This is a genomic window from Natronobeatus ordinarius, assembly GCF_024362485.1.
In the GTDB taxonomy this organism is placed as follows: Archaea; Halobacteriota; Halobacteria; order Halobacteriales; family Natrialbaceae; genus Natronobeatus; species Natronobeatus ordinarius.
Map to the genome: position 1 here is coordinate 57672 of NZ_CP101457.1, position 56040 is coordinate 113711.

Annotated in this window: 56 protein-coding genes and 5 pseudogenes (2 of these 61 running past the window's edge); 18 read left to right on the plus strand and 43 right to left on the minus strand. The window is 57.4% G+C overall.

What is annotated here, in order from left to right:
* The 8 genes and pseudogenes from NMQ09_RS20680 to NMQ09_RS21210 form a co-directional block, all read right to left on the minus strand.
* Positions 1–716 carry the 5' portion of a MarR family transcriptional regulator gene (locus tag NMQ09_RS20680; protein WP_255194718.1) on the minus strand. Its footprint begins 235 nt before the window's first position, so the window shows 716 of its 951 coding nt (coding positions 1–716); its start codon is at positions 714–716; the stop codon falls past the left edge of the window.
* Positions 717–760: 44 nt separating this feature from the next.
* Positions 761–1342: pseudogene (locus NMQ09_RS20685) on the minus strand (hypothetical protein).
* Positions 1343–1409: 67 nt separating this feature from the next.
* Entirely contained in the window at positions 1410–1697 is a 288-nt protein-coding gene (locus NMQ09_RS20690; protein ID WP_255194719.1) for an amphi-Trp domain-containing protein, read from the minus strand.
* Between the two features lie 66 nt (positions 1698–1763).
* The gene (locus NMQ09_RS20695; protein WP_255194720.1) at positions 1764–2159 is read right to left on the minus strand and encodes a DUF7567 family protein; all 396 of its coding nucleotides are present in this window, start codon (positions 2157–2159) and stop codon (positions 1764–1766) included.
* Positions 2160–2236: 77 nt separating this feature from the next.
* Positions 2237–2602 (minus strand): DUF7568 family protein, encoded by a 366-nt coding sequence (locus tag NMQ09_RS20700; RefSeq protein WP_255194721.1) that lies wholly within the window; start codon positions 2600–2602, stop codon positions 2237–2239.
* A 6-nt stretch (positions 2603–2608) separates the two neighbouring features.
* A complete protein-coding gene (locus tag NMQ09_RS20705) occupies positions 2609–3100 on the minus strand; it encodes a DUF7995 family protein (protein WP_255194730.1) in 492 nt (163 codons plus the stop codon).
* A gap of 108 nt (positions 3101–3208) precedes the next feature.
* Positions 3209–3631, minus strand: coding sequence for a DUF8025 family protein (locus NMQ09_RS20710; RefSeq protein WP_255194722.1), 423 nt, complete (start codon positions 3629–3631; stop codon positions 3209–3211).
* Positions 3632–3707: 76 nt separating this feature from the next.
* Positions 3708–3812: pseudogene (locus NMQ09_RS21210) on the minus strand (DUF6735 family protein); the annotation flags it as partial.
* Positions 3813–3953: 141 nt separating this feature from the next.
* Between NMQ09_RS21210 and NMQ09_RS20715 the strand changes: the two are divergent.
* A complete protein-coding gene (locus tag NMQ09_RS20715) occupies positions 3954–5213 on the plus strand; it encodes an RNA-guided endonuclease InsQ/TnpB family protein (protein ID WP_006065514.1) in 1260 nt (419 codons plus the stop codon).
* 16 nt (positions 5214–5229) lie between these two features.
* On the opposite strand, the pseudogene NMQ09_RS20720 reads toward NMQ09_RS20715, so the two are convergent.
* The 3 genes and pseudogenes from NMQ09_RS20720 to NMQ09_RS20730 all read right to left on the minus strand — a co-directional run bounded on the left by NMQ09_RS20720 (position 5230) and on the right by NMQ09_RS20730 (position 6618).
* A pseudogene (locus tag NMQ09_RS20720) lies at positions 5230–5857 on the minus strand (DUF6735 family protein).
* A gap of 69 nt (positions 5858–5926) precedes the next feature.
* Positions 5927–6307 (minus strand): annotated as a pseudogene (locus NMQ09_RS20725) (hypothetical protein).
* Between the two features lie 104 nt (positions 6308–6411).
* Positions 6412–6618 carry a DUF8012 family protein gene (locus tag NMQ09_RS20730; protein ID WP_255194723.1) on the minus strand — a complete coding sequence of 69 codons (207 nt, stop codon included), beginning with the start codon at positions 6616–6618 and terminating at the stop codon, positions 6412–6414.
* A gap of 398 nt (positions 6619–7016) precedes the next feature.
* On the opposite strand from NMQ09_RS20730, the gene NMQ09_RS20735 reads away from it, so the two are divergent.
* The 5 genes from NMQ09_RS20735 to NMQ09_RS20755 all read left to right on the plus strand — a co-directional run bounded on the left by NMQ09_RS20735 (position 7017) and on the right by NMQ09_RS20755 (position 11393).
* A complete protein-coding gene (locus NMQ09_RS20735; protein ID WP_255194724.1) occupies positions 7017–7376 on the plus strand; it encodes a DUF7964 domain-containing protein in 360 nt (119 codons plus the stop codon).
* Positions 7373–7867, plus strand: a complete 495-nt coding sequence (locus NMQ09_RS20740; protein WP_255194725.1) for a zinc ribbon domain-containing protein — start codon at positions 7373–7375, stop codon at positions 7865–7867. The genes NMQ09_RS20735 and NMQ09_RS20740 overlap by 4 nt, the downstream gene beginning before the upstream one ends.
* A gap of 286 nt (positions 7868–8153) precedes the next feature.
* Complete coding sequence (locus NMQ09_RS20745; RefSeq protein WP_255194726.1) at positions 8154–8510, plus strand: calcium-binding protein; 357 nt, start codon at positions 8154–8156, stop codon at positions 8508–8510.
* Between the two features lie 124 nt (positions 8511–8634).
* Positions 8635–10035: a DEAD/DEAH box helicase family protein gene (locus NMQ09_RS20750; protein WP_255194727.1), complete on the plus strand. Its 1401-nt coding sequence runs from the start codon at positions 8635–8637 to the stop codon at positions 10033–10035.
* On the plus strand, positions 10035–11393 hold the full coding sequence (locus NMQ09_RS20755) for a DUF790 family protein (RefSeq protein WP_255194631.1): 1359 nt from the start codon (positions 10035–10037) through the stop codon (positions 11391–11393). Before NMQ09_RS20750 ends, NMQ09_RS20755 begins: the two co-directional genes overlap by 1 nt.
* A gap of 212 nt (positions 11394–11605) precedes the next feature.
* Here NMQ09_RS20755 and NMQ09_RS20760 read toward each other — a convergent pair whose 3' ends face one another.
* From NMQ09_RS20760 to NMQ09_RS20780, 5 genes are all read right to left on the minus strand, one after another.
* On the minus strand, positions 11606–12598 hold the full coding sequence (locus NMQ09_RS20760) for a DUF7983 family protein (RefSeq protein WP_255194632.1): 993 nt from the start codon (positions 12596–12598) through the stop codon (positions 11606–11608).
* 143 nt (positions 12599–12741) lie between these two features.
* Positions 12742–13632 carry a biosurfactant protein 1 gene (locus NMQ09_RS20765; RefSeq protein ID WP_255194633.1) on the minus strand — a complete coding sequence of 297 codons (891 nt, stop codon included), beginning with the start codon at positions 13630–13632 and terminating at the stop codon, positions 12742–12744.
* A 60-nt stretch (positions 13633–13692) separates the two neighbouring features.
* On the minus strand, positions 13693–14142 hold the full coding sequence (locus NMQ09_RS20770) for a toxin-antitoxin system TumE family protein (protein WP_255194634.1): 450 nt from the start codon (positions 14140–14142) through the stop codon (positions 13693–13695).
* Positions 14143–14670 carry a winged helix-turn-helix domain-containing protein gene (locus NMQ09_RS20775; RefSeq protein ID WP_255194635.1) on the minus strand — a complete coding sequence of 176 codons (528 nt, stop codon included), beginning with the start codon at positions 14668–14670 and terminating at the stop codon, positions 14143–14145. It abuts the gene before it with no gap.
* 257 nt (positions 14671–14927) lie between these two features.
* Positions 14928–15848 carry a transcription initiation factor IIB gene (locus tag NMQ09_RS20780; protein WP_255194636.1) on the minus strand — a complete coding sequence of 307 codons (921 nt, stop codon included), beginning with the start codon at positions 15846–15848 and terminating at the stop codon, positions 14928–14930.
* Positions 15849–16015: 167 nt separating this feature from the next.
* Here NMQ09_RS20780 and NMQ09_RS20785 point away from each other — a divergent pair, with 167 nt between their 5' ends.
* Complete coding sequence (locus tag NMQ09_RS20785; RefSeq protein WP_255194637.1) at positions 16016–16810, plus strand: hypothetical protein; 795 nt, start codon at positions 16016–16018, stop codon at positions 16808–16810.
* A 7-nt stretch (positions 16811–16817) separates the two neighbouring features.
* Here NMQ09_RS20785 and NMQ09_RS20790 read toward each other — a convergent pair whose 3' ends face one another.
* Positions 16818–17873 (minus strand): DUF2971 domain-containing protein, encoded by a 1056-nt coding sequence (locus NMQ09_RS20790; RefSeq protein WP_255194638.1) that lies wholly within the window; start codon positions 17871–17873, stop codon positions 16818–16820.
* Positions 17874–18404: 531 nt separating this feature from the next.
* On the opposite strand from NMQ09_RS20790, the gene NMQ09_RS20795 reads away from it, so the two are divergent.
* Positions 18405–22172, plus strand: a complete 3768-nt coding sequence (locus NMQ09_RS20795) for a P-loop NTPase (protein WP_255194639.1) — start codon at positions 18405–18407, stop codon at positions 22170–22172.
* A 381-nt stretch (positions 22173–22553) separates the two neighbouring features.
* Here NMQ09_RS20795 and NMQ09_RS20800 read toward each other — a convergent pair whose 3' ends face one another.
* The 4 genes from NMQ09_RS20800 to NMQ09_RS20815 form a co-directional block, all read right to left on the minus strand.
* A complete protein-coding gene (locus NMQ09_RS20800; RefSeq protein WP_255194640.1) occupies positions 22554–23528 on the minus strand; it encodes an HNH endonuclease in 975 nt (324 codons plus the stop codon).
* Between the two features lie 215 nt (positions 23529–23743).
* Positions 23744–24640 carry an SOSS complex subunit B family protein gene (locus NMQ09_RS20805; RefSeq protein ID WP_255194641.1) on the minus strand — a complete coding sequence of 299 codons (897 nt, stop codon included), beginning with the start codon at positions 24638–24640 and terminating at the stop codon, positions 23744–23746.
* A 719-nt stretch (positions 24641–25359) separates the two neighbouring features.
* The gene (locus NMQ09_RS20810) at positions 25360–25860 is read right to left on the minus strand and encodes a PIN domain-containing protein (protein ID WP_255194642.1); all 501 of its coding nucleotides are present in this window, start codon (positions 25858–25860) and stop codon (positions 25360–25362) included.
* Positions 25857–26459, minus strand: a complete 603-nt coding sequence (locus tag NMQ09_RS20815) for a DUF7437 domain-containing protein (protein ID WP_255194643.1) — start codon at positions 26457–26459, stop codon at positions 25857–25859. The genes NMQ09_RS20810 and NMQ09_RS20815 overlap by 4 nt, the downstream gene beginning before the upstream one ends.
* Before the next feature lie 556 nt (positions 26460–27015).
* Here NMQ09_RS20815 and prf1 point away from each other — a divergent pair.
* Complete coding sequence (prf1, locus tag NMQ09_RS20820; RefSeq protein ID WP_255194644.1) at positions 27016–28092, plus strand: peptide chain release factor aRF-1; 1077 nt, start codon at positions 27016–27018, stop codon at positions 28090–28092.
* A 265-nt stretch (positions 28093–28357) separates the two neighbouring features.
* Here prf1 and NMQ09_RS20825 read toward each other — a convergent pair whose 3' ends face one another.
* The 9 genes from NMQ09_RS20825 to NMQ09_RS20860 form a co-directional block, all read right to left on the minus strand.
* Complete coding sequence (locus NMQ09_RS20825) at positions 28358–28555, minus strand: hypothetical protein (protein WP_255194645.1); 198 nt, start codon at positions 28553–28555, stop codon at positions 28358–28360.
* Positions 28556–28871: 316 nt separating this feature from the next.
* A complete protein-coding gene (locus NMQ09_RS20830; protein ID WP_255194646.1) occupies positions 28872–29432 on the minus strand; it encodes a hypothetical protein in 561 nt (186 codons plus the stop codon).
* A 239-nt stretch (positions 29433–29671) separates the two neighbouring features.
* Entirely contained in the window at positions 29672–30007 is a 336-nt protein-coding gene (locus NMQ09_RS20835; RefSeq protein WP_255194647.1) for a DUF7558 family protein, read from the minus strand.
* On the minus strand, positions 30007–30297 hold the full coding sequence (locus tag NMQ09_RS20840; RefSeq protein ID WP_255194648.1) for a DUF8069 family protein: 291 nt from the start codon (positions 30295–30297) through the stop codon (positions 30007–30009). Before NMQ09_RS20840 ends, NMQ09_RS20835 begins: the two co-directional genes overlap by 1 nt.
* Before the next feature lie 275 nt (positions 30298–30572).
* Positions 30573–30833 carry a DUF8139 family protein gene (locus tag NMQ09_RS21250; RefSeq protein ID WP_486637764.1) on the minus strand — a complete coding sequence of 87 codons (261 nt, stop codon included), beginning with the start codon at positions 30831–30833 and terminating at the stop codon, positions 30573–30575.
* Between the two features lie 123 nt (positions 30834–30956).
* Positions 30957–31127 carry a hypothetical protein gene (locus NMQ09_RS20845; RefSeq protein ID WP_255194649.1) on the minus strand — a complete coding sequence of 57 codons (171 nt, stop codon included), beginning with the start codon at positions 31125–31127 and terminating at the stop codon, positions 30957–30959.
* A gap of 33 nt (positions 31128–31160) precedes the next feature.
* Positions 31161–31559 carry a type II toxin-antitoxin system death-on-curing family toxin gene (locus tag NMQ09_RS20850; protein ID WP_255194650.1) on the minus strand — a complete coding sequence of 133 codons (399 nt, stop codon included), beginning with the start codon at positions 31557–31559 and terminating at the stop codon, positions 31161–31163.
* A 48-nt stretch (positions 31560–31607) separates the two neighbouring features.
* Entirely contained in the window at positions 31608–31817 is a 210-nt protein-coding gene (locus NMQ09_RS21215) for a hypothetical protein (RefSeq protein WP_425607276.1), read from the minus strand.
* A 138-nt stretch (positions 31818–31955) separates the two neighbouring features.
* Positions 31956–32399, minus strand: coding sequence for a DUF8030 family protein (locus NMQ09_RS20860; protein WP_255194731.1), 444 nt, complete (start codon positions 32397–32399; stop codon positions 31956–31958).
* Positions 32400–33179: 780 nt separating this feature from the next.
* Between NMQ09_RS20860 and NMQ09_RS20865 the strand changes: the two genes are divergently transcribed.
* From NMQ09_RS20865 to NMQ09_RS20895, 7 genes are all read left to right on the plus strand, one after another.
* Positions 33180–33677 (plus strand): Lrp/AsnC family transcriptional regulator, encoded by a 498-nt coding sequence (locus tag NMQ09_RS20865; protein WP_255194651.1) that lies wholly within the window; start codon positions 33180–33182, stop codon positions 33675–33677.
* A gap of 183 nt (positions 33678–33860) precedes the next feature.
* Complete coding sequence (locus NMQ09_RS20870) at positions 33861–34217, plus strand: DUF7344 domain-containing protein (RefSeq protein ID WP_255194652.1); 357 nt, start codon at positions 33861–33863, stop codon at positions 34215–34217.
* A 247-nt stretch (positions 34218–34464) separates the two neighbouring features.
* Positions 34465–35283, plus strand: a complete 819-nt coding sequence (locus NMQ09_RS20875; RefSeq protein WP_255194653.1) for a TrmB family transcriptional regulator — start codon at positions 34465–34467, stop codon at positions 35281–35283.
* Positions 35284–35411: 128 nt separating this feature from the next.
* Entirely contained in the window at positions 35412–36062 is a 651-nt protein-coding gene (locus NMQ09_RS20880; RefSeq protein ID WP_255194654.1) for a helix-turn-helix domain-containing protein, read from the plus strand.
* Between the two features lie 77 nt (positions 36063–36139).
* On the plus strand, positions 36140–36481 hold the full coding sequence (locus tag NMQ09_RS20885; RefSeq protein ID WP_255194655.1) for a HalOD1 output domain-containing protein: 342 nt from the start codon (positions 36140–36142) through the stop codon (positions 36479–36481).
* 154 nt (positions 36482–36635) lie between these two features.
* The gene (locus NMQ09_RS20890) at positions 36636–36935 is read left to right on the plus strand and encodes a DUF7344 domain-containing protein (RefSeq protein ID WP_255194656.1); all 300 of its coding nucleotides are present in this window, start codon (positions 36636–36638) and stop codon (positions 36933–36935) included.
* Positions 36936–37189: 254 nt separating this feature from the next.
* Positions 37190–38041 (plus strand): M14 family metallopeptidase, encoded by an 852-nt coding sequence (locus tag NMQ09_RS20895; RefSeq protein ID WP_255194657.1) that lies wholly within the window; start codon positions 37190–37192, stop codon positions 38039–38041.
* Positions 38042–38097: 56 nt separating this feature from the next.
* Here NMQ09_RS20895 and NMQ09_RS20900 read toward each other — a convergent pair.
* From NMQ09_RS20900 to sp36, 3 genes and pseudogenes are all read right to left on the minus strand, one after another.
* Positions 38098–38540 (minus strand): annotated as a pseudogene (locus NMQ09_RS20900) (SPW repeat domain-containing protein).
* A gap of 302 nt (positions 38541–38842) precedes the next feature.
* Entirely contained in the window at positions 38843–39865 is a 1023-nt protein-coding gene (locus tag NMQ09_RS20905) for a DUF7972 family membrane protein (RefSeq protein WP_255194658.1), read from the minus strand.
* A complete protein-coding gene (sp36, locus tag NMQ09_RS20910; RefSeq protein WP_255194659.1) occupies positions 39858–40064 on the minus strand; it encodes a Sp36 family protein in 207 nt (68 codons plus the stop codon). The genes NMQ09_RS20905 and sp36 overlap by 8 nt, the downstream gene beginning before the upstream one ends.
* A gap of 215 nt (positions 40065–40279) precedes the next feature.
* Here sp36 and NMQ09_RS20915 point away from each other — a divergent pair, with 215 nt between their 5' ends.
* Complete coding sequence (locus NMQ09_RS20915; protein WP_255194660.1) at positions 40280–40999, plus strand: DUF2270 domain-containing protein; 720 nt, start codon at positions 40280–40282, stop codon at positions 40997–40999.
* 155 nt (positions 41000–41154) lie between these two features.
* Positions 41155–41535 (plus strand): DUF7344 domain-containing protein, encoded by a 381-nt coding sequence (locus tag NMQ09_RS20920; RefSeq protein WP_255194661.1) that lies wholly within the window; start codon positions 41155–41157, stop codon positions 41533–41535.
* A gap of 104 nt (positions 41536–41639) precedes the next feature.
* Here the strand turns inward: NMQ09_RS20920 and NMQ09_RS20925 are convergent, their stop codons facing one another.
* From NMQ09_RS20925 to tnpC, 10 genes are all read right to left on the minus strand, one after another.
* Complete coding sequence (locus tag NMQ09_RS20925; RefSeq protein WP_255194662.1) at positions 41640–43151, minus strand: primase-associated protein; 1512 nt, start codon at positions 43149–43151, stop codon at positions 41640–41642.
* Entirely contained in the window at positions 43148–44032 is an 885-nt protein-coding gene (locus tag NMQ09_RS20930; protein WP_255194663.1) for a bifunctional DNA primase/polymerase, read from the minus strand. The genes NMQ09_RS20925 and NMQ09_RS20930 overlap by 4 nt, the downstream gene beginning before the upstream one ends.
* Positions 44029–47664 carry an ATP-binding protein gene (locus NMQ09_RS20935; RefSeq protein WP_255194664.1) on the minus strand — a complete coding sequence of 1212 codons (3636 nt, stop codon included), beginning with the start codon at positions 47662–47664 and terminating at the stop codon, positions 44029–44031. The genes NMQ09_RS20930 and NMQ09_RS20935 overlap by 4 nt, the downstream gene beginning before the upstream one ends.
* Positions 47657–49795 (minus strand): VirB4 family type IV secretion system protein, encoded by a 2139-nt coding sequence (locus NMQ09_RS20940; protein WP_255194665.1) that lies wholly within the window; start codon positions 49793–49795, stop codon positions 47657–47659. Before NMQ09_RS20940 ends, NMQ09_RS20935 begins: the two co-directional genes overlap by 8 nt.
* Positions 49792–50892, minus strand: coding sequence for a TraC-like domain-containing protein (locus tag NMQ09_RS20945; RefSeq protein ID WP_255194666.1), 1101 nt, complete (start codon positions 50890–50892; stop codon positions 49792–49794). Before NMQ09_RS20945 ends, NMQ09_RS20940 begins: the two co-directional genes overlap by 4 nt.
* A complete protein-coding gene (locus tag NMQ09_RS20950; protein ID WP_255194667.1) occupies positions 50893–52035 on the minus strand; it encodes a TrbL/VirB6 family protein in 1143 nt (380 codons plus the stop codon).
* The gene (locus NMQ09_RS20955) at positions 52035–52871 is read right to left on the minus strand and encodes a hypothetical protein (RefSeq protein ID WP_255194668.1); all 837 of its coding nucleotides are present in this window, start codon (positions 52869–52871) and stop codon (positions 52035–52037) included. Before NMQ09_RS20955 ends, NMQ09_RS20950 begins: the two co-directional genes overlap by 1 nt.
* Complete coding sequence (locus NMQ09_RS20960) at positions 52868–54544, minus strand: DUF8186 domain-containing protein (protein WP_255194669.1); 1677 nt, start codon at positions 54542–54544, stop codon at positions 52868–52870. Before NMQ09_RS20960 ends, NMQ09_RS20955 begins: the two co-directional genes overlap by 4 nt.
* Before the next feature lie 62 nt (positions 54545–54606).
* Positions 54607–55017, minus strand: coding sequence for a DUF7985 family protein (locus NMQ09_RS20965; RefSeq protein ID WP_255194670.1), 411 nt, complete (start codon positions 55015–55017; stop codon positions 54607–54609).
* A gap of 300 nt (positions 55018–55317) precedes the next feature.
* Positions 55318–56040 carry the 3' end of an IS66 family transposase gene (gene tnpC, locus NMQ09_RS20970; RefSeq protein ID WP_255191006.1) on the minus strand. 735 nt of this gene lie beyond the right edge of the window, so 723 of the gene's 1458 nt are visible here — the last part of the coding sequence; the start codon falls outside the window, past its right edge; the stop codon is at positions 55318–55320.

The window sequence follows — 56040 nt, forward strand, 5'->3', positions numbered from 1 at the left end:
GTATGGCACACGGCTTCAGCAGGCGTTAGCTCCTCGTCTGGAGCATACCAGAACGGAGGCTCGCCGGCGAGGAAAAACTGTAGACCATACGCTGCAAACCGGCCCAGTCCGGTCATCTCCCAGTCTGGAGCTGCTTGGAGCGCGTCCGTATCCTCAGCGGTCTGTACGCGGACGAGGGATTGCTTCGGATCGCACCACGCGATCGTGGCGCTGGGGGCGATTTCCCGGACTCGTGCTCGATGTTCGTGCTCTATGGCGGCCCGAGCGAACGCCAACAGCGGCGAGACCTCGTCCCGGAGGGCGTACTTCGGATCGGATCTGGAGAGTAACGCTCGGTGCTTGAGCGGTGATAACGCGCTATGGGCACCTTGTCGGGTGACTCCGAGCCGGTCTGCGATATCAGCGATGTGTCGTGGCCTATCGAGGTACCAACACACGCGGAGGGTGGCTGGCGAGAGCAGTTCCGTCCAGTCTACGTGGCTGAACTCCGACTGGAGCGTTCGATACGCTTCGGCGACGGGATGTTCCGCGATGCGGACTCGACGCTGATTACTGGGGCCACGGTTTTCTGCGAGCAATCCCGCTGCGAGCAATTCGTCGAGTACGTCGTACAGATGTTCTCGTGAATACCCGGTATCAGCCGCGAGTTCCTCCGGTGTCGCTTCACGGCCGGTACTCAGCGCGTCAAGCACGGCGAGTCCGGCCTTCGTAATCATCTGGGTCTTTCTAAACCTTAACTATATAAATACGATTTGGGATTTTACTTGACGACTGCTTCGTCCCGAACCGGTTCTGTGAGTGCGTCCTCGAGCGACCCGTGGAATTGCCAGCTGGCCCGCTCGAAGGCCTCGTCGGTCGGACCGTCCCAGCGGGGAATGTGGAGTGACCGCTCACTCTGACTGCCACTCGGTCGGCTCGTCGAACGGGTTCTCCGTCGGGAGTTCCACGACGTAGAGGTATTCCTCGTCGCCGTGGATGCCGTCAGCTGGATCTTCGACGCGTGTCCAAGCAGGAACAGCGGCTGGTCGAGGTGCTCCATATTGGACGGCTCAAGGAGACACGCTGGCTGAGCCGCGTCGATCGTTCGCTCTGGGTCGCCATCCAGATACAGACTGACTGTTGAGTGCTTGTCGAGAAACACGAACGCAGCCGCCGTGTAGCCCGGCCCGCGATCGGCGAGGGTCGCATCGAGCAGTTCCTTCAGCCGGACGAGATCCTGCAGGACGCTTGCTGGGTACTCATCCGAATGGCGATACACCTGTGCAACACGGTCGGCGTCGCCTTCGGTTTCACTGGTCTGTTCGACTCGTTGCATAAACCGCAGTTGACTCCGTGTCGACATCGGTACTCGCCGGCACGAGTGTGCCGGCGCCCATCACCGGCGCATCACAAACACTGATGCCAGCTACTCACTCGATTTCCAGATTCCCCGTTCCCCCTTCAGCACTCTCACTGTTCTCATCCCACTCGAGTTCGAACTCGATGCTCAGCTCGCCAGGGCCATCGGCCGGCCCTTCCCGTTCGGCTTTGACTTCGAATGTCGGACGTTCCGGGGGATCCATTGTGACGGACTCTGCCCCCGTCTTCAGGGTGATCGAACCCCCCTGTTCGAGCTTTTCGGCGACGTTCCGGAGGTACGACGCGATTTCGTCTCGGCTCTGGGCACTCTCGGATTTGAACAGGACTTCTTCAGGCATATACTCTCACTTACACCCCCTGCTCGGATAAGTGGTCCTCTCAATCTCACAACGGAAATTTTCTCGTTACGCTAAGTGGGAGACCTCCTCTGGCTCCTCAACGTCATCGAACTCGCCGCGCTTGACAGGCTCCCAGTCCTCACCCGGCTCCGGACTCCACCAATCGACCTCGTAGGCGCCCGGTGCGCCGAGGATCTTCACGCGCGCCGACCCATCCGGAAGATCGCGACGGAGCTTCTCGTCGACGTGGAGATTCCAGGTCATGGCGGTATTGAAGCAGGCGAGAACGGCCTCTTCGTAGCCGTGTGTCTCTCGGCATTCCTGGAGTTCGACTTGCGTGTTACAGTTCTTGCAGAACACCCCCTCGAACGGGATGTGGCTGAACACCTCGTGCCCGCAGACCGGACACCAAAGGAACTCGAATAGTGCTTGGCTGTGGCGGTCGATGACTTCCAGACTCATCTGTGGATCTGACCCGATTGAGACGGGCCACCCATTCCAGCCCAAAATAAACGTCACCGAAGATACGTTCCCATCAATCAGCGCTCGGCGCCGTACACGATTCGCGAGGGCGCTTCGTACCCGCAGTCGGGACAGTCGAACCAGCACTGTACTTTCGCGCCGTCAGCTGCTTTCTCACCGACGAGGATGTCGTCGTTCGGACACTCGGGACAACTCAGTTCGGGCGCTGGCCGTTCGCGGAGCTCTTCACGGAACGATTTCGCGTCTTTTGTCTCGTACCCTCGCGACCAGATGGGGTACCCGTCGACGAGGATCGCTCCTCGCCATTTGTAGACGTACGAGTCTGGAGTTCTGTGTAGAACCGCTATCGCTCCGGTCTCAGCGTTCCGGTACTTGAGTGTGGGCGTCCGGCTCTCCCTTCGCCAGTTAGTGATTCGGGGCATAGTCGATCAGAAGTGGACGTCCGCGGGCACAATCCAGAGATCCTCACTTTCCACGAGGAGTCGATCCAACTGCTCGCGATGCCGGATGCCGTTCGCGTATTCGTTGTAGAGGAAGATCGTCGGTCCGTCGTACGCACCGACCTGGTGGAACGCGTGCCGAGCAAGGTTCTCATCGCGCATGATCTCCTCGCTGGAGAGCTCGTCAAGTGCCTCTCTCACTTGGTCGAGATTCCGCTCGAACTCCGCTTTCGTTGCTTCCCAACCACGATCGAGCAGTTCTTGTCCTTTCTCGGAATCGACGGCCGCCGCAATCGGGAGATCGCCCCATCGCGCTTTGCCCGCAAGGGTTGTGTCCTCGTCGTCGAAGGTGACAAAGTAGTCAAACACAGCGCAGGCGTGTGGATCGGCGCCGACCAGTCGTTCGAACACCGCCTTTCCGGTGGATAGCGCTTCGTCTTCTGTCGATGCCTCTACCAGCGCGTAAATTACCATATGCATCTCGAACACCTCGAAGTGCCGACGCACTGGGACCCGTCGTTCGCTCACCCCGTACTGCGCCGGCACCCATCGCCGGCGCACAAAAACCACTCTCGGCACTTCCCTCTCTCAGGGGTCGTTCGCACGCTCGACGGTGATGGTCAGATCCCCAGATTCGTAGTTGGCCTCGAATGCGACTGAGAACCCATCCGACTCGTACGCCGCGTGGTAGGCTCGATGCAGTTCGAGCGAGCCGATTGCCTTGAAATGGAAGAATGCGGCTGCGGTGTAGGGCTTGCTGGCGGTCTCGATCTGTGTCTCCACCGAGGCTGGGAGTGCGATCTGTGGTGTGTCGGTGTCAATACTGGCTGCGAACTCACGTGCTTCGTCGACGGTCGCTTGCGAGTGCGCTGGCGTTTGGCCCGTCAGCACGTTCACCGGTGTCTCCGTTTCGTCGGTGAATAGGACGTCTTCGAAGGTGTGCGTTCCCAAGATTGCCTCGGGACTCAACTCGCAGTCGTGGAACGGATCGTCGGCTGGTTGCTCGGTCATGGAATCACGAGCCTACGTAGGGGCTCACCCATTCCTGCCCCTGAAAAAACAAGCAGTTGCCACGAAGCAGACTGACCTAGGAGTGGTTCAGGCTCGCTTTCTCGAGGGGTGATTCGCCAGTCGGGATAAGTAGCTCCTGTCGGTCTCCGATCCGCTCGGCCAGCTTTCGTTTCAGCGTTTTCGAGGTGGAGCCTCCGGCCTCAAGGAGCGAATGGAATGAGCGAGTAGGCCGGAGAGGAAACCGACATAGTCCGACACAACCGGCATACTGCGACCACCTGATTCCCGAGTAGTTAAGAACCGTCAGCACTACATCTGAAATATGGAGGTCCGGCGTACCGCCCCCGTCAAACTCGTCGTTCCCGACGAGCGACGCGACGACCTCCACGAATCCGCCCGCCAGTTCCTTCACTGCGCCAATCGTGCCGCAGAGTTTTGTTGGTCCGACGACTCCTATACCGAATGCGTCACGGCCAACACGACCGCACGAGACGCTCTCTACGACAAACTCCGCGACGAAACCGACCTCACCGCGAACCTCGTCCAAGAAGCCATCCGACGCGCCGTCCAGGCCGTCAAAGGATGCGCCGAACGGTGGAAACAGGGGAATCGAGTGAGCCAACCGGAGTTCACGTCGTGGAGTATGCTCTACGACAAGCGAAGCGCCACATTCTACCGGAACAAAGTCTCGCTCTCGACTGTTAATGGACGTCTCGAGTGTGAGTTTGAACTCCCCTCGGACAGTCCAACGCCATACGAGCAGTACGTGTTGTCCGACGAGTTCGAGTTCCGAGCGAGCACGCTCCAGTACGACCCAGTGGACGATGAGTTCTACTTCCATATCACCACACGGAGGTACGACTCCGAAGGCGACGGCGGTGAGAACGGAGAGGTTTCGGAAGATTCCGAGCACCAAACAGTCCTCGGTATCGACCTCGGCGTCAACAGTCTCGCCGTCTCATCCACCGGACGCTTCTGGCACGGAGACGACTACGACCACTGGTGCCGCGAGTTCGAGAAGCGACGTGGAGAGATGCAACAGTGCGGGACACAAGCCGCGCACAACGCCCTGCTTCGACTCGGCAAGCGCGAAGAAGCATGGCGGAAGCAGTACATCCACACGGTCGCTAACGAAATCGTCTCAGAGGCCGTCGAACACGAGTGCGACGTTATCGTGTTCGAGGACTTGACCGACATTCGAAAGCGGCTACCTCACGCGAAGTGGCACCACTTCTGGGCGTTCCGACGCCTCGTCGAGTACGTCGAGTACAAAGCGCCCGAACAGGGCGTCTCCGTGGAACAAGTCGAGCCGAACTACACGTCCCAACGCTGTTCTCGGACGGACTGCGGGTTCACGCATGAGGACAACCGCCACGGCGAACACTTCGAGTGCCAGAAGTGTGGATACAAGGTCAACGCGGACTACAACGCGGCGAAGAATGTCGGGCTACGGTGCGCCCGTAAGCAGAAACACAGACTCCGTTCCTCGCCCACGTCGGGGAGCGGAGACGCACTAGTAGACGTGCGTCTGAATGGTGGGACGGTGAACGGCGAGAGTCACCAGCCTATTGGCGGTGACTGATTGCCGGGAGTCCACATCAAAGCCCCACCCTCAAGGACCGAGGCGCGGAGCGCCAAGGGAGTAGGGCGGGGTAGTTTACATACTGCCTCGTCGTCGATAGCGTGAACACGCCTTTGTCGATCATGTCGCCGACGACGTCTTTGAGGGCCGTGAACTGTCCCTGCAGGTGGCCGTCGCCGACCGGCTCGCCATCGTACCAGCGCACGGTTGCGAGCGCTCCGTTCCCGACTGTCTCTCCCTGTTTGACTGTCTCCGAGTCGTACTGCAGGCCGAACCACAGCGTCCGATACGCGGTCACCTCGAACGTCGTCGACACCACGAAAAACGCCTCGTGATGGAGATAGTCGAGGTGGTCAGCGACGATCTCGTCGAGCGTGAGGCCGGTGGCGCGGGGTTTCGGCTCGACGACCGTCCTCGGGATCGACCTCTCGAGCGACGAGATCGTCGACCGCATCTGCCTCGAGGCCATCGGGCAGTTCCGCCAGCAGCTGTTTCGCCCACTTGGAGTCGGTGTCTTCGCCACCGAACGGCGATTCAGCCGAAATTCGGTGCTTGAGCTTGAGGTTTGCTGCGCCCCAATGGCTGTAGTGGAGCGTGTACTGTCCGTCTGTGCGTTCGTACGCAACGAGTGCGCGATGTCCCATGATTCAATCACCTCACGAGGCGATGCTTGTGCTGTGTCACCCCGCACTCCTCCTGGGGGGAGAACAACGCTACACGTCGATCGACTCAAAGGAACTGAGATCCGCGTGGAGGACTTCGCCATCGCGGATGACGTACCGCTTTGCGAGGACTGGGAACCGACATTTCGTGAATCCGGCTGTCTGGATGTCGAGTTCTTCGGTAGGCTCGAGATAATCGGCGAGTGTTCGGAGGAACTCGTGCGTCACAAGACCACCTTTGTAGTCGGGAAGGCCGTCTTCACGGGCTTCGTAGACCTCGAAGGCGTCCTATCCCCAGATGATGAGCTCTCCTTCTTCGTCCACTTCCCAATTCAGGGTCCCGAAGCAATGTGCTTCGCAGAGCTGGCGGACTGCCTGTGCATTCGTTACGATCGCACCGGCCGATGTCGTGGCTGCTTGGAGCGTTGCCATTGTTAGTCCTCGGGGGTGCTTTCCTACCCCCGCACCCCTTCAGGGGAGTAACAGACGCATCCTGAGACGAACCAGGAAGAACCAGGAAGAACCAGGAAGAACCGCTACTCGAGGATCGTGTATCTGGATTCTACCTGAACGCCGTCGTCCTCTGTGGCAGGTGGTCGAGTGAGGTGACTCACCTGCTCCAGGAGCGTCACCGCTGTGTCGATTCGCTCTCGATCAGAGGGATCCAATTCATCGATGTCAATATCGCTCAGGTTGCTGAGCGCGCGGTGCAGCCGGTACCCAGGTGTGTTTCGTGGGTCCATGTGTACGCCTCCGCCGACTTCTGGCGCAGAAAAACATCGCCGGGTCGTCAGCAGAGCATCTATAGCCTGACGAGGATCACGATTGAGTCACCCAGCACAGATCGATTCGTTATCGAAGGAGGATGGATACGTTTCTTTGGTTACAGCGAAGGGGATGAGGCACAGTATGATGGTGCCATTCGTGTTCGGTTAAGAGCGCTAATCGATAGACAGAGTCGACTTCGACAGAATCGTCATCCTTCCTGTCCAAAATCGAGTTCTCCGCGTATGGAGCCTCAGAGCAAGCGTTTTCGAACCCTCTGTATTGCCCGTTGAGGGGAGAAAGGGGCCTAACCGAACACGGATGATGGTGCAATCGAGTCCGCGGATTCAAGGTTTCTCTGCGTGAATCGTCAGCTATGACCGATGATTCAGAATCCTCCCCATCGTTTCTCTCGTCGCTTCCGAGCCAACCCATTACAGACGGCATCGTGAAGCAGATTGGTGAGAGCGACAACCTAAAAATTCGCGGAACCATGGGTTTTCCAGGCTCATCCCCCGGCACGATCGAAGCGTTCCTGCTGAATATGGAAGCCAAGACGCACGTAATCGTCTTTGATCCAGGCGCGGAACAATGGCGCGTCTACAAATCCTTCAAAACCGAGGGGATGAGCCATCAAGAGATGGTCAATCGCGCGAGCGAACTCGCTAACGAGTGGTTCGCTGAAAGCCTCTCGGACCGCATCGCGGCCGCAGAAGAGACGGAGCCAGACACATGATCCTCCGCTACTACGCTGATGCGGACATCCGCGAGTGGCACGACCACGCGCTCCGGCTCTTGCGAACGCTGCACGACGAGCACGGCATCGCAGTCGAGATCGACCGGATCGACGAGCAGCACGGGCCGATCACGGACTTCCCCGGCGACGTACGATACCCGACGCCCGAGGAGGTCTACGAACGCGACCTCAAACGCAACCGTGCTCTGAACCAGACTATCGACCAGACACCGTCAGCGGCGTTCAAACGCTACGGGAAACTCGACATCGCTGGGAACGTCGCGGTCGTCGATGATGAGGGGACTGTCCAATGGGCCTCGACACTGCCGGGCTATGCTGACGGCTATCGGCCGGGTGCTGCGTCACAGACCGCGATGAACTTTCTGGAGGATATCGCCACCGCTCCGAGCAACCGTATCTGCGTCGAATGCCTCTCTCTGCTGGATGGCGACGAAAATTTCTGTCCGAACTGTGGCTACGAATTTCCATAGCGCAGTACGCTATTGGATCGACGACATTCAACGCCGACTGGCTGATGTCACACGTCCTAAGCACACGAGAATGGGTAGCCTCTAACAGCTGATTTCACACCGTGAGAGACCTCTCCACCCCACCGAATTAACCAACAATGAACGGCTTTGACACGCCTTGTTGGTTAATCTTGCCCAGCGACTCAGGCCCGGACTTCTGCGGTCACAATCGAGCAAGCTTACGATTGGTCGATGGATGGATCCGGCTGTCCAGCGTATCTTACGAACAGAGTGCGTACTGATGGGTATGCCACGAGTCGAGAGAGACGAAGAACGAGACGAACGCATCGAGATGCGGATCATCGTCGATACGTACAGTGCTGAAGAGCAGGCGATGGGCTGGCACGCGTATCTGGACGACACGATGGACTTTCCCTTCGAAGCACGGTGTGTCATCGAGCGAGCGGAATCGCCCCTGAATGTGGGCGAAACGGTACGCGTTATCGAAATGTCCCCGACTGAGCCAACGCTCAACCAGATGTTCGTAACGGTGGAGTGGATGGACAGAACACTTGGCGTGCCATTAGAGCAATTAGAGGTCGTCGACGCCAGCAGTGACACGGAACAGGCGGTCGCAGACTGGCAGTACTGGCTCGACCGCTGAGAGTCATGCGTCCGTACTCGAACCACCCTCTCCAGACTCCCCAGAGACGGACAGTGCCACGTCTCACCGACCCCCGGCCAATCCACAGATTGAATCCGTCCGAGTTCATCCATTCTGATATTGAATGCGACTCGAATTCGACGACGGCACGCTCCTGCTCCACGACGCTCCCGACGACACCCCGTATGCGGAGTGGGACGACCGCGTCGACGAGTACCGCGCCCAGCCGTATCGGTATCGACCTCTCCTCGAATGGGCGGGTGCTTGGACAGATGGAGACGAGCAAACAACGCTTCACGACGGTTTCGCTCACGCTCTCGAAGACACCGCTCGGGCCTACCCTGTCCTCGATCTCACACCTGCACTCCACATCGAACCGCGTGACTACCAACAGGCCGCGCTCGACGCCTGGATCGAGCACGGACGGCGGGGGAGCGTCGTCCTCCCGACGGGAAGCGGGAAGACGTTCCTCGGGCTGCAGGCCATTGCCGACGCTGGCGTCAGTGCGCTGGTCGTCACGCCGACAATCGACCTGATGAACCAGTGGCACGCCACGCTCACCAACGCCTTCGCCGACCAGCTCACACAGCCGATCGGCGTCCTCGGTGGCGGCAGCCACGACGTCACAGCCATCACGGTCACGACCTACGACAGCGCCTATCGCTACGTCAACGAGTACGGCGATCAGTTCGGCCTGCTCGTCGTCGACGAGGAACACCACCTGCCAGCCCCGACCTACCGGCAGATCCCCGAGATGATGATCGCACCGTATCGCCTCGGCCTCACGGCGACCTATGAGCGCCCCGATGGCAAGCACGAACTCCTCGAGGATCTCCTTGGGCCGGTCGTCTATCGGGAGCACGTCGACGAACTCGCTGGGGAGTATCTCAGCGAGTACGAGACGATCCACATGTCGGTCGACCTCACAGCCGACGAGCGAGAGTCGTACGACGAGGAGTACCGGATCTATCGCGACTACGTCGACAGCCACGACTTCGATCTCTGGAAGGAGCGCGGCTACGCAGAGTTCCTCAAGCGCACTTCCTACGACCCGCAGGGACGGCGAGCGCTCATCGCCAAGCAGCGTGCCGAGCGACTCGCCCGGACGGCGACGAAGAAACTCGACACGCTCGACACTCTAATCAAACGCCATCACGACGACCGCGCCATCATCTTCACTGCGAACAACGACTTCGCCTACGAGATCTCCCAGGAGTTCATCGTCCCCTGCATCACCCATCAGACCAAGACCGACGAACGCACCGAGATCCTGGAACGGTTCCGCACGGGCGACTATTCGATGCTCGCGACCTCCCAAGTTCTCGACGAAGGGATTGACGTCCCGGCGGCGAACGTCGGAATCATCCTCTCGGGAAGCGCCTCGAAACGGCAGTACGCCCAGCGACTCGGGCGAATCCTCCGGCCTACGGACGACCGCCAGCCAGCACGTCTGTACGAGATTATCGCTGAGGACACGATGGAGACGTACGTCTCTCAACGCCGTCGAGAGGGGGTGAATGCGTAGTGCTGACCGCAAACTTCGCGCGGTCACGCACGACTGACGAGACGATTACACCGCTGTTCATCGATCCATCTGATGAGCGCTATCGTGAGACGGCACGGGAACTCCTCCAACTGTTCGAAGTCCACCTCGACGGGCCGAGGGGCGATCTCGAAGCCGAGATTGACGAGCTGACTGTCGCGGATACCGACTACAAGATCGTCCAGGGACTGGCGAAGCTCCTGAAAGACGAGTGCAAGTTCGAAGTCGTCGCGTCGGTCGATCCACGTGAGATTCGTCGGCGACTCTTCGAGAAAGCCAACGAGCGGTATCCTATTGTTCGCCAGCCGACGCTCGGTGAGGACACACAGAAGCTGGAAGTGTACAGTGGAGTGGCCGACGAACTCGGTATCTCGCTCGAAGACTGCTATCGTGGGATGTACGCCGACCTCGAGGACAACAAGCGGCTCGTCCGAATCGGCACGCGGACGGCCGACCGATACGAGAGGACCGGTGATGCGTCGCCGTCGACGACGAATTTGACCGGCAGCAGTGCCGAGGAATACGAGCACACCGACCTCACCGTCGACTGGCTGCTGACTCGGTACAACCTCGCGCTCGCTCAGGCAGTCCTCTACGATGCGACTGAGATGCGGATTCGTGTCTGGGACCACTTCGGGACGGTGTTCAGCTACGTGAAGCTGTTCGGGCTGATGCATCGCATCTATCCGATCGATGCCGACGGCGACCGCGTTGCGAGTACGGATCAGGCTTCGGGCTACGAGGCCGTGCTGGATGGCCCAGCGTCGCTGTTCTCGAAATCACAGAAGTACGGGATTCGCATGGCGAACTTCTTGCCAGCGTTACCTCTCTGTGAGCGGTGGGAGATGACCGCCGAGATTCTCATCGACGAAACAACCAGCGAGACACGGCAGTTCACACTTGACCAGAGCGAAGGTCTCGATTCGCACTACAGCGGTGGTCAGCGGTTCGATAGTGACGTCGAGCGGACGCTCGCTCAGAAGTGGGAGCGAGCGAACACTGAGTGGGAACTCGTACGCGAGGACGACGTCTTTGACCTCGGGGCCGAGGTGATGATCCCCGACTTTGCAGTCGAGCACCCCGATGGACGTCGGGCGATTTTCGAAATTGTCGGCTTCTGGACGCCCGAGTATATAGAGTCAAAGCTAGCGAAGATCCGGCAGGTGGAGGCTGACAACTTCATACTGGCTGTCTCAGAGCGACTGGATTGTGCAAATGAGGACTTCGGACGGACGGCCGACCGAGTACTCTGGTTCAAAACCGGCATTCACGTCTATGATATGGTCGAATTAGTTGAAACAGTTGCTGCCTCGTCCGATACAACACCTGCTTCTAAGTGAGAATGCTCGGTGGCTTGGCGTCCCACAGTGCATTCCATAGATGCGCTTGCGTGCGAATTTTCACTTGTGACATCAGAAGGACGTGGCTTTCTTCTCGAACTTCCGTAACGAGGGGTGCTTACTGGCAACGGTGGTGTGTTCTTAACCAACGACGCGGGAAAAGACACCAGCGTTGGTTAAGGAGAAGTTGAAGTCCGATTCGGCCACTGTCGTTATGACCGCGACCCGACCTCGGTGCCGGGTTTGAACTCGGTCAACTCCTCGATGCGCTGTTCGAGTTCGTCGACTTCCTGGCGGAGTTCCTCGGCGTCGGGATCGTCGCTCAGCGCGAGTTGGTCCTTCAGCCCTTGCAGCCGTGTTTCCTTGCGCTCTGCGTCGACGTCGGCCTTGCGCACATACTCGCTTTCTTCAATCTCGTAGACATCCGTCTCTGGGAGATCGGTCACGTCTAGGGCTTCGTCGACTTTCTTGCGATCGACGGCCATGATGCGCTCGCGAGGAATCCCTGCCTCTTCGAGTACGCCAATGACCTCGTTGTCGTCTTTCAGCGAGCGATTGCGGCGACTTGTCCGCTGGACCGACCCGTACTGGCCGTGAACAGGCTGGTCGTGGTGGAGTCGCCCAAGGAGCACCTCACGTACGTCCTGGCGGAGGTCGCCGGCGTTTCGCTGGACGTCCGAGAGCAGCGTATAGAGGTTGATGAGCGCCGGCGTCTCACCGTCCTCGAGCGCAGTTGGGTCGTGGCGTTCGAGCGCGTCGATCAAGAGGAGCATGTCGGCATAGATGGGAAGATTGGGTTCCGTGCGGTCTGCTGCATCGTCTTGGTCATCAGGTGACTGACTGGATGCCCCGGTGATGAGCTGGGAGGTCGTCGGCTCATCGGTTTCGGTGAGCGTGCCTGCTCGGTTGTTGATCTCGTAGCGGGGATGGAGACTGAGCACGGCCGCGTACGGCTCCGCGTCCGGGGGCAGGCGTTGGAGATCGAAGGTGCCGCCAGCGTCGGTAATGCGCTCGGCCAGGGTTTCGAACTGCTCGCGGTGGAGCGGCTGTGCGTCACCTGAATCGCCGAACTCGATGACGATGCGGTGCTCCTGGATGTCGGTGAGGCGGAATCGCGTTTCCGACAGTGGCGTGATGAGTGTCGCATCCGCAGCGAGTGCGTCACACTCGTCAAGGAGCGTTCGCCAGCTTGCGGTAAAGGGCATAGTAGCTCTTGGTCGTATCGCGGGAAAACTGCTCGGCCCAGTTCGTGCTTGACACCGGTCTCCTGGAACGCTTCGACTCGCTGCTGGCAGTTACCTAACACCAGCCCAATGCGCAGGTGGCGTTGGTTACTATCAGCGCTGGTTTATTGATCTGCTTTCGGATCCGGCCCGTATCGGGGTGTTCCGCACCACTGACACTCCCACATGGACTGTCCGGCCCACTCGTCGTCAGGGACGGCTTCGAATTTCAGGAATCGATGCGCAGTCTCCTCACCGCAGTCCCGACACACGAGATGTTTCCTGTTCGAACTCTCGCGTCGTGGGCTCTCGCTACTGATTTCCTCGACGGATTGTTGGACCGCAATCGCTGGCACGAGCCAGACATCGTCTGCGTCCGTGAGGAGGGGCGCAAGACGAGTCTCATCACGAATCCCACCCCCGGTTTCGTCGTAGAGGAACATCGCGTGCTCACCGTCGTGAGGCGACTGCGTCGTGTCTGTCCATGTCGTCCGCTCCCGCGCCGCCGCGAGCACCTGTGCGCCAGTCTCTGATGTGACCCGTACCGCTGGGGGGAGCGAGGGCCACTTGTCGGTCAGCTGTGCGGCGGGCTTTGTATCGAGGTCGTAGATCAGTTGGCAGTCGTCAACTACTGGATCCCTATCAGCCTTCGTGAGGAGTGTGGCTGCAGCAGCACCTTTCGCGACGGCGGCGTAGAACGTCGACGCTTCGACGAGCAGATGGACGACGTGGAGTAGTGTCCACTCAGTATCCGGGGTGCGACTATCGTCGGTGGTTCCATCGAGATGATTCGAGAGGCAGAACCGACACTTGGTACGGTTCGCAGGAATCGACGCACCGCACGAGGAACACTCGCTTCGCGCTGATCTCGTTCGATCTGGATACGATTCGAGCCTTTCCTTTTGCAGTCCCTCTCCTTGTTCAGCGTTCCCTCGTCCAGTAAGCTGGTCGTCGGGAACGTGGTTCGCTTCACCAAGGGGTCGTAGTTCTTCAATATCAGAGTAGTGGTCCGTCATCTCTTGTGGATGACTTCCCTCGTAATGATATTTGAACTCATGCTCCCCTTCATCACGAGATCACTGTGACGACCACAGTGTCTCTATGCGTTGCTCTATTGCCGTGAGGACGGTGGAGTATACTTCGAGTGGATGGAGCGACGGGAGTTCGAGGTCGGTAATTTTGATGGCAGACGGTGGCTCGTGGAAGTGCAACCGGGTGTTGTGCGTGTTTGGGTGCCGGTCCCAGCGACACTCCCAGCGTTCCCCGTTCTCGTGCTCTTCGACGTAGTGGACTGAAAAATCGCCAGTCGTGAACCATCGGATGTCGAGACGGGCCGCTGTTGCTGTGTCAGGATATCGTCCAGCGTCGAGCAGTCCACGGAGCAGTCGAGGTTCGTATGAATCCGGATCGAACGCAGTCTCGGCGACGAGTGAATCCGACGACAGGTGTCGCTCCAGCAGGCGCAGCGTCTGTCGATCCGGTGGGCCCGTCGAGTGTGAGGCCGGAGCCTCTGGTGGCTGGCTCATTTAGGCCGGAATCAAATGCCCGTCGTTCTGGGAGAGCTGGCGAGCAAGTTCGTACAGCCTGATATCCCGAATCACGCCCTGCCACTCGCTGACTGCGATCATCCGCTCGTGGATGTTTTCGTGATCACCGTGGTCAAACACGTTGACAGTCGTTGGGTCGGTCGTCTCGAACTGTGATTCGTATTCCGTCCGCTGCGTTTCAAGCGTCTCCACGCGGTCGATGATTGCTTCGATAGAGAGCTCGGTTGCAATCCGACTGGCGTCCTGCCATTCGAGATACCCCTCGTTTCGTTCGTATGTCGCTGGGCGGCTGTCTCTATCGGCTCGAGCGATACCCATCTCCGCTAAGCGATCGAGGTGCTTTTTCGCGGCGTTTGGAGAGCAGTCCGCAAGCTCAGCGATCTCGGTGTAGGCAGTCGGAGAGGTAACGCCGAGGACGACGTCGTAGACACGACCAAACGTGTCTGTCCCCGTCTGCCACCGGTGCTGAGTATCATCGGAGGTGGGGGCCGGATCGAACTCGGTCATACGTATCTGTAGGCGCCCACTCTCAATATATCTTCGGGTTCTTCAAATATCTGAAAAAGGATTCTGTGTTGGGTTACTGGAAAGGCAGGGCCAGTCTTGTTCAATCACGTAGTATTGCGACTGCCTTTCCGACCTGCCGGACGTGTTCACTCCGCTCCAGATCTAACTCCTCGGCGAGAAAATCAACTGCCTCTGTGAGCGTCATGGTTGAGTAACTCCTCTCTCAGAGTACGAAGCTGACGTCCTTAAAAACCGGCTCACACCGCGTTGAGTTCGTCTCTCCGGGCACGAACTGTCACAGCTGACATCCCTGCAGCATCCGCAACTCTCTGCTGTGTGAGTGAGCTTCCGTATTCCTGTGCAGCTTTGTAAATGCAGGCCGCCGCGACGCCACTCGGACGACACCCGTTTGAAATAGCAGTTTCTCGATGGTGCTTTGAGAGTGCCACTGCTCGACGCCGGGTGGCGTCTGAAATGTTAAGTTCCGACGCGAGACGGGGGATGAATTCGCTTGGTCGAACAGGCTGGGTCGGCAGTCCAAGTTCTGTATTCAGCGTCTTGTACGCATTTGCGACTCTCGATTGTTCGACGCGTGCTGCGTCGACGACGTCGTCGAGTAACCGTGAGTGGCCGTTACATCGACAGGCTCCGTAGATGCTTGCTGCCGCTATCGCCTCGATTGATCGGCCTCGAAGCAGATCTTCGGTTTGAGCGCTCCGGAACAGTTGACACGCCTGATCCCGAACCGAATCTGAGAGCTCGAGGACGCTCGCGATTCTTCGGACCTCACCCAGGCCGTGTGCGAGGTTTCGCTCGGCTTTCGACTGGAAGCGACCACGAGTCTGTTCACGCCGCATCCGGGATAGCTGCTGGCGCTTTCGCCCGGAAAGTTCGTTCCCGTTCGCATCTTTCCACCGACCGATTTCCGTCGACAGCCCTCGGTCGTGACGTGCCGCAGTCAGTGGAGCGCCCGTCCGCTTTCGCTGGTCCTGATCGTGAGTTCTCCATTCAGGACCGTGGTCGATTCGTTGTTCGTCAATAACGAGTCCACAGTTCTCGCAGACTGTTTCGACCGAGTTGGTAGTGACCCGGCCATTGCACTCGGGACATGAGTTCGTGCTGGAGTTTGTCTGGACGTCCTCGTCGAAGCCCGTTTCGTAGATGTCTCTGGTTGCCATTGTTCTCATCGTGTTACGGGGAACCCACCAGTACGGTGAGCCCCTCACCCATTGAGGGGGAGAATAAACACCAGGTACTGGCAGATTCCCGTTTACGGTGGTTCTAGGAAGCTGGGTTCGTTGGTCCCCCTATTATATCATCTTCGACTAGCAATTCAGCGGCATCCATGGCAAGCGAGTTATCGAAAGCACAGCTCCAGAGAATCTCTGGGGCAGTCGCACCGCATCGTCACACGGAAGTGAACCAGCTGATCGAGTGGTTCGAACTTGAGGAGATGGCTGAGACGGAGATGGAGCTAGATGGGAGTACATCGGACAAGGTCTACGAGATCCTGAAGACCGTTGATGTCGAGCGGCGACGTGAAATCATCCAATATCTTATCAACGAGGAAGCGCCGCTTCGAGTCGACGTTTTGGAACCGCTTGAGGATGCCCTACAGGGTTCAGATCTGGAACTTACGGACGGTGCTGACGGATATGAACTGATCAAGGCCGTCTCTGGCCCTGCACAGCAAGCGAAAGCCCAACAGCGATCGTATATCGAGGAGTATGCTCCTCTTCGGGCGGTCGCATTCCTGGAGCGCGCTCGTAAGGAGCAGGCGCAGGGCCGCAATGCGAATGCGTTGTGGCACGGGCGGAACGCACTGGAAAAGATGACGACTGGAAACTGGCATTACAAGGAGGGACTGGCCGAATTAGCAAAGCAAAACATCGGCTTGATTGACCGCGAGCAGCATCACAATGACGGGCGGACGTACGATTACGAACTGCTGGCTGCACCGTACAACTATTGCTCGACGATCGGTGCCCATCCCCAAAACGTCGGATCGGCCAGTGCACTGCAGGCAACGACGGGACTCGTACAGGTCGAACAGGCGATCCACTTCGTGCTCAAAACGGGCGAGGAAGCGAACGATCGCGGAATCACGCTCACCCGCTGGGATTTCAGTCGATTACCCTGACGTGCAGTCACTCTAATTCGGCTTCTGTCTCAGCTGCCGCATCATTCAGCACCGTGTCCACGAGCGTTCCGTCCTCGACCCGGTGGGCACGGACTTCATAATTCCGGTGGTCTTGCCCGTACGTAGAGCGGTCCGGTGGCTTCTCTGCGTATCGGTAGCATTCAACGAACGTCGTTCGTGGGTGAATGACGCCCTCTTGGTTGAGCTGCACGACATCGACGGTATTCCAGGTTTCCCAGTCGGTCGCTTCGACGAACTGGTTGAGTACGCTTTCCAGATATTCCGTGCTGGCTTCGTAATTGGCCGCCCCGCCGAGTTCAGCGTCGTAGGTCCCAGTGTGAGCGGCTGGATCTGATAGCCGTGAGGGAACGACTGGCGCGGAAACACCATATTCCTCGAGTGTCGATTCCACCTGCGCTCGGATGGCAGCGTCGGTATCCGGAGCCAGAATCACCCGATTTATGAGCGCATCCATATCTGCAGAGAGTGTGACGGCTTCGGGGTTGGACGGATCGTATTCCGATGGGCGTTCCATTCCATCTGTTCGGATTATCGGATTCCCTCCCTGATTCGTGAGAATCCGGAACTCCTGTTCGCTGTCGAACTCTCGATGCTTGAAAAAGTACAACGAGTAGAACATCCCTGTCGGTGTATGCTCCTCCTCGTAGTCGAGATACCGCACGATGCCCATATAGAGGTCATCGTCAGGGGCGATATGTTGCTCAAGCTGTCCGAATGTCGTTTCGATCGCGACTCCGTCACGTAGATCAGCATACTGGTCCCAGATCTCGGAGTCTTCATCTGTTCCGAGCCGCCAGCAATTCGCATAATAGTTCTGCCGAGCCTCCTCGCGGGCTTGCTCAACCCCCTCGGCAAGATCCATCTCCTCCCCGTTGTTCAACATCAGCGACTCAGTCTGGTTTGACTGGTGTCGTTCACGAATCCGGGCTGGCTGTGAGACTTGACCCTCGCGCGCCTCGTACCCATCGGCTTGGCCAGCTCGGAACCCATTTTCCAGAGTGTCTGCGAAATATTCCAGCGGCCTGTACCGTCGGATGACCATCCGGTCTGAGGGAACCATCCAATCCGTATGTGTCCCGGCGACTGAGCGCCGCGACGAGTCGTTTGGCATATGGTTTATGTCACTGTTCCTCATTTGTAGGTGTTCCCCGAGACGCCTAGAATGGGTATTCAGTATACGTCCCAGAGCCCATTCAGGCCCTAGAGTGGGGAACATAGCGTAAAATGGAGGCGGCCTTTAGAGTGGGTCGTGGATTAAAGATAAATATCCTACTATGGAAGTCTGAATAGTTCACACTCCGATTTTGGAAGTAGTGCGAATGGTTGTGGCTGCGCGCGCAGCGAAGCGAGCACGGAGCGGAGGGTGGGGTGGCGGGGTCTGGGTCGGTCCGGCACACAGCAAAAAAGAACGGCCCTTATCCGGCCTATTCTTCCCCCACCGACCGCGCTCTGGGAACTAGATGTCGGTGTAATGACTACTACTCAAGCAAAGTAAACCGGTTTCAATCAGCGAAGGCGCTAGACCAGACTCAAAGACCGAGTATTAAACCACTCACCTGCAAAACCATCGAATATGGTTGACCCGGTCTCTATCAGCGCCAGTATTATCGCTTCTTCTACAGCGAAACACCTCTATGGGAAAGGCAAGCGGATGCACTTCCTGAATGAAGCTGTAGAAAACGCAGCTTCTCACGTAGCGGAGAGTCACGAGGGCTTGGACGCTGACGTCTTTATCGCCATTTTCGAGGATGACCATGTTGTTGACCTCGTCGAAGAATTTGATGACGGAGGCGACTTGATCACGCCTTCAGATATTGCGGAGTCGTTCAACGAAGACATGCTCGGCGAAGAGGTCGAAGCTACGCCAGAGGACCTCGTGAACGAGTTTCTGAATCAACTGGAGGTGGAGATCAGTAAAAACCAGGAACTTGGTCACAAGCTGATCATGGACTATTCGCAGCGAATCCACCAGCACACAGAAGATCTAGAGGAAGGTCAAACGGAGATACTTCTTGAGATCCAGAGGATAGCGGGCCGACTTCCGACGGGCAAGAAATACAGGGTTTTTCAGCCGATTCCGGAACGATTCCGGGAACGGCTCAACGGAGAACATCCGCATGACAGGTACGACCTCCCGTTCTTCGGCCGGGAAAATGAACTGGACAAGATCACCGACTTCCCGAACTCCGGGGAAGACGTGCTCATTCTCGCCGGACGGGCCGGGATCGGGAAGACAAGACTCGTCGTTGAGGGCAGTCTACTATTAGAGGCCGAAAAAACGGACTGGCAGGTATACTGGACAGATATACACGCCGGAAACATCGATGACGGGCTGGAGGAACTCGAACTGGAGGACGAGCGGAACACTCTACTCTTCGTAGACGATGCCCGGAACGCGGACCAGATCAAGCGCCTGTTCGACCTCGCAGAACAGTATCAGCCCCATCTCAAACTCATATTTACAGAGAGACCGCATTTCATCTCCTCGCTACAAGATTACGGCAACCGATTCAGTGATGTAGAGACGGAGACAGTCGAACTTCAGCCGTTGAACACGGAGGACGTCCACGAAATCTTACGAGAATATTACGGGGTTACTCACCCGGCTACACTTGATCAGATCGTTTCGATAAGTGAGGGACTCCCTCTTTTCGCCCATCTCCTTGCGGAGCAGTTCTCCGGTGACGAACATACATCAGATCCTGTTGCCCAAGATGAATCACTTGAAGCCGTCTTCGAAGACGTTCTTTCCGACATCCAGAAATTGGGGGAGCAACAAGGAGTTGGCAATCCGCAGAAGCTGGAGACCTACGTCAAGTATCTTTCCGCCATCGGTGAACTGGACACGAACAATGAGGACCTGCTACAGCAGTTCAGAGAAGCTATATCGGTGGACAGGCCCACCGAGATCGAGCTAAGAGAAATACTAACTGAAAACATCGGACTCGTGGCCGAGCATTCGAACCGTCTAACTGTCCAGCCTGACGCGCTCCAAGAATACATTGTCTACAACAGTTTCTTCTCCGACTCCCCACGCGACTACCAAGGCGAAATCTACGACAACTTCAGTGAGTTCACAGGAAAGAATCAGATCAACCAGCTAGCGATAATTCACCGACGCTACAACTGTAGAGAGGCCCGGAAAACGATTCGAGACGCTCTAAATACGGAGATAGAGAACATAGGCGAATACGGGTTCGCAAAAAGAGTCAGACTTCTTCGCCGGTTCAAGATTCTGGCGTCAACGCATCCCCATTACGCAATAGAACTCGTCAAAGCCGCACACCGGGAAGAACTACCGGAAGACCCGGAAGAAGAACAGCTTTTCCGGAGCTCGATGTATACCGCTTCTCCAGCAGGCGATCTCATTATAGAGTCAACCGACCTGCTTTCCAACGCCTTACAGGGAGAGCCGGAAGACGCCACGTGGTGGCTGCTCTGGATTGCAGTCAATTATCCGCCTCAGTCACAGCTCCAAACCGGTAGCGCGGATCAAAAACTACGGCAGGCACTGCGGCCAGGATTTAATAAATCTCCGGGTGCCCAGCAGAAGATTCTGGGAGTGGTCGGCGAACACTTCCTCTCGGGAGACCTCGACGACGAACTCAGACTTGACCTGCTTGACGTCATCGGAGAGGTTTCAAGCACCGAAATACACGATTTCTCTGTCGACCCGATCAACCGTTCCCAGATGCGATCCTGGCAGGGGAAAGTCCCTGTTACGGAGCCCTGGCTGGAACTCCGTGAACAAGCAGTCGCCCTTCTCATCGAGATAATCCAGGAAGATCCACACCCGGAGATACGGAAAACCGCTGCCGAGAAACTCGGGAGTTTCGAGAACTCGCAGGCCCGGTACTACGGCGAACATCAAGAAGTATTCAACCAGGAGGAACTGGCCCGAGTACTCGAATTCGCCGCTGAATACGTCTCCGAAAACGAGGACTTGCAATGTATCGATGCACTGAGCCGGTTAGCCGAGCGAGATAATGCGGATGAACTTGGAATCGAAGAGGAAACCCAGGGACTCCAGGAAGAATTAGAGGACAACGAGCGGTACCAACTTCTTCAGCAAATGCGGCGCGGGGGGCCGAAAAAGATGGAGGAATGGGAGGCTGAAATCCGGAGCTTCGCAGAAGGAATCGATGAAGAGGAACTCGAACCAGGCGACTTCAAGGATATTGTCGCAGGAATCCGGGACTCCTCATTCAACCGGTTCTTCATGATACTGGCAGATGAGCGCCCGGACTTCGGCGAACAACTTCTCGAAGCAGATGATCCTGATCTCACACCCTGCAAACCGCACGTCCTGATGGGGATATGCTCTGCTGACCCTGAGAAGGGAAAGGACTTCGTCAACCAGTATATCGAAAAAGAACGGTTCGGCCTAGCTCCAGCCGGTCTCCGGTCACTAGCCACAGAAGATCTAGACTACGTACAAGAGAAAATCGAGGAACTACTAGAGAACCAGTCTCCGTACTCTCCGGAACTTATCTCCGGTCTAAGTCAAGTTTTGAACGGGTACTGGGAAGACCACCAAGAATGGACAGAATCTGTGCTCAGCACGCTTCTACACGATGCAGAATCACTTGACTCACAGTCCGTGGAAATGGTGCTGCGTCCCCTCCCGTTACACAATGACGATTCAGAGAACGTAGATGGAGAAATTCTCGAAGAGGTGTTAGACTACACCGAGAAAAGAGAAAATCTAACCTCGGAACCACACAGCCTCCAACTCGTAATCGCGGAAATCGCTGAGCGAAACCCAGAACAGTTCGTCAACTTCACCCTCCAACGACTGGAAAACGAATACACCGGCGTCTCACTCCTACCGACACACCTAGATGTAGAAACAGACCGGATGAAAGAAGCGGACAGCTACGACGCCGCAGTAAACGAAGTCTGCCAACGAATTCTCGACACCGACTACTACACCCCTATGGCGTTTTCAGACCTCACCGCATGCTTTCCCATAGCTGATATTGCTGAACGACTCGTAGCAAGAATCCCAGATTGCTCTGAGGACCAGTTGCTCCAAGTCATCTGGTATTGCAAGTTCCTCCCCGTAACCGAGAACACAGAGAAAATCTACCGTAAAGTTGTGACCGAAGGCGTTGACGACATCCGAGATGCAGAATCCGTTTCAAGCGTGATTCATGGAGCTCTATACACAGACGCCCTCGCTACTCGGAGTCTGTCCGAGGTCAGCAAGAAGGAAGACGAGATAGAGATGCTCCGCGACTGGCAAGAAGACTCTTCACTCCCATCCTCTGTCCGACTGTTCGCCGAAGAAGCCGAAGATCACCTCCTAGATAGTGTAGAACGTCAAGAAAAGATGTTTTGAGAATAATAACGGTGTCTCAGTAACGGTCTGTGCCTTGTTTACCGCACCTGTGCTGCTGAATTCGTTCCGGCAATCCGACTTTCCCACAGATCGGACACTCCTGTAACGGCGTTGGCGGCAGGTCGTCCCAGACCTCCAATGCGGCCGTCAATTGTGCCTCGACGGCGGGAGAGGTGGTCGCTCGCTTCGCTTCTTGAAGATGAATTCGGAGTCGCTCACGGGTTGTGAGAGTGGTTTCCTTGGACATACTTCGGTGAGGACACGCTATCGCTGTGCCCTCCGCCCACTCGGAGGGCAGAAAAACCCCCCACTCTCTACGGTGATTCCGGGACCATCGACGTTGCCCAGTTGAGCCCTCTCGAATGTGGATCTAATTTAGTCTCAAGGGGACTGGCTCGTATCTGGTCTAAGTGGGGAGACTCGTTCCCACAGGCGATGATGCTGAACACAAACCGTCACGAGATTCTCAAGCCGATTGGCCCGCTCGAAGTCCACATCGTCGTCCCTGTCCCCGAATGAACTGAGCGGCTGGATATGGTGAACGTGCAGCCCCTTCCCGAACGCCTCCCGATGGGCAGTCTGTGACCAGTCACACCCCGGCGTTTGACATACGTAGCTGTCTCGCTCAAGCGCCTTCGCCCGCTGTGCCTTCCAGTTCGGCCCGTAGTATCGTCGCTCATCCTTTGAGTCCGCTTTCCAGTTGCCGTTGGCAGGGCCTGATGGACGACCAACTGGCTCGTGGCCAGCAGATCGAACTGCGGCCTGCCAGCCGTCCCATCGATCAAAATAGCACCGACAAGAAAACCGACCGTACTCGTCCATATCAGTCGCTGTTGGGACCTTCCCCAGTACCTCGACAAGCGTCCGGATTTCATCGAGGAGAACTTCGTCAGGAATCCCTATCTCGCGATGGGGCTCAAAACCAGCAGCCTGTAATGCGTCGTTCCAACTCCCAAACGTGTCCTGAGCCAGGCTCACGGAATATTCTCCCATTTCACGATGCTCGGTCGATGTTGGTGGTCTGCCAAGCTTCTCTCTGACAGCTCTGATATCTTGTTTGACCTCCGCTGGGGTGATGTCGTATCTGTTATTTGGCATCAGATCGATTGACCGTAATGCATCTCCCCATGAGCCAAATCGCTGTTTCACACAGGCCGCAGAATAAGACCCTTGTTCATCCATCATGTTAGTGGTCGGTGTCCTTCCAGAAACCTCCGCTAGTCGCTTGATTTCCGCCTGTAACTCTTCACGGCTGATTTTGAGCTGATGCGCTCGTTTGTGGCCGCCCTTTGCTCCTGGTGTTTCGAACTCGGCTCCACAAATCTCACACGTATACACTCGTTTCTCTGATTCCATCGAAGATCGGGACGCCGACAGTAGATCAGCGCCTCACCGCTCTCGGCGCAGAAAAATCCCTCTCGTCGTTCATTCGATAAGGGTTTTAGCAGATCCTTGACCTGCGGAACAAGGTCGTGGCTGCGCGCGCAGCGAAGCGAGCACGGAGCGGAGGGTGGGGAGGTGGGGTCTGGGTCGGTCTGGCACGTAGCAAAAAAGAAGGCCGTGTACGCTGGCTATTCCCACCACCGTCCGCGCTCAGGGAAATGCAGGGTCGACCACCCAGTGACGGCTAGTGAGACGCGTCCTTCGTACCAGTTCCGTGCTGCTCCGTGAATGCGCACATGTTCACCTTCCTTGATCCACGGGGCATTCGATTTCTCCCAGACCGTCACCTTAGTTTTCCCACTGTCGTCTTCGATAAGCCCCACTTGGGAAATAGCTGAACTCGACGGCTCCCACAGCTGTGTCACAGTACCTTCGATGCTCACTTCTTTCCGATTGACGCCTTCGAGCATCCCGATGGGGACCACCTGTCCCGGCGCCGTCTGCAACTCTTCGAAAACCCCGACGACTGCACTCATCAGGTCTTTTCCATCGACGACGGCTTCACCCATTCGCCGACCAATCGCTGCTCGCGACCAGCCATCCAGCTTCTCTGCCAGCCGCATTGACTGCTTGTTCACCGCCGCCAACTGCTCCTGCGTCAGTTCTGCACGAGGATCGTCTCGGTCCGGATCCGCCCACGGGTTCACGCTCGCCGCCCGTTTCTGGAACTCAACACGTCGCTCAGCACTCTGCTTCGCTACGATATCTCGCGTCCGATTCTCCCGACCGTCTTGCATCCCCATCTCCGCCCTGGCACTGATGCGCTCCAGCTCCGCCTCTCGCGCCCGAATGCGCTCTTCCTGTTCAAGAGTCGCACCGTAGATCCGCTCTTCACTGGTGTCGACCATCCCGTCCGGGTGGTTCGCATCGACTTTCGCCTGCACCTCCATCTGCACCGTCGCCTGGAATTCCGGCGTCTCATCGACGACCTCGAAGCCATCTTCATCGACTTCCGCTTCGTCCGCTTTTTCGAATGCCTGTTCATCGACCGAAACTACTTCACTGGTAACGTTCTTACTTGACATTGGATCTCACTGATCCGAAGGCGCTCAGCGCCCGACACCGCGATGCTCCTACATCGCGGTTTTCCGACGACAACGACCGACAGAACCATCTGTACGCTCTCGCTCGCGCCTTCGTGAGCGCCCCTTGGGGCGCGAGCGAGAGCGTCTCGGGGAGGCCATCCAACCAGAGCCGCGCGCCGACCCGCCCGGAGCGAGCGGCCAGCTTTAAGCCGTTTCTCGCGTCCGGCCCGGACTGCGGGTCCGTGTCCAGCGCGACGGTCGTGAGCACGGCGAGTCGTGGCATGACTCGCCGCGTGGAGCGGCCCAAAGTGCTGGAACGCGAAAGCCCGCGAGGGGCGCAACCGAAAACGCGCTTAATGCTGGCGTCGAGACCAGATTCATTTCAGCCCGGAACGGCGAGCTTGCTCGCCGCATGCCCGGAATGGTCGGTCGCGAGCGATGCGGAGGGCGGAAGCGGCGAGCGGGGCGTGCCGTAATAAAGAACCTGTTCAACCGGGTTCGACGCTCAGTGAGACAGCCGATATCCTGGTGGACTCAGAAAGGGCGAGGCTGTCTCGGTCGTCCCCCGACTCCGCAAGCACCGCAGGTACGAGGAGCGCAGCGTGGGTCGCGGGATGCCGAGCGGCCGAGGGCTTTCGAGACAGTAACGGCCATCGCTGGCGGGCTGATATCGAATTTTGCTCCGCAGTGGCCGGTGTGCGGACCTAACGAGGAGCGGCCTACTCGAGAAGATCTTCGACGAAGCGGAAGCCGTTCACGTATGTGACTGAATCGCCGTAGCCCTCACTGGCGAAGACATTTTCAGCCCCTTCTCCAGCGAGGGTATCCGTCGTGTAGATGTAAGCGTGGTCAGCGGTCTCGTCGACGAACGCTTGAGCGGCGACCCCTGCCAGCGCTGGATCCGCACGTTCGATCTCGTCGGCAGGGCGGTCATCAGCGTTCGCGATGTATCGCTGTACGCCGTCCATCGTCCGGGAGACTAGTGCGTTCGTGTATCCCAACGGGGCTGCGACTCGGGCCCACCCTTCGTCGATTGCCGTGTCGACCGGCGGTGTCTCGACGTCGGGCGCGTTGACGGTCAGTTCGTCGTAGACACGTTCCGGGAGGACGAACGTCATGTCGTTCCGGCGTGCAAACGTTCGGACGACCTGATACCGACGGTTCGACGGTTTCCCCATCGCGACGAACAGACCGGTATCAGCGATATGGATGGCGCTCACGCGTTGTCGCCAGCGATGTCCCGGTCGACAACCTCGATATCCGCGACCGACGCGCCCGCCTCCTCGATATCGAAGTGCTCGTGGACGACGGGGCGAAGCGCCTGCAGGATGATCTCGGCGGCGAGCGGCGAGATGTCGAGATCACGGGCCATCAGCCGGTGGGTGACCTCGCCACGTTCCCGGTCGACGGTGTAGGTGAGTGCCGTTGCGAGTCCGGCGATGCCGTGGCGGTCGATGTAGGTATCGATGTCGTCGTCGGTCGTGCGACGGGCGATGGCGTCGATGAGCGCGGGCGTAATCGTGTACTCGCGAGCGTCATCAGCTGCTGTGACGGTCAGATTGATGTCGCGAGCGACGTACACCCGGGGTTGCTCGTCGGTGGTCGCCTCGATGACGCCGGCGTCGACCAGCCGGTTCACATAGGTGTAGGCCGTTCCCTGTGCGAGGTCGAGTTCGTTCATGAGTTCCTGAACGGTTGCTTCCTCCTCTCGGGCGAGATACGCGTACAGCTGGGCGAGCTGTGGCTCCTCGAGGAGGTCCGCGACCGAGAGGAAGTCGCGGATGACGTCGCCGTCGGTTCGGTTTGAGGTGCGTGACATGGGCAATTGAGTGTTTACAGTTTACAGCGAATCAATAAAGAGTGTTGCGGTCAATCTATCTCGACTAGGTGCGAGCGACGCGGCGGGTGGCAGCGGTGAGCGGGGCGGGCCGCAGAGAAACACGGTTCAACCGGACTTGACATGCAGTGACTCAGCCGATAGCCTGGCGGGCTCAGAAAGGGCAAGGCTGACTCGGTCGTCCCTCGACCCCGTAAACACCGAGTGAAAAGAGGCGCGCAGCGGGAGCAAGCGAGACGGAGTCTCGAGTGGTCGAGGGATACCGAGCAATGGGAGAGCAAACCTCTTCCGAGCTAACGGGCGGCGTCGCCGCCCGAGAACGGCCGAGGGCTTTCTATCTGTTCTCGGCCACCGCCTGCAGTCTCGACGTAAGCATTATCCTGCACCGACGCGAAAGTTATCTATGCACCACACACCGCCGGTGCAACAGGTGAACGTGCGGACGATGAGCGCTTGCTCTGTTCTTTCATAGGTGGTCGCGGCGCCGACGGGTGTATCGCCTTCTCATCGAGCAGCGACGCCGCTTTCACCGATACAAATGCAAACCACCGAGTACGAACTCCGCGATCGAATCGATCAGCTCAGAAACTACCGTGGCGAGGGCACCGAACTCATCACCGTAGCCGTTCCGCCAGACAAATCACTCCATGCAGTCCGCGAGCGCATCGATCGCGAATATGCACAGGCTGCGAACATCAAATCTGATCAGACACGAACCCACGTCCAGGATGCTCTTGGACGCATCCGACGCCTTCTGCAAGCGTACGAAGAAACGCCACAAAGCGGCCTCATCATCTACGCTGGTGTCGTCGACGGTGAGCTGCACGACGCCGTCTTCGACGATCTCGACGTCCCCGTCGACGTCTCACTGTACCGCTGTGCGGCTGAATTCGAGACCGCCCCCGTCGAGCAGGCGCTCTCCCCGTCAGAGGTGTACGGTCTGGTTGTCCTCGAACGGGGCCGTGCCGCTCTCGGCCGCCTCGCCGGCAAACGCATCGTTTCCATCCGGACGTTCGAGAGCCAGGTGATGGGGAAATCCCGTGCGGGCGGTCAGAGTGCGCAGCGTTTCGAACGTGAGCGGGATCGCCAGAAACACGAGTTCTTCGAGAAGGTTGCCGACGCTGCCGAACAGACATTCCTCGACGAGCCTACTGTCGATGGCATTCTCCTCGGCGGCACGACGATTACCGTCGACGAGTTCCAGCAGGGTGGCTATCTCCACTACGAGTTGCGGGACCGCATACTGGGCGTGTATCCGATTGAGTACGCGACTAAACAGGGCCTCTCGCAGCTCGTTGCGCGTTCCGAGGACGTACTGTCTGATGCTGAGCGCCGACGGGAACGAGAGTTTCTCGATCGGTTCTTCACGGCGCTGGGGCAGCGTGAAGATGTCGCCTACGGAGCTGAGGAAACGCGAACCGCCCTCGACTACGGGGCGGTCGACGTCCTCATCGTTTCTGACGCACGACCATCAGCAGAGATTCGTGAATTGGAGGCAGTGACGACCGACCAAGGCGGTGAGTGTCTCGTTGTGTCGACTGACACAGACCGAGGTGCCCAGTTCGATACTGCATTCGGGGGTCTTGGAGCGCTCCTCCGGTTTCCGATCAACTAAGCCGATTAGCATTGGATTCCATAGCTGTCGTAGCGGCCCAGTCTACGGGTCTGGAGGCAGTCATCGATCGCGCAGACGCACTCTCAAGCGTGAGGGAAGAGCCGTAGGCGGGGCAGTCCATAGTCGGCGTACGCGTCGTGCTAGTGTAAGGATGAGGGAGCAACGGGACAGTCTCACATCCGAGTCCACCTCGGTTAGAGGACGAGGACGGACGGGGCCCCAGAGAACGGGAGGCGACAGTGAAGATTTCAGAGCACCTCTGGCGTCATCGGTCGAGCACCTCGACGTCGGGATTCATCCCGGCTGGACCAGCGACCGCTTTCGCCCGCTCGAGTTCGCGGAGTTCTCTCTGGGCCTGTCGTTCGAGGGCAACTGTCCGCCATCGGCGTTCGATTCTCCGTTCGTCGTCGATGTCGTCCTCGATCGTGAAGCGCTTGCCTCGATGATCAATCTGCTCGAGCATCAGTACGCATCCTCCTGGGCTGCGTCTCGAGCGTCTGCCTGCAGATGCTCATAGCGGACTTCACAGCTGTCCGAACAGAAGCGGCCAGCGTACCCTGCCCGATCGCGGGTGAGTCTCGTACAGGTCGGTAGCCGACACTCGTTATACCTGGTCATCTGGCAATACCTCGCTTCAGGGGCCATGTCGTCTCAGCGTCTGGCGACGCTGGTGCTACGTTGTTTGTTCGCATGGGTTTCTGCGGTGGCTTCAGTCGAACCCCCGCACCCCTCTCGGGGGCGACAAACTATCTCGAGCGGACGACCGGTTTAACCCACAGTCACCGGTTGAATGTCCCATCCGGGGCGGGAGTGATCCCAGTTCGTATCTCGAGATCGACGCGTCTGAGATGCTTGCAACCACCGGAGGGCTGGCGTTGTTCACAATCCGGACAAGTACACGTCTCCGCCTCGACGTCAACCATGTAGGTGTTCCCACTCCCGCTGACGACCTCGTAGGTTGGCCCCACGCTGGCGAAACGAACGTCCATATCCTCGCTCAGCGCGCGACGGGTTCGTGGCTCATCGACAGAGTAGCCGCCTGCCTCGAGTGCAGTCGGTGGCTGGGTGTTCTCACAAGGGTTGGTGAATTCCTCTCGACGATTGCGTTCTTGGCCGCATTTTCTGCAGCGCCAGTAGCGTGTGCGGTATTCATAGCCTTCTGTGAGGTCGATCTCATACGGTGATGGCTCAGTTCCGGGAAGCCACTCATCAATAGCTATGAGTTCATGTCCGTTGAGGTGGGCAACGTCACCTGGATAACTGCGATCCCGATCGCTCGTGACCGTCTGGGATTGGTCGTCTCGATGCGATTCGCTCTGGAGTGACTGATCTGTACTCATTAGTGATCTCGAGGCACACATGGTCGCGCCTCACCCTTCAGGCGCGAAAAACGAGTTCAGGTGGGTGATCGAGAGGGAAAACAAGGGCTGACTGGAAAGGAGGTCCTTCATTCGAAAGTACTCTTCGAGGAGGAATGCGACCGAGAGGAAGTCGCAGATGACGTCTCCGCTGGCTCAGCTTGATGAGTGTGGTATAGCGCTTCTTGACTACGTTATCATGGAAATCCAGCGATTTGGGGCTATTCCGCTGGCACCGCTACGAGGTGTTCCTCGAGGTCGCGCGTCCAGTACGTGGCGGGCCCACTGGGGCTACAGCAAGCACAAAGCTGTAGCGGCCCCTCGAGATGGCCGAGTTCCACGCGGAACCGGGTGAGCGCTGCGAGCGTGTCAACGACGAGTCCACACCCGTCGCAAGCGTGGTGATCGCGCTCATCGGGATCGGGTTGCGCCTGAATTGCACAGTCGACACAGATCTGGTGGGTGACCCGCTCTTCTTTCCCCCAGGTGTGTGCTTCACCAGCGTCAGCACCGGGCAGCGCCTCACAGAAGGCACACCCGGAGAGTGTCTGCTGCATCAGGCCGTCTCCTCGCTGGCGTCGCAAGCGGCTGTCCAGCCTTTGTGGAAGACAGCAAGCTGGGTAATCGATTCGAACGCTTCACTACTGGGTTCGTGGACGAGCACGCGCTTTTCAGCGATTGGGATGACGATACCCGCGTCGACGAGCTCATTGACCAAGTTACGGGCCTCCGAATCGTCCATGTCCGCCGTCCCAACGCGGGCGGCGTCTTGATCTTGGGCGAGGAGTTCGGCCTCGAACTGTTCGTAGTCGGCACTCGTGTCGTCGTTGAGTTCGGGTTTAGACATGAGAATTCCATCGAGCACGCTAACGCGCGCTCCACGCCTTCTGGCGCAGAAAAACAGGCTATCGCGAGTGTCCTGTTCGTCCTACACGATTCATGGCCTGACCGTCGATGACGTCACAAACCAAGCCAGAACACGTCGTGATGGTTGTTTGGTCATAGGGCGTCGTCACTGGATAGTAAAACAGCCGTCGATGAGCATGTCATAGAATCAATTCATATTTCCAGAGTGTCATAGAGTGCTTCTCACAGGATTCGAAAACGAACAGTACAGGGCCTCTATTGAGTACACTTAGCCGGCACTAAATCCCGCTGCCGGAATGAAACGGGTATCTGTTCATCCGTCTCTACGTCTCGAAGAGTGTACGAATAGGTATCTATGCCCCGTCCAGTTTCTTTACCGAGGTCATCTGTGAGAATTTCAACAACTTCACAAACCACACCGTGATACCGGGAATCAGGATCGTCAGCTCCGATGTAGATCTGCACCCGTTCGCCGACAGAGTACGGCTCGCTTGCTGGTTGTGGGATGTCTTCCATTTATTTGTGATGAGTCGACAAGCTCTATCAGTCCATCGCTACGTTCGCATCCTTCCTGGCCGCTGTGAACGATTTTATGACACGCTAGTCGATAGCTAACGAGGCGCTAAGAATCCTGTTGAGTCACTCGTCTTCAAGCGCTGCGTAGATCTCTGCGTGGCGGCGTCCGTCAAGTTTCCCCATCTCGAGGGCGATCTCGTGACGTTCGGCGTCGCTCTCGGCCGCCTGATACCGCTCGTACAGTCGGCGGACTTCTTCGTCGACCGTTGCCGAGGAATCGGTGCTGGACGCCATCTCTGTATTGAACGTACTCATTGTGTCCCTTTATCAGTTGCGACGAGCACACGCTCGGAAGTAAATCACTGCGGTTTCAGTGTCGACAGCGGCTTCATCGGTCGCAAAGCGGTGCAGTAAGGCCCGAATTTCGTCGCCGTAGTCGAACGTGTGTCCGTTCAGCATGTAGAAGACAACCACCGTTCGGAGTGCAGTCCGCTTGTTCCCGTCGACGAAGGGATGATCTGCAACGAGAAGACGCATCAGATGCACCGCTTTTTCATGCAGTGTCTGTGGAACCTCTCCAAAGTATCCTTCAGAGACGTACTGCACTGCAGATTCGATTGCGTCCTCCGATCGAATTCCGGGTTCTGTGGCGTCACCTTCTTCAACGATCTGCTCGTGGAGATCGAGAACGAGCTCGACCGAAGGATACGCGACGTCGTCAGTCACATTCGAGACTCTCGCGCGCTAGCCAATAGTCGTTTCTTCCTTGCAGCGTCACTCGCCGTACGTATCTTTCTTGGCGGTCGGTACTGGCGTGTTGTTGGCGGGCACGTTCGTAGCGTGCTCTTCCTCGCGGGCAGTCGCCCAATCGGCAAGATCACTGTAGACGTCGTCGAGTGTCCAGTCGTCGCTTGTTTCGACATCGTCACCGCGAAACGCGTCCTTGACCGAGGAAACATCATCTGGAGACTCGCTGTTGGACATACTCGTTCTTGCGTGGCTGTCGATGTAGGCCTTGCTTCGAGGAATCGTTCCCACTGTAGTGCAGACTGGAATGCCTCCATCATCAACTAGACTTAACCAACAACAGGCGTGGTAATTGGGTTCGTGTTGGTTAAGAATCTACTTTTGAACTCGAAGTTCCCGAACTGGTTTCACCTGGAATCTATCTTGAGCGGTGACGACGTCATTCTGACCTACCTCATCGACCAGTGACGACCGCTGTGAGAGGCGATTGACCAGCTCGTCGCGAACTGCTTTGCGGCTAACTGTTGCTTCGTGCCAACCGAGTCGTTCGTCGAGATACCGCTTCTTGAATTCCTCACCGACGTCGTCGACGGCGATGAACTGTGTTCGCTTCACTCCTGCAACACTAGTCGAGACGAACTCCGCACCAACTTCTTCGTGGGTGAGTTCGACGAGTGCACACTCGACGAGTGAGACGATGGCAGTCGGACTTCTGGTATGTGGGAGCGTCAGCTCGAGATCTGCCCACGGTTCTTCGCTCGGTTGTTTAGTTTGCTCACCAGGTGGTCGTGATCGCTGTTGCTCGTGTTCTGAAGACATGGTTGTTGAGTGGGCGCTCACTGCGCCTCCTCACCCCTCCTGGGGGTGAGAAACCCCACCGCGAATCGCGTCACTATCCAATGAGTGACTTCTGATATATTTGCTATAGACGCTCGTCGTCTGACGGCCCCTTGGCCGGAGAGAGCCAGCGGCATTTGCACTGTTGTACCCTAGCCTTCCTTTGGATAATCCTTGAGGTGCAGAGAGTGACGTAACAGATTTAGATTAGACAAGAGAGCCGTCGGGCAGTTCTCAGACGGTAATTATGACCTCGACGAACTCCAAGACACGGCTGTCTGGGATAATTTTGCTTGACGAGGTGGTGAGAGGCCCGAATTCGAGAGAATTGATCTCAAATCTTGGGCGATACTCGACAACAGCGAATCCCAGCAGTTGACGGTAGTTCGTTGTGACTCGTGGAGAATTCACCCACTTAGGTAGAAAACAGACGATACAGGGCCTGAAAAGTGCATGACGGGGATTCTGATCTCTTTGAACCGCACCTCCCATAAAATATATAGCAATTATGGTAGTTTTCTCACGGATGACGAAGCGCGACGACTAATCGACCAGTCTAAAACGATAGCCAGTCTTCCACAGGATCTTCATTCAAGAAGAAACCTTCTCCGTCAGGAAAAAGCAGGTTCGAGCCAATCCTAGTATCGAAGCCGGCCAGACCTACCATCTACTGAAGCTTTCAATAGAGCCGACGGACTGCTTCAATCTTGGCCTGTGAAGGGCCCATACGGACTTTTCAGTCGGCCCGTCCAAGGACACGGTATGGACGACGTTCAAATCGACGACGTGGACCGGAGCATCCTGCACCAACTCCAACTCAACGCCCGCCAGACCGATACGGAGATCGCCGAGAAGGTGGATGTGACCTCCACGACGGTCCGGAATCGCCTCGACAAACTCGAAGATGGGGGCGTGATTCGGGGCTATCACCCCGAGATCAACTACGAGCGAGCGGGCTACCCCCTCCACGTCATGTTTGTCTGCACGGTCAACCCGAATAAGCTGGAAACAATGGCCGAACAGATCCTCGACGTTCGCGGTGTAGTGACCACTCGTGATTTGCTTGGGGGCGAACGGAATGTCCACATCGAGGTCGTCGCCGACACGGTCAGGGAGATCGAAGAGATCCGCAACGAACTGGCGGATTTGGGCCTGACGATCAACAGTTCTGAGATCATCTCCGAGACACAGGTCCAGTCATGGGACCACTTCTATCCACGGCCGGCCCCCGACGCGCGCCAGGACGACACCGACGATTGACCGGTCACCGATCAAGGATAGCCGGGGAATTGGTTGAGAATCTCAAATCCACTCGTGTTTATAGCTCTCTCGCCCACATTTCTGCTTCAATATATCCACCGATAATTGATTTCGATTGGATTTTTCAATTATAGCAATTTTATTATAAAAAGGAGTTATTCGTTAGTACGTCCTCGCCACAGTATGGCCCAGTCAACCGAGGCGGTAACCAATACCTTCCGCATTTTGGCAGATCCCGTTCGTCGGTACGTCCTGTACTACCTCGACGAGCAGGAGACTCCCGTCTCCCTCGACCGCCTCGCCACTCGGGTTGCTGCCTGGCACACCGACAGCGACCCGGGCGCCGTCGACGACGCCACCCTCACCGAGATGCGCACAGCCCTGTATCACGTTCACCTGCCCAAATTCTCCGAGGCAGGCTATATCGCGTGGGATACGGACTCCCGCACGATTCGGCGGGGACCCAGCTTCGACGAGAACGCGTCGTTATTCCGGTTTGTGGCCGACCACGAAGACGTACTGCCCGCGGGATGGCCGTAACCCAATGAGCCGGCGTCTCCACACGTGGCTCTCCCGACTCAGTGGGCGCACACAGGCCGAGACACTGCCCACTCGAGACGACTCCGAAGACGAAGTCACCACGGCCCTGTTTTCGTGTCCTGTCTGTGAGAGGACGTACATCAGCAAAGCAATGGACGCCTGCTCGAAGTGTGGAGAATCAGTCACCCAAATCCCGTGCGAGCGTGAATTAGCCCTCTCAACCAGTCGAACATGACAGGACCACCTAATGACCGCTGAGCAACGTATCGCCGAGACGGTGAGTCTGTTGCAGGACCTCGGACTGAAGGAGTACGAGGCGCGGTGTCTCGTGACATTGACGCAACTCTCGACGGGGACCGCCAAGGAAATCAGCGAGATCTCCGAGGTCCCTAGGACCCGGGTGTACGACGCCGTCCGGGTGCTGGAGTCAAAGGGGTTGGTCGCAGTGCAGCACTCGAATCCCCAGCGGTTTCGCGCGGTCAGCATCGAGGAGGCAACCGCGACCTTGCGGCAGCAGTACGACACGCGGATCGACACCCTCCAGTCACACCTCGAAGCGCTCGATCTCCAACCGGAGGTCGACGACAGCGACCGAATGCAGGAGGTATGGACGCTGTCCGGCCACGACGGCATCGAGGCCCGGACACACACGCTGCTGGAGGACGCCGACTCGGAGATCGTCCTGCTGGTCGTCGAGGAGGAACTTCTGACGGAGGCGTTGTACGAGCGGCTCCACGACGCGGTTGACCGCGGCGTCGACGTGATCATCGGTGGCGAGACGGATGCGATCATCGCCAAGCTCGGTACCGAGCTTCCATCCGTGAAGGTGTTCGAAACCGAACTGGACTGGCTCTTGGGGCCCGAGACCGACGACGAGGTTGCCATCAGCCGCCTGCTGTTGGTCGACCGCACGACGTTGCTGGTCACTTCCTTCTACCCGGACGCCGACCACGACGACTCACACGAGCAGGCGATCTTCGCCAACGGCCTGGAGAACGGTATCGTCGTCCTCCTGCGCCGGATAATCTCCTCGGGGCTGCTCCCCCTGGCGGACCCGACGAGGTAGCCAGGCAGCGGCTCCCAGGCCAGACTGCACGAACAGCGTGCTGACTACAGGAAATAGACTAACTATTGGGAGTCCCCCAAGGGCGCAGTAGCGAGCAATCCAAAAGGGTGACGCGCTAGTTATCCAGTATGACAATCGAAGCCTCATTCACCGTAAAGCAAGCAGATTTCCCGTTGAGCGCTGTGTTTGAGCAGTTGACGGATGTCACGATCGAGTTAGATCGTATCGTGCCGACGGGCGAAGCGGTTATCCCGTACTTTTGGATTTCTGCTGATGACACAAATAAACTCACGACAGATCTGAGTGCTGATATCGGGATCGATCAGGTCAAAGTAATCGACCAAGTGGAGAAACAGATGTTCGTCCGTATCGACTGGAATCTCGCTCACGAGAGCATTCTCACGGCAATCGTAAACACTGATATCACGCTTCTTTCGGGCATCGGCAAGGGAAAACAGTGGACCTTTGAAGTCCGGGCAAGCGAGCAACAAGACCTCTCCGACTTCCAGACATACTGCCAAGACCACGACATTCCGATCGAGTTGACTGAACTACACGCGATTTCCTCGCTCAGGTCCGACCGGGAATACGACCTCACCGATGGGCAACGGGATGCGCTGATAATGGCGTATTCGAACGGATACTTTGACTCGCCACGAGACGCCACGCAAGACGATCTCGCAGCCGAACTCGGGATTACCCGGCAGGCGGTTTCATCCCGATTACAGCGCGGTATGCGACGCCTCGTAGCAAGCACTCTCATCACTCCCGAGGAGTAGACGCCGACCCTCCGTATAAAAACGTGTTGCGCGAGCAAAATCCAGACTCAACCCCGTAGATAGCCTTTGTTCGGGTGATGGAACCGTCTCAACCCTTGGCCGCGAACCCGGAGATCGCAGAGTCACTGAGCCCAATTGAATTCGATGTGGAGAGTGAATGTTTCCAAGCGACGTACGACAGCACCCGCGATGCGACAAGTCTAGCGGTCGTTGCAGTTGTTGCGACCGCCCGTGGGGAAGACCCGCTGGCCTTGACACCGCTTCAGACCGTTATTGACACAGAGGCATTTGACAACCTGACGACGGAGTCAGCTACCGGTCTCGGAAACTGTGACAGCATTTCCTTCAGGTATGACGGGTTCGAGATCACGGTCACGAGTGAGGGAGTTATCGAGGCAGCCCCTATCGAGAACGCATAATCGATACCGATGCTTCCGTATCGCAGTGTGTGTGCTTGCTGTGAAACCCTCCGAATGGGCCGGAAACGGACGCCTGATACTGCAGACGTTCCGTATCAGGACACGTACTCGGAGTGTGGGTGCGAGAATTTCGAGAGTAGAGGGACGACTGGAGATGAGTGAGCAGGTTGCTTCGAGTCGTGAGGACTTCCAGACAGCGCTACGAAAGCAACAAGAACGAGTGGTAGCTGCCCTCGCAGCAGAGGAGATGATAGATGCAACGCCGATTGTTCGGGATGATGAAACTCTCTCCTGCGAGGAGTACGTCACGCTCGTGTATGAACTCCACCACGTCCATCTGCCCGAGTTACAGGCTGCGGGGGTGATTGAATTTGATCGACGCGAAGACATAGTGTACCGAGGAGAACGCTTTGACAAGGCCCATCCGAGACTCAAATACGGTCGTGACCGGTGAGACACTACAGGTCGCAAGTCTCCTACTCGATGGTCCCGGTTCACTAGTAAAATTGAGGGAACGGTAAACACCAGAATAGGTCGATTCACGGGTATCGCATCTGACCAGCGTTCGAATGAGTTGACCGTCACTCTGGTCAACCATCTGCATTAATCGAGGGAGCGAACTCAATTGAACTGCATAGTTACTCCGTTCGGACCGGTATATGCCAGCAAACGAGCCATACCCGTGTTCGGGATAATACCCGTAAGAATATGGACAGAGATTTCGGTCCGCTCGACGTGACCGTTCGGGGACCGGGCGAGCCCGAGGTGGTGGTCGTCGCCGGCGTACATGGCGACGAGCGGAGCGGTATCCGCGCGGTGAACCGCCTGCGCGAGGCCGACCTCGACCTGCAACGAAGCGTTGCGTTCGTCCTCGCCAACCCGGAGGCAATCGAGGCCGGCAAGCGCTACCTCGACTCGGATCTCAACCGGGTCTTTCCCGGCGATCCGGACGGCGACCGAGAGGAACGGATCGCCGCTCGACTCTGTGAGTTCGTCGAGGGACGCGTGACGCTTTCGTTACACGGAACCGACGCGGAACCGACGCCGTTCGCGCTGATACACAGCGCCCAGGAGCGTGAGTTCGAACTGGCCTCGCAACTGCCCGTGCCGCACATCGTCGATCACTGGGGGGTAAACGAGGAGACGATCACGACGTGTGGGTTCACCGTCGAAATCGAACTCGCCGCAGCAAATACCGATGAGATCGCTGACGCAGCCGAACAGCAGGCACGCTCGTTTCTCGATCGAGTGGACGCGCTCCCCGGCGACCCACCCGCTGTGGATTCGGCGTACTTCCACATGGACGAGCCCGTTCCGAAGCCCGGCGGCTCTTCCTACGAGGTACACGTCGAAAACTTCGAACGCGTTCCGGAAGGGGCCGTCTACGCGAGCGTGGACGGACGGGAACTGACTGCCGACGAGGCGTTCTGGCCGATCATGCTGTCCGCGGAGGGCTCCGAGGACATCTTTGGCTATCGAGGACAGAAAATCGGCGAGTCGCTGGACGACGTCCGGGAGACGTGGATCGGTGCAGAGCGAGATCCGCGGGATTCCGAGTAGTGCCTACACGCTGATCGCACGTCGGGCAAAAAGTGGAACTCGTCGGTGCCAGCGATTCACGCTCGGCTGGCGGTGTGGTCTGCCGCGTCGGCCTTGCCGTTGGCGTAGGCGTTGTAGGCGGCGAGGGCGGCGACGAGTGCGCCAGTGATCGCCGTCCCCGTTGCGAGTTCGTTGCTCCCCATCTCGATGACGTACGGCGAGACGAGCGCCCACAACCCGAGCAGGACGGTCAGCGACGCGACGCCGACGCTCGCCATCCTGTCCTTCGACAGCCGGTAGAAATTGTAGCCCGCGAGCAGGAAGATCGCCGTCCCGACGAGGGTGTCGTTCCAGTACGCCGCATCGGTTGCCTCGAAGATGAACGGCGACGCGACGAGGTACAGCCCGAGTAACCCGATGACGGCGCTCACCCACTGCATCGGTCTGTGTTCAGCGTCTGCCTGTTCCGTGCCCACCCCTCACCGGGGTCCGTTCCGGTGTCGGTTGGTGTTTCGCTCATGATTTTCTTCGCCGCCGCTACCCGCCATATGTAAAAAACGACGGTGCTTGCACCCGTCGGGGAGATGGTATGCATCTTTTCCTCGCTCGATGGTCACCCCATCATCTGTCCTGACCGATCACCGACTCTCGTAGATCGGTTCTCATCTCATGCTACATCGCGCCAGTTCTCGAGGCCGTGGAATCGGGCTAGCCGCCGGTGTTGAGCACGTCGATCACGGTCTGGCAGTCCAGCGCGTGATCTACGTGATTTACCGGTTGGCCATGGCGGAAACGTCGATGTCGGCTGGATAGCTTCCGATCTCAGCCCTGGGAATCCCGTAGGATCAGCGGTCCAATTGCAAGGGTTCGCTTCGCTGCTGTCGCGATCCGCAGGATATACGAGGTCAGCAGGAAGAACGGAACGAGCGTGATTGTGAAGGTGATCGCGACGACCCAGAGCAGCGTCTCGACCCCGAGGATCACCCCGGTGAACGTCGTCGCATCGGCGAATGTTATCATCATCCCCGAGACCAGCAGCGCCGGAATCGCGGCGTAGAGGATGTACCGCGAAAGGTTGATCAGTTCCCACTGAAAGTACAGCGTCTTGATGTGCTCGCGAGCCGGCCCGAACATCGCGAAGGCCGTACGGAGATCCTCGAGGGCGTCGCGTTGTTCCTCGTCGATGTCGTCCTCGTAGTCGGCCAGCAGGCGCTCGATTTGGAAGATTTTCCAGGAGTAGTTGTAGTCGATCGAGGCGTGGACGACATCGAACGTGCCGAATTTCGCGCCCTCAAGCTTGTTGCGGACGGTCTCGGCGTTGCCGGTGATGCTGTCGACGAACTCGTCGATCTCGTCTCTGAGGTCGTCGTTGTCCGTCGACTCCATGGTCTCGTTGAGGGTGTCGGCGCGCTGCTGTGTCGCATCGATGATCTCACGGATGAACGCCGACGGATCGGCCGGCGCCGGCTTGTCGGTAAGCTCTTTGATGTAATCCCTGAAGTCGAGCGTCTCGCTCATCCGCGTTCGCTGTTCGCCGAGCGGGCCGTTCTGCTGTGAAATTATCAGCTGACTGATGGTGACGACGAGGATGACACCGGTAATCAGCGCGCTGATCATCTGCGCGTACAGCGACTCGATAACGCCCCGAGTCTGGAGCAGATCCGAGAGCGTCGGATCGAGGAGGCTCCCGAGCATAAACAGCCCGAAAAATGATCCCGCGAGCACGCCGGTGACGAGCTGTCGGTTCGCCCCCATGAGCAGCCAGAGCTTGATTCGACTCTCGTCGGCCCGCTCGCGCATCGTGTCCTGGGTGCTGACGTCATCCTCGTTCGTGTCGTCACTCATCGGCGTCACCACCCGCCTGCCGTTTGAACACGAGGTACTTGGTACCGCCGCCAGTATACTCGATCGTATTGACGAACTCCCAGCCCTCTCGCCCGTACTCGTTGAGAAGTTCCTGAGGATCGCTTGCTTCCTCCATCGTCGCCTCGCGGGGTGGCCGGACCGTCTCGTACTCCCAGACGATCCTCTGGTCCGTTGCCATACTTGTATATCGACGATTCGCTGAAAAAAGGTTCGTGTTGCCATTCCGGATCGACGACTCGAGAGTCGGTCGACGGTCGCGGGACCAAATCATGCAAAATAAAACAATTGCAGTATCACATACCTCCTGCGTACTGTTCGATGTTCTCCAGTACAGGACATTCAGAGTACGCTGTCACCACAACTGCTTATGGGGCGAGGAGATGTCTCTCCTCTATGACCGATTCGAATAGTGACGAGTTCGACCCAACAGCACCAGACCAGCGGGAGATCGGCCGCGAAATGGTCGACGACAGTACGGGGCTCGGTTCGGTGATGGCTCACGCCTATCGCGGAGAGATCGCTCGAGTGGGGACGTGGCGACAGCGCCTCGACGAGACGACGACGTGGGCGGTGACGCTGATGGCAGCAATCTTGACGTGGGCGTTTTCGAGTCCCGATAACCCACACTATATTTTGCTGATCGGGATCGTCGTCGTCACCATCTTTCTGGGCATCGAAGCACGGCGGTACCGGGACTACGATGTCTTTCGCTCTCGTGCTCGAGTCATCCAAGAGAACCTGTTCGCAAACGCCCTCGATCCGTCCCAGGGCACTGAAAGTCACGACTGGCGAGCGGAACTGAGCAGGGACTATCGCAGGCCGACGCTGAAAGTCTCGGTATACGAGGCACTCGCAAACCGGCTCCGGCGTGTGTACCTTGCGCTGCTCGGTGTCCTTTTGATCGCGTGGGTCTTCAGGATTACAGCGTTCGCGCCGCGCCAAGACTGGCTGACAACCGCTGAAATCGCCCGTATCCCCGGGATTGCTGTGGTTGCCGTTGTGGGTGTGTTCTACGTCGTATTGCTGGGCGTCACCTTCTGGCCCCACGAGCGCCATGCCAAGGGTGAATTCCGTGAAGGAGACCCGGACGACTGGAAAGAGACAGACCGATAAATCCGTTCCCTGTGTTGTCCGATTCAATCTCGACAGATCGACTGCCCACTACGCGTGCGTACGGATCGTCCCTTGTTCACTCACTCAGTTAATCAAAACAGCAACTGCTCGTGAAAATGTTGTATATTTAACAGGGTTGAAGACAAATACATATCATGGGGACCAAAACGATCGATGATGATGAATTATTTGACGCTTTGGCTGACAGCCGTCGACGCCAGTTGTTAGTCGAGTTGTTAACCCACAACCCGCAACACGTTCCGGAACTCTCTAGAAAGTCACAGGAGATCGCTAAAGCTGACGAGAAGCTCTTCCAACAACACCTGTCCAGCTCCCGAACGATTCCAGGAGTGGACGAGGGACTCCTTCGGTTGCACTACATTCATCTTCCTAAATTGGCCGACTACGGTTTCATCGAGTGGGACCGAAACACCCACGTCGTAACGAAAGGCCCACGGTTCGACGAGATGAGGCCCTTGCTCGAACCATTGATCGACCAACAAAAAGAAGAGACCGTTGTACTCCTTCGTGAGTGAGAGGGTATGGCGTTCAATGTTTCACCTGTACTTCCCATTCTCTACGAGTTCAATAGGCCTGTGACTGGTTCTATAACACGCTATCCAATTGGTTCCCAGCAGAGCTAGAACTCTCCCCCCGTAGATTCAGCCTCATCTAGTTGGCCGTACATCTCATCGGGAAATGGGAGACTTCCCCAGATGGAGTATGGGCACTTCTCCTGCCCGATGCAGTACCGCTGCATATCGTCGTTGTCGCAGTTCATCGGAAGCGGGGTGTCGCCTCCGATCGTGTTCGAGAACTCGTAGCGAATCTGGTAGTCGGTGACCTGTTCATCGTACCATGGCCACCGCGAGAAGACGCTCTTGAGATCCCCGACAATCGTCTCGAGGTCGCTGTCCTGATACTGTGGCAGCCACATCACCATCCGGGCGAAGTTGTACAGGTCTTTTCGGACTGGTTTCTTCTCGTGGAGGCGTTCGGCCATGTTCGCCATACAGGGGAGTTCAAACAGGTCTTCGATTGACTCGACGGTGAGTGGCTGGACGCCTCGCGAAGACTCCTGAATCCGATAGTGGTTCGTATTTCCGTGCCGTCGGATAGTGAGGCTTCGGTGGTCGCGCTGGGATGCAAGGAGATTCCCAAGACTCCGAGGACTAGAGATACGATTACACACGTCCCGCTTCCAGTCCGCTTCCGGATCGTACGCCTCCACTGCTTCAAACAGCTCCTTCCCCGAGTGGAACTTCCCCAGTGTGGTGACTTCGTCTGGTGCGTCTCGAATTGCGTCCCGTAGCACACGGATGGTTCGCTCACCGGGGTTCCAGTCTCGCCAGATTCGTTCGTGGTGTCCTGTCTCGATGAAGCGGTCGATGCGCTCTGTGATGGCCGATTCATTCGTTGTTAGCCACGTGAGCTGGTCTCCGGAGAGGTTCTCTTCTTGGACTCGCAGGAGCTTTTTGAACGCGCGTCTGGCGTACTCGCGATACTTCGTATCGAAATCGCCGACTGGTACGTAGAGGTGGTTGTTCTTAACGCGAGTGAGCAGTTCCCCAGCCTCTCCTGTCTCAGTGTCGGCGTGAACGAGGCAGTTCCTCGACGCCGCAGCTATCGGGATTTCGAGGTACAACCCACCACCGAACTCGGGCATTTCTTTGACTCCCGTACAAACACGACCGGGGTGCGGACCATCCTCTCCGGGGGCTTTCGCGTACAGCACCTCTGCTATATCCTGTTGGAGACTCCCATCACCGAATTCTCGAAGGAGGGAAGCGAGATTATTGACGTACAACTCTCGAATATCGTAGAGAACCTGCACCTTTCGCGGTGGGGCGTGCTCGAACTTCGGGTGTGCCTTGACGCAGATCGCGCTCAACGTCGCGAGGACGGCGAGTGTTCCCGGTTCGTCGACGAACGGTTCCTCCGCAGCGTTTGTCCTGACGTTTTCTTTGAACGCCGCCGTTCCGAACCGTTCGAGGTCGTTCAGCAGATCTGCTGGTTGATCTTCGCCGTCGACGATGTAGCGATTGTAGCCCCGCGTGAACAGCTGGTTGATCCGCGTCGTGCCGTATTCCAGCGGGAGCGCCGCAACGCGATAGGCGGTACGCTCGTCCTTGACAGGCGTCGACTGAGTCATGACTGGAGCACCTCCGGTGTCGCAGACCGAACGTCGAAGTCCGGGCTCTCGATCGGCGTGACGATACTACAGACGTCAGCGTGCAACGAGTAGGGTAGCCGGGCGACCCTCCGACGATCGGCGGTAACCACGGGATCGATGGGTATCTCGTAGGTGTCTTGCAGAAGGTCGTTCAGCACTTCTCGACTCTTGGCGTCGTACCGATGAGCGGGATCAGTATCGAGGAGATAGACGTGAACGCCCTGGCCGCTGTACACTACCATCGTGTCTTCGGCGTTGAAGTCGTCCTCGAAGATCTCTCGCACCTCGAAGCCGTACTCGATGGCCCGTTCGATATCCTCGAAAGAATACGGGTAGCCTGCTGGGTCTGCTTCGAGAATTCCCGCGGTATCGAGCAGCTCCTCGCTATCCCCCATAGATTCCTCATCCAATATCGCTTGCGCTGCCCGTTTTCGGGCTATCGTTTTCGCGTCGATATCGACGAGGAGCACCCACGGCCGTTCCCAGTGATCGAGGGCGTAGTAGACCGCATCAGGACACGGGTCTGGTTTGTCAAGCAAGTTGGGATCTGCGAGCGCGAAGTCACTCCGATCGAGTGGATCGTTTCGTGCTGGATGGCGGATGAACTCGAGGACGTCGTCGAAGTCGTGGAACGCCGCCGTGATCCGCTCACCTGAGACGTTCGTCTGCCACGTATCTCGCCGAATGAAGTCCTTGTCTGGGACTCCATCTTTCCGGACCGGGTGGGGGTCTCGAAACGCAAGCGCGTACTGTTTCGGCCCCTTGGCTGTGATGAACGACGGGAGTTCGTCACGGTACGAGGGGAACTCTTCGGTGTAGTACCTGTAGATCTCTTCGCGAGTCGCCTGACGCCACGTCATGAATTGAACTCCTGATCGAGTTTGTTGAAGCTCCGAATCGTCGTCAGCCCAGCTGCATCGAACGATTCAACGGCCTCTCGAATGTCGGAGAACGATCGGGCTGCACGGCCGCTCACACTGCTTTCGATTCGGTCGGCCTCTGCGAGATGGTCTAATACCTCGACGGCGGTCTCGCGTCTGTTGAACGCCCAGACAACGTTTGCGTCCACCCGACTCTGCTTGTCGTAGTCGTCGACCGGAGCGTGTTTGTTATTACTCGCGAGTTCGGCTTCACCGACCCACACGAGTTCTCCGTCAGCATCGAGACCGGCAACGTCGAACACCGTCTCCTCATCGTACTCGTAGTAAGATTCGACCTTCTCGACATCGTCGCGGGCTTCTAACCACAGTTCGAGCAGCTTCACACCGACCTTGTGCGGCGTCTTCTCACCGATATCTCCCTGACCAGGGCCGACCTTGAGCTTCTGGCCGAGCAGTTCGCGCCCTGCTGGGAGAACGGTATAGTACTTCCGACCGCATGCTCGTCCTTCCTCCAGCAGGTCTTGATCGACGAGCCGTTGCACGTCCAGGTCGTCAAAGTCGTTCTTGAACGCACTCATCGAATCCAAGAGTGTGTGGTCCGGGGCGTCACCATTCATCACGTCGAGGATGCGAGTCAGGAATCGGATGTCGTCGTGAGTGAGCCCGCGCTGTCGAAGCTCGTCATCTGGGACGGTTACACCACCAGCCTGTACTGGCGACTGTAATGGCGACGATCCGTTCTCGTCAACAGCTGTTTCCTCTTTTTCACCGACTAGTTCTCTCGACGCAGTTGACTCGGAATCTCCAAACAGTAAGTTGGTGGTGCCCGCTTCTTTTTCTCCCTCTTCGTCAGCTGCTGAACCACTGGTTGCCTGTCCGATGAACGACGACTGCGTCGAGTCCACAGGGCTAGCCGATTCTGCGGATGTCGACAGTACATCGATTGATCTACTTCCCCATCCTTCATTGTCGGCTGCCTCCGATTCGCCTGGGGCCTCAGCAAGCCCGTACTGGGTCTGTGTTCGCTCCGACAGCCGAGGGAGAGCCACGGTCTCGAAGTGATCCTCTTGTTCGGCAGAGAGCGGCTCGTCGCTCTCTGGATGGCCGGCTGCTATCGGGAGCGGCTTTACCGAGAACGGGGCTGGACCCGTCTCCCCGAATGACGGGCTCGGGAGTTGCGCGATCCACTCCCCGCTGGGGAGCGTGTTGATCCGATTTCGGAGGTCAGTCGGGCTCAGGTCTTCGTGGGCCAGCGACTCGGCGAGCGCGCGTTCGATGGAGATGTTCCCGATGAGCTTCGTTTTGATATTGTTAAGGACCTCGTCGTAGGCACGCTCGCTTCGATTCCTGACCTGTCCGGGGAACTGCATCACCAGTCCCATGCTCAGGCCGAACGACCGACCTTGGGGAAGCAGCTGCTCGGAAACGAGTTTCGTCGAGGCGACGGGGGCTGCCTCCTCGATGATGAGGTTGGTGAGATTCTCGTAGTCTGTCTTCCCATCACGTCGACGAACCCGCACTGCGTCCCAGAGGTTACTCAACAGGAGGAGTGTAATTGCTCGCTGAGCCTCCGGGCGGAGATCACCCAAGTCGAACAAGATCGTGGCATCTTCGTCGAGGAACTCACAGAAGTCGAATCGGTTGTCGACGTAGTCGCCGTTATCCCCCTGTTCCGGAACGTGACTGAAGATACGTCGCAGGTGCGCGTCCTCTCTAAGTTTGTCGAGGCGGTTCCCAACGGCGTCCATCGACACCTGGAATTGTCGGTCATCTTTCTCAAAGTGGCGCGTAAGCGACTCCTCGACATTTTGGTTCTCGGCAGCGACAGGAGGGACTGTCCGCTCGCGTTGCATCTGGAGTGCAGCCGCAAAGAGATCATCGAGGCCGAAGGCGTCACTACCGTATTCCTCGTCGAAGAGCGCCTTGATGAGGTAGCTGAGAATCTCGTTGGCGACGAACGCCTGTTCGTACTTTTTACGACCCATGACCATCCGCATGATGTCGTGGAAGTGATCGACCTTGTCTTGGATCGCATCTTCGCGCCTCCACCCCGCTTCAAGTGTCGAACGAATATCGAAGAAAGAGAAAGCAGGGAGGGTTTCGGGAACGCAGAACTGATAGGTGTTGTCCAATCCGTTGAATCGGTCATAGTGACAGCGAAGATAGTTCGCACACATTCCATCGCCTTTCGGATCGACGATAATAACCGGCCCACCCGTCCTCTCCCTGAGAGACAGCGCATCATTGATGATTGCTTTCGACTTTCCGCCCCCAGTTGATGCAAACCTGCCGTAGTGTCTCGTTAAGAGATTTGGCGGAATCCGTACCGGATCTGGTTGGATCGTACTATTTTCATCAAGTGCATATCCGATCGCCATCCCTTCACGAAACTGTGCCATCAAATCGGGATTCGGTCGTGGCAGTGGATTGCGACTGCGCTGCTCTGAACGCGCACCTCGAGAGCCCTCAACAGTCAAATCATCGGCGCTCGGGACAACAACCATGTTTGCGAGTTCGTCCGCATTGAACACGAAATCTGGCCGCTTCTTCCCGCTACCAGCGATCATCTCTCCGTTGAGAACTCGCTCGAGATGGCGTTGACCTCGTTTGGCTTTCTGCCGATCGAGGAATCCTTTCTCTCGGATACGCCGTCCGTAGAGTTCGTAAAACGGACCGTCGAGTGGATGGAGTGCTGCCTTCAGCTGCTCGAGTTCTGCGCGGATCTCAACATCGCCGCCAGGAGCCATTGCAACGGCTCGAGCATTGACGGTGAACGTTCGACGTGGGTGTTTGCCGTCGATTCTCTGAATACGGTTTTTTGTCTCCTGAGACAGCTCTCGATCTGCAGGATCTGCATCGACAGGCTCGAGCCATGAGCCGATGAGGTCCTCGGCCCAAGTATCGCGTCCCTCTTTGAGGTCCATTTTTCGGATTTCAGCATCATCCCGCCAATCAGGTTTGCGCTGCCAGAGAATCTGATAGACAGTTGGTGCGGTCATCTCATGGAGGACCTCAACAACGGCCGAAAGCGGAGGTTGCTCTGATTCATATTCTTCATCGGGTTCGTCGACGACAAACGGCGCGATGGTCGTCATCCAGTCTTCTTTGCGGCCAGTTTTACCGAGCCACTCGACCCCCAGTGGTGAGGGCTTCGGGGTTTCGTCTTCTATTTCACCTTCATCGAAACCTTCCAAATCACTCTCTCCCGTATCAGTTCGAGGATTCTCTCGATTCAACGCTCCCTGTTCCTCAGACTCGAGATCTTCCCTCGCCAAGTCGGGTTCAGGTGTGAGAACCGCCTCGAGATCGAGTTCCGTTCGCATAACCGTGAACGTGGTCGGGTAAATCGACCGGAGGCGCTTTTCAAGCGTGTTGAGGTGTTCTTCCTGGTTGACCCCGTAGTAGAACTCTACTGGTGCATCAGGACCTGCAGAGACGGCGAGGAATTCGAACGTTGGTGGAGCTGTGTCCACTCTGGGCCTCACCCGGTTCCAGAAACTCTCTGCCGCTGGGTTCGACAGTTTATGAAGACTCTCAAGAGCGGCTGGAATATCCGACCGACGGAGTGGTCCCGACGTCGGAGTCACTTTCAGATACTCGTTGTTACTCATGTTTCGATTCACCTCCGTGCTTACCGCCATCAGTCTGTGGTGGAGTTGAGACCTGGCGTGAGGTTGTTGGATTAGTATTCATAGATCGCTCTGTAGATGTGTCTGCTGAACGGCCTGGCAACTCAGTCTGTGACTGGGCTTTCGGATCGAAGTCGATCACAGCCGTCTCGTCTTCCATTGCTCGGACTTCGATTCCCCGCCACTCACCGTCGACACCGACGAGTGCTTCCGAATAGCCCGTCCGGTCGTTTCCGGGGACGGCCTCCTGGACGAAGCGCATCTGTGCCGAGTTGAGGCCGAACTCGTTGGCCCACTCGCGGTCCATCCCGTCGAGATGGTGGAACTGCTTGATCGCACACTGGTCGATGATCGCCTCGGACTCTGGATGTTGGAAGAATTCGTCGACGGTCTGGGTGACGAGTCGGATCGAGAGGTTGTGATGGCGGTGGTGACGGAAGACGATCTCGAGGTATTCGAGACTCGCCGCGTCCTGCATGATGTACCGAGCCTCGTCGATGACGAAGACGACCTCTTTGTCCGTCTCCTTCGCTCGCTCATAGACCAGTGAGATCAGCAACTGCATGATGAGACTCGTGCTCCCACCGAGACTGCCCTCCTGCTGGGCAAGGTCGAGATAAATCACCTTCTCGTCGCGGATGTCGAATTCGGTTTCTCGGCCCAGGTTCTCGTACCGGCCGTCTTCCGCGAACGGGCGAAGCTGATCGATGAGCCACGTTGCGTCTTCGCCGATCTTCGTCGCTTCCTCATCCGTCCGCACGACGTACTCTTCCGGGGTCTCGACCATCTCCTCGAGGATGTCGAGGACGTCCCGCATCGTCGGGCTCTCGTTGTGATGAGTCGCGATATCGTCGGTAATTCCGTTGCGTGAATAGGCACGCTCGATCGCGGTCTCCAACGTCGTCCGGCGGTCGCCGAGTGTGATTCCCCGAAGCGCAAAATAGTTCGAGAGGAAGCTCATCACGCTATCGAGCTTTTCGCGATACGGGCTAGCGTCCTTGCCCATTGCCCTCTGAACGCGCTCGGGAGTCGGCTTGATCTCGAGCGGGTTCAGTCCCATATCCCCACCGATCGTAATTCGCTCACCGCCGAGGGCTTCGGCGACGCCAGCCCAGTTGTTCAATGGCTCAAGGATAATCCCGATACGGTCCTCGCTTTGCTCAATCGAACGGATGAAGTTCTGCTTCGATCCGAACGATTTGCCAGAACCAGGGTCACCGATCGTGAACATCGCATAGCCGTTCTCTCGAGCGAACGGGTCGATGACGACCGGACTCTGGTTCTTCCAGTGAACGCCGAACTCGACGCCGCCGTCCTCGAGAATTGTGGCGTTATGTGGCGACGCGAGCAACGCACCGACCGCACCACCGAGTGCTGTGGCCTCCCGGCCGAACGGGTTGGGGCCGATTGGCGCTGCAGCCTGGATGGCGAGGTCTTGCTTACAGATAGCCGTCTTCGGCGAGAGTCCAGCGGGTTGTTCACGAAGCCGGCTCCGAACTGTCCGGACGGCGTCACGAAGCTCGTCACGTGACTCCGATCGAACCGTAATGAACATGCCTTGCTCGAACACCCGGCTCCCGTTCTCAACGCTCTTGTACGTCGACAGCGCCTCGTTGGCTCGCTCCTGAAGATAGCTCCCACGGACAGTACGCTCGAGGTCAGCATCGGCCTGGAGGTCGTCGGCCACTCGCTGGAGTTCGTCTCGAGCCTGCTGCTGACTCTTCGGGGTGATATGGACCGTCAGATCGAACTCGACGTCCGTGAGCTCGAAGAGTTCGGTCAGATAGCCGTCTTTCGGGTAATCCGGGTAATCGGCGATGTAGAGTGTGGACGTCCACTGATCACCGACGCGAGCGGTCCGCGTATCCCACTCGATCGCCGCCGGTGCGACGACGTGTTGATGATGTTCGGCGATGTCGTCGAGGACCTGACCCTCTTCGAGGCCGTCTTCGACGGTCGCCTCCTCGAGGAGATCCGCGAGTTCGACTTCTTCGACGTCTTCAGCTCGCCAGCGGTCCCATCCCCACTTCACGAGAAGCGTGATCAATGCCGTTGCACCGATGTAGAGGGCAATCCCAGCCTGCGTCCCTGGATCGGGGAGTGCGTCGATCACTGATCGACCCTCCGTTGATGATCAATGGTCGGATGATCACGAATTGCATCCGCTCCGTCATCGTATTCGTGTTCCTCGCCGTTCCAGAAGTCCAGTGAAAGGACGAATAGTTCGACCGTCGCAAGCCGATGAGCGGACCATCCTGATGCCTTCTGGATAAACTCCGTCTGGAGACCGTGGCAGCGGTTCTCGAGTTTCTCGAACATGGCCGCCCGGATCTCCGCATCGGTCATGTCGTTCCGCCGAGTCACGAACGGGTTGAACAGAAAGCCGATGACCGGAAACAGGGTGAGTTTCTCCGCTGGGGACTGTTCGTCCTGGTATCGGTCGTAGACCTCGAAGGGGTCGACTTCGACGCCGATGAAATACCGTACCTGTTGGGTCCCCTCGAGGTCTCGCGGACGTTGCTCGCGATACTCCTCGAGTAACTCTTTGAAGATCGGGTTCTGCTTGACGTCGCTGTCAGTGAGCCGCCCATCGATTCGCTCGATCAGCTTCTCGACTGGGAACGACCGAGTCGTAGCGTGGAATTTGAGCGTGAAGTCGAGTTCCTTGTTCGCGAACTCCTCGCCGAGTTGCTGAATCTGAGCCCAGTCACCGGACATCGCGAAGTCCATGTTCCCGGGATCGATCTCGAGGTAGGCTTCCATCGCGCCATCGGAGCGCTCGATTGCACCGGCACCAGGCCACGCTCGCCTGATGTTCGTGAGATCCTGTGTTCGCTCGTCCGGCTTGAACGGCGTATAGCTCACGAGTCCGCCTTCGGTACTCGCTTCGGTGAACTCAGCCGTGGCCTCCGTGCTGTAGGTGAACCGAGGCCGCTTGCAGTAGTGGCGGTAGACGTCTCCCAGCCACGTTGACGCCGGGAGATGGTTGGGTGACGCGTAGACGATCGATCCACCAAGGACGACACCGAGTAAGACGAACGGTAAGATCGCACCATCGAGTCCCGTGAGGCCACCAAAGAGGAGGCCAGCGATTGGGAAACCGAGGAGCACGTAGACGTCTCCCTCCTCGATATTCAGAATCGGTATGCGACTCTCTTCGCCCAGTTCATCCATGATTCGACGGCCAGCTGCATCGTGATCTCGTGTCATTCAGTAATACCCCGGATCGTTCTCGGTGCGACGGTACGCCGGGACGCCTTCCTGGCCGTACGCGTCTGTCGCAACGTTATCGTGGTCGGTTCGTCCTCCGCTGCCGCCGCTCGAGTTTCCGGATTGTTGGGATGAGCCACCGCCTTGGCGCATCTTCGACGCAGCCGTATAGCCAGCAGCCGCTTTCGGTCCCCACGCCGCAGTCGTGGCTGCTGCAGCAGGGCCTGCAACAACACCGGCCCCAACGACTGCGCCAGCTGTTACTGCGCCCTTGGTCGTCGCTCCGATGATCTTCGTCGTCATCGGGCTGGCATACTTGAACAGCTTCCAGACGATGAGAATCGAGAGCAATGGCAATGTGACCGCGATGAGGTAGCTCAGGAATGAACTATCCGGAACAAGCGCCGAGTCCGTCCCCTCACTGAACAGGAGTTCATACCCTTTGAACAGCAGCGCCACTGGAATCGGCATGATCGCAAGCGGTACGAACTTCATACAGACCGTGCGGGCGATGTGAGAGACGACGGGAAGATTCCCATAGGCCAATGCGATACCGATCGGCATCGCATAGATCAAGATGTACAACAGAATCTCGCGAAGGAAAAACAGCGCCTGCAAGATCCACATGGCGACAGCTCCAACTCCAGTGAGGAAGAGAGCAAGCGCTGGGTTTGAAACGGTTAAGCGGAGCAATTCAATCATTGTGGCAGTCACTGTCGAAATGTCTGGAATAAGGGCAATGGTGAAGCCATCGACGAGATAGAGCGCTAACACAGCGACCCAGTACCACGTTACGATCAGGAACGCACCTGTCCAGGCACTACGCTTTGCCTTTCGCGTCTCGTACGCACTACCGATATTGAAGATCCGGATCGTATGTCTGCCCTGGACACACATCACGAGCAACAACAGGGAGACGAGCATGATCTCCCCCGCAACAAGATTGCCGTGGATCTCTTCCCACGGTGTGTTCGACGGCTGACCGAACACGAATGCACCATCCGTCTCCGGTGTTGGCGTGCCGAAAACCTGTGCCGTGACGGCATCATATCCATCTGCCAATCCCTCCTGAAACCATTCGATGAGTTTGTCAACTGCATCTTCGAACCACTTGATCCCGATATCCGAGAGTGACCATGACATTACAATGGCCCCTCAATTTCGATCTCACAATCATCAGGACCGGTACCGAGATAGTGGATAACGTAGTCAAGGGAGTGATCTGTAGCATGGCTTGTAGAGAGGCGGACGGTGAACTGTCCATCCCGTCCGATCGAGTCACACTTCGACCGTGTGCTCGCTGGCGAAAAGGGGAGTGTGTTGCTGTAGATCAGTACTGTCTCACCTGCAGGAAGAGCTATTGACTCTGCATCCGCTCCAAAGTCATTCTCTGGATCGTAGATACCACTCTCTCCAGCCTCATCGTAGCTCTCGTGTGTCGGGAACGGGACATCGCCTTCGAACCGAAGCGCGGTAGCTGCGGTTGGTCCAGTTCCTCGATTCGTCACAGAAAGTATCGCCTCTGCTTCCGTACTGGAGTCTCTCGCACCCTCGTACATCTCCTCAGGGTAATTCCTGGCCAACCGGAGTTCTGTTAACTCGAGATCCGGTTCGAGCGTAACTGACGTCGTCTCAACGGTTTCCTCGTCTGCAAGCCCGATGAGTTCGTATTCGCCAACAGGATAGTTCGTCCCGATCTCGAGCATTGTTCGAGACACCCCCGACTCAATCGTTTGTTGAGCAAACAACTCACCAGAGGGATCGATGAGATTCAGCTGGTCAACTGCATCCCGTTCGAGTTCAACCACGAGCTCAAGCCCTTCGACCGCGACGCTCTGGATAATCTCTCCACCGGAGTCTGTTGATGGGGCGTCATCAGAATCACTCAACGCAGAACAACCAGCAAGTCCAGTAGTGATCCCGACGAGTATGCTTCCGAGAACGGTGCGTCTATCGAGTGGTGTCTGTTGAATTGTCATAACGTATCTCTCATTTTCAAGAAAGAGCCGATCCGCTTCGCTGCGTATAGTGCGACAGCAAAGGGAATCGCATACCGGATAAGATCGACTAACAGTGTGAACCAGCCCGTTGGAGTGGCCAACGGATGCCACGTTTCTGTGACTGTATCTCCGATATAGGCTGGATTGTGCGAGCGCCACGAACCGGGATGGTACTCTGCGGTGTAGATGCCCGGCTGGTGAACAGTTATCTCTGCGATGCCAGCTGCGTTCGTCCGCACCACCTGATCGCCGATTGTGATATAGCCCTCACGCGAAGCAGCGCCAATCAGTGAGAATCGAGGATCGTCGAACGGACTCTCGAGCATGATCGGCGCCCTCGTCTCAGCATCACGAAGCTCGATCTGCAACGTCACTGCAGTCGCATTCGATTCGATGATTTCGACAGAGAGGTCACTCTCGCGTATCTCCCGTTCCGACCCTCCATCGGGTTCAATGATTTCTGCTGAGACACCGCGAACAATCCCGTCGACCCTGATAGCATCTCGATCGATGCCATCGTACCGGAGAGCAAGACCGGAAGAACGGGTATAGGACTCGGAGACGACGTCGATGTCGACGTTCTCGTGAATCGAGGGTTCTGGAGACGAACTCTCTGACCCCCAGACCTCGAGAATGTTGGGACCATCGCGGATGGGTTCTGAACGCGGGCCTAGCTCGGATGGATACGCGTGGACGTATACGGGTAGAGCGTCGGAGTGTGTCGTCTCTTGGCCATCCCGGCTTGAGTGTATGAGATCGTCCCAGTTGGTGTCTCTAGCCGTGTAGTATCGCCACACACCACGGACGTTCGCCTCACCATCATCCGAAAGCGTGTATCCGTGCCACGGCTGGGTCTGATAGATGGCAACACCGCTGTCGCCGTTTGGATACGATGCGTGGTAGATCGACGCCCGCAGATCGTAAACCTCCACATCGAGGTCCTGAGAGACGGTCACCTGGTCGGTGATGACCTCCGTCTCATTGCCACGATCGCGTTCGACTCGAGCGCTGATATCCGCCTCGAGTGTGAGTGTTGCCGGGCCACCTCGGTCGAACGCATATTCGAATGTTGGAGTGTGCGTTCCTCCTACGGTATCGACGACGTCGTCATTGTGTAAGAGGCGGACTTCGTCGATTCCGTGGTTCTGCATGGATGAGTTGCTGTCGAGGCGAACGCGATAATCGACGAATCCACTGAGTTCGCCTTCCGGAGCGATGTAGTGAACCGTCTCGTTCGCATCGAGATGTGTTCTCGTTGACGGCTGGATCGCGAACGTCGTCGCGTGTGCATCGGCGATGAGGGCCGAGTTCGAGAGTTCTGCATGCGTGGGATAGATCGAAGTCTCTGTATCGCCACCCTCGAGTGACTCGTAATCGTATGCCGTCCAGCGTTCAGCTGTATCTGGGGGCTCTTTGAACGTAATATCTGTACAGTTGCCGAGTTCCTGCATGGCCGTTCGCTGCTCATCGTATCGCTCTTCGTACTCGGCATCACTGAGGCACTCATTCGGAGCTTTCGACCAGAGCGTCGCCGTTTCGTTGACGTCTAAGTCACTGTCGTCAGTGCCCGGTCGTGGTGGAGAGTCGGCACTCGCGGCAGTCACCCCTGCGAACGCGAGCGTGACGGCAACGAGAGCGAGCACCGCAACCATGTGAGGACGAATGTGATGCACGAGCGGAGTGAATCAGAGACGATCCAGAGTGTAGCGTTGAGTTACCACGGGACGAGGTCGACACACTCAGCGAGTGGAAGCCCCATCGCCGATCCAGCAACCGTATACAGCGGTCCGAGGATCACGAGGATAACTGCAGACTTCATCGCCGTCCGCTTGTGCTGTTTGAGGCTCTTTTTCTGTTCGATGTTCATCGTGAACATCTCGACCAGTGAATCAGCCTGCCAGACCACAACCAGCCCCATTATTCCAAGCGCAGTCGTGATTTGGAAGAATCCAGAGATCATGTCTGGCAAGCCTTCAGCGTCACACACGACGCTGTCTTGAGCCAAAACGGGGTCTACAGCGACAAGCGAGAGGATAAGGAACGAAGCGAATCCGCTACGTACTACTCGCTGTCGAAGGGCATTGGGATTCTGTTGTTCACCAGTAGGAGGATCTCTTATGGTCATTGAAAGCCCTGACCTCTACTAGATCTGTATCGAGCCATCTCGCTGTGCGGATTTGCGGGGAAGCCACTGTTCAACGGATTGTATCGACTGCAACCTGTTCGTGAGAATTTTCGATTTCGGTTCCTCGGATCGCTCATTTATTACCAAACGCTAGCCTGTCGGGATAGGGCATATACCTTCTGTATTTCTTAAATGTTTCTAGAAATAAATTGTTTTAGAAGACATTCTTCAATTCCTGTGTAAACATACAGTGAGTGTAGTTGGATAGCGTGATCAGGACTCACCGGTTAGTGATGCCTCTCATCCTAATCTGAGTTCTTGCCCACCGAGGATGGACTGGAGCTGTTCAGGTGGATCAAGTCCTCGTCGTTTCCACGTGGCTAACATGGTCGTGATCGTCTCGTGAATCTGGACCCCTTCGGCTGAGCGGAGGGTCCGGAACATCTTCCGCAGCACCACTTGCTCGCGCAGAGCGCGCTCTGCGCGATTATTCGTCGAATCGACGTCTGGCTCTGTCACGAACGTCAGCCAGTGGCCTAACCCGTTCCTGATCTTCTCGATCAGTTTCTGAACCTCCTGTGACTCATACTCCTCCCTGATCAGCCCTTCCAAGTGTAACGACGCCTCCGCCCGCATCTGCTCGCGGGCGGAGGCAGACGGGTCCTCTTCGTCGAACGCCGTTAAGTCATCGTGGAGATCGTGCAACTCCGCAGAAAGCCACTCTGCTTCCTCATACCGCTCAGCAACGTACTCTGCCTCCCGTAACAGATGCGCCCAGCATCGCTGGAGTTTCGTGTGGTAGCTCCGGTACGCCGACCAGCCGTCACAGCTGAGCGTCGAGTCCTCGGCGAATTCCTCGCCGAGGACGTCCTCTAACACCTGGCTTCCACGACTCTCATCAACCCAGAACAGCACCTCTTCGTCAGTAACAAACGTCCACGCCCAGTGTTGCTCTCCATCAACAGGAAAGCCCGTCTCATCACAATAGACGACGTCACTCTCCCGAACACTGGCTTTGACGTC

What these genes read in the sequence shown, in the direction of transcription:
- NMQ09_RS20690 (WP_255194719.1), bottom strand. Translation starts at nt 1,697, where the DNA reads ATGCCTGAAGAAGTCCTGTTCAAATCCGAGAGTGCCCAGAGCCGAGAC.
- NMQ09_RS20695 (WP_255194720.1), bottom strand. Translation starts at nt 2,159, where the DNA reads ATGAGTCTGGAAGTCATCGACCGCCACAGCCAAGCACTATTCGAGTTC.
- NMQ09_RS20700 (WP_255194721.1), bottom strand. Translation starts at nt 2,602, where the DNA reads ATGCCCCGAATCACTAACTGGCGAAGGGAGAGCCGGACGCCCACACTC.
- NMQ09_RS20705 (WP_255194730.1), bottom strand. Translation starts at nt 3,100, where the DNA reads ATGCATATGGTAATTTACGCGCTGGTAGAGGCATCGACAGAAGACGAA.
- NMQ09_RS20710 (WP_255194722.1), bottom strand. Translation starts at nt 3,631, where the DNA reads ATGACCGAGCAACCAGCCGACGATCCGTTCCACGACTGCGAGTTGAGT.
- NMQ09_RS20715 (WP_006065514.1), top strand. Translation starts at nt 3,954, where the DNA reads ATGGAGGTCCGGCGTACCGCCCCCGTCAAACTCGTCGTTCCCGACGAG.
- NMQ09_RS20730 (WP_255194723.1), bottom strand. Translation starts at nt 6,618, where the DNA reads ATGGACCCACGAAACACACCTGGGTACCGGCTGCACCGCGCGCTCAGC.
- NMQ09_RS20735 (WP_255194724.1), top strand. Translation starts at nt 7,017, where the DNA reads ATGACCGATGATTCAGAATCCTCCCCATCGTTTCTCTCGTCGCTTCCG.
- NMQ09_RS20740 (WP_255194725.1), top strand. Translation starts at nt 7,373, where the DNA reads ATGATCCTCCGCTACTACGCTGATGCGGACATCCGCGAGTGGCACGAC.
- NMQ09_RS20745 (WP_255194726.1), top strand. Translation starts at nt 8,154, where the DNA reads ATGCCACGAGTCGAGAGAGACGAAGAACGAGACGAACGCATCGAGATG.
- NMQ09_RS20750 (WP_255194727.1), top strand. Translation starts at nt 8,635, where the DNA reads ATGCGACTCGAATTCGACGACGGCACGCTCCTGCTCCACGACGCTCCC.
- NMQ09_RS20760 (WP_255194632.1), bottom strand. Translation starts at nt 12,598, where the DNA reads ATGCCCTTTACCGCAAGCTGGCGAACGCTCCTTGACGAGTGTGACGCA.
- NMQ09_RS20765 (WP_255194633.1), bottom strand. Translation starts at nt 13,632, where the DNA reads ATGACGGACCACTACTCTGATATTGAAGAACTACGACCCCTTGGTGAA.
- NMQ09_RS20770 (WP_255194634.1), bottom strand. Translation starts at nt 14,142, where the DNA reads ATGAGCCAGCCACCAGAGGCTCCGGCCTCACACTCGACGGGCCCACCG.
- NMQ09_RS20775 (WP_255194635.1), bottom strand. Translation starts at nt 14,670, where the DNA reads ATGACCGAGTTCGATCCGGCCCCCACCTCCGATGATACTCAGCACCGG.
- NMQ09_RS20780 (WP_255194636.1), bottom strand. Translation starts at nt 15,848, where the DNA reads ATGGCAACCAGAGACATCTACGAAACGGGCTTCGACGAGGACGTCCAG.
- NMQ09_RS20785 (WP_255194637.1), top strand. Translation starts at nt 16,016, where the DNA reads ATGGCAAGCGAGTTATCGAAAGCACAGCTCCAGAGAATCTCTGGGGCA.
- NMQ09_RS20790 (WP_255194638.1), bottom strand. Translation starts at nt 17,873, where the DNA reads ATGGTCATCCGACGGTACAGGCCGCTGGAATATTTCGCAGACACTCTG.
- NMQ09_RS20795 (WP_255194639.1), top strand. Translation starts at nt 18,405, where the DNA reads ATGGTTGACCCGGTCTCTATCAGCGCCAGTATTATCGCTTCTTCTACA.
- NMQ09_RS20800 (WP_255194640.1), bottom strand. Translation starts at nt 23,528, where the DNA reads ATGGAATCAGAGAAACGAGTGTATACGTGTGAGATTTGTGGAGCCGAG.
- NMQ09_RS20805 (WP_255194641.1), bottom strand. Translation starts at nt 24,640, where the DNA reads ATGTCAAGTAAGAACGTTACCAGTGAAGTAGTTTCGGTCGATGAACAG.
- NMQ09_RS20815 (WP_255194643.1), bottom strand. Translation starts at nt 26,459, where the DNA reads ATGTCACGCACCTCAAACCGAACCGACGGCGACGTCATCCGCGACTTC.
- prf1 (WP_255194644.1), top strand. Translation starts at nt 27,016, where the DNA reads ATGCAAACCACCGAGTACGAACTCCGCGATCGAATCGATCAGCTCAGA.
- NMQ09_RS20825 (WP_255194645.1), bottom strand. Translation starts at nt 28,555, where the DNA reads ATGCTCGAGCAGATTGATCATCGAGGCAAGCGCTTCACGATCGAGGAC.
- NMQ09_RS20830 (WP_255194646.1), bottom strand. Translation starts at nt 29,432, where the DNA reads ATGAGTACAGATCAGTCACTCCAGAGCGAATCGCATCGAGACGACCAA.
- NMQ09_RS20835 (WP_255194647.1), bottom strand. Translation starts at nt 30,007, where the DNA reads ATGCAGCAGACACTCTCCGGGTGTGCCTTCTGTGAGGCGCTGCCCGGT.
- NMQ09_RS20840 (WP_255194648.1), bottom strand. Translation starts at nt 30,297, where the DNA reads ATGTCTAAACCCGAACTCAACGACGACACGAGTGCCGACTACGAACAG.
- NMQ09_RS21250 (WP_486637764.1), bottom strand. Translation starts at nt 30,833, where the DNA reads ATGGAAGACATCCCACAACCAGCAAGCGAGCCGTACTCTGTCGGCGAA.
- NMQ09_RS20845 (WP_255194649.1), bottom strand. Translation starts at nt 31,127, where the DNA reads ATGGCGTCCAGCACCGATTCCTCGGCAACGGTCGACGAAGAAGTCCGC.
- NMQ09_RS21215 (WP_425607276.1), bottom strand. Translation starts at nt 31,817, where the DNA reads ATGTCCAACAGCGAGTCTCCAGATGATGTTTCCTCGGTCAAGGACGCG.
- NMQ09_RS20860 (WP_255194731.1), bottom strand. Translation starts at nt 32,399, where the DNA reads ATGTCTTCAGAACACGAGCAACAGCGATCACGACCACCTGGTGAGCAA.
- NMQ09_RS20865 (WP_255194651.1), top strand. Translation starts at nt 33,180, where the DNA reads ATGGACGACGTTCAAATCGACGACGTGGACCGGAGCATCCTGCACCAA.
- NMQ09_RS20870 (WP_255194652.1), top strand. Translation starts at nt 33,861, where the DNA reads ATGGCCCAGTCAACCGAGGCGGTAACCAATACCTTCCGCATTTTGGCA.
- NMQ09_RS20875 (WP_255194653.1), top strand. Translation starts at nt 34,465, where the DNA reads ATGACCGCTGAGCAACGTATCGCCGAGACGGTGAGTCTGTTGCAGGAC.
- NMQ09_RS20880 (WP_255194654.1), top strand. Translation starts at nt 35,412, where the DNA reads ATGACAATCGAAGCCTCATTCACCGTAAAGCAAGCAGATTTCCCGTTG.
- NMQ09_RS20885 (WP_255194655.1), top strand. Translation starts at nt 36,140, where the DNA reads ATGGAACCGTCTCAACCCTTGGCCGCGAACCCGGAGATCGCAGAGTCA.
- NMQ09_RS20890 (WP_255194656.1), top strand. Translation starts at nt 36,636, where the DNA reads ATGAGTGAGCAGGTTGCTTCGAGTCGTGAGGACTTCCAGACAGCGCTA.
- NMQ09_RS20895 (WP_255194657.1), top strand. Translation starts at nt 37,190, where the DNA reads ATGGACAGAGATTTCGGTCCGCTCGACGTGACCGTTCGGGGACCGGGC.
- NMQ09_RS20905 (WP_255194658.1), bottom strand. Translation starts at nt 39,865, where the DNA reads ATGAGTGACGACACGAACGAGGATGACGTCAGCACCCAGGACACGATG.
- sp36 (WP_255194659.1), bottom strand. Translation starts at nt 40,064, where the DNA reads ATGGCAACGGACCAGAGGATCGTCTGGGAGTACGAGACGGTCCGGCCA.
- NMQ09_RS20915 (WP_255194660.1), top strand. Translation starts at nt 40,280, where the DNA reads ATGACCGATTCGAATAGTGACGAGTTCGACCCAACAGCACCAGACCAG.
- NMQ09_RS20920 (WP_255194661.1), top strand. Translation starts at nt 41,155, where the DNA reads ATGGGGACCAAAACGATCGATGATGATGAATTATTTGACGCTTTGGCT.
- NMQ09_RS20925 (WP_255194662.1), bottom strand. Translation starts at nt 43,151, where the DNA reads ATGACTCAGTCGACGCCTGTCAAGGACGAGCGTACCGCCTATCGCGTT.
- NMQ09_RS20930 (WP_255194663.1), bottom strand. Translation starts at nt 44,032, where the DNA reads ATGACGTGGCGTCAGGCGACTCGCGAAGAGATCTACAGGTACTACACC.
- NMQ09_RS20935 (WP_255194664.1), bottom strand. Translation starts at nt 47,664, where the DNA reads ATGAGTAACAACGAGTATCTGAAAGTGACTCCGACGTCGGGACCACTC.
- NMQ09_RS20945 (WP_255194666.1), bottom strand. Translation starts at nt 50,892, where the DNA reads ATGACACGAGATCACGATGCAGCTGGCCGTCGAATCATGGATGAACTG.
- NMQ09_RS20950 (WP_255194667.1), bottom strand. Translation starts at nt 52,035, where the DNA reads ATGTCATGGTCACTCTCGGATATCGGGATCAAGTGGTTCGAAGATGCA.
- NMQ09_RS20955 (WP_255194668.1), bottom strand. Translation starts at nt 52,871, where the DNA reads ATGACAATTCAACAGACACCACTCGATAGACGCACCGTTCTCGGAAGC.
- NMQ09_RS20960 (WP_255194669.1), bottom strand. Translation starts at nt 54,544, where the DNA reads ATGGTTGCGGTGCTCGCTCTCGTTGCCGTCACGCTCGCGTTCGCAGGG.
- NMQ09_RS20965 (WP_255194670.1), bottom strand. Translation starts at nt 55,017, where the DNA reads ATGACCATAAGAGATCCTCCTACTGGTGAACAACAGAATCCCAATGCC.